We start from the raw sequence: 56,050 nt of genomic DNA, 5'->3' as shown, positions 1-56,050 counted from the left end.
AGTTCTTAATGACGCGCATGGGTCCCGGCGTCCAGAGCCCGCTGCGCGACTCGGTGGTAAAGGTCAATTCCGCTTCGCGCTGTGGCAGCAGCGGAGTGTACTGCTGCAGTGAACCCCAGTCGCGAGCCCAGTCATTTCGCAGGTAAGCGGGGATTTCGGTGGGCCGCAGCTCATTTTCGGTGATGCCGAGGGGACCGCCGTAATCGCCTGCCATCCAACGAGCGGAGTTCACTCGCTCACCGACAGCATCAGGTGTGATTCGCCACTCCGGGGTCTCCAAAACCCCATGCACGACAGCTGCCGGTCGCTGGCAGGGGAACGCGAACGCCACTTCCCAGTCGAGTAGGACGGGCGCGTCGCTGCCGACCAACGAGTTGAGGGTCTGCAGCTTCGACGCCCGCGGCGGCGTGACGGCCAACCAAGTGTCATTTCCGGGGGAGACATCACTGGCGACGATCCGCACGACCGTCGCTGCGGGCGGAACCTGCTCGATTGGGAAACGCAGGTTGCGCCACTCGGGGGCTCCTCCAGCGTCGTACGGGGTCAGCGAGGCAACGGTTTTGACCGTCCCATCAGGCGACACCCGACCGGCCTCCAGCCGGAGTTTTTGTCCCTTGCGGAGCACGGCGAGTTCATCGATTGACTCGATTTGCCCGGCAGCAGACAAGGTGACCAGCGGTCGTTCGGCCGACCGCTCAGGCAGTTGGTACCAGCCGGAGGTGAGTTCGCCACGACCGTTGGGCGACCCGTACGTACCCAGGACGGGCACGCGCTTCTGGTCGAGTCCGAAGGGAAGCTTCACGGTGGACCCGTTGATCCCACGACTGGTGGTGGTGCCGCCGGTCGTATCGGAGGTGGTGGATCCCGGTTCGTCGTCGGGCGACTGTTGCTGATCGGTGCTCTGGCTCGTTGCTCCGTCACTGGAGCCCTCTGCTGCGGCTTCTTCCGATTCCAGATGCGTCGGCACCCCGTTTGGGGTGAATCCAGCAGGTGGCTTCACGCCGCCTGCTAGGGCTTCATTGACGCTCGGCGCCGGCTTGCCCGGCAGTTGGGCCGGTGCCAGGAGGCCATCGTTCGGGTTCGCTTCGACGAGGACTGCGTCGGCCAGCGCACACGGCTTTCCTTGCAGTGACGCGACATTCGAGCTTGCCCATGTCCACGCATCGGACTGCGACTTGGCAGCCTTCGCAAACGACATCATGTTGAACGCCAAAATGACCGCCGACATGATGACCAGGGAATACATCGGGAGCCGGTCCACAACACCGGATGGTTCACGGCGATACGTGACCGGGCCGTCGGGTTCCTGCTCGGTCTCTGCGGCGTCGTCACGGTAGTACTGCCACACGCCCAATGCGGTGAGGGCGACGGCGATCGCGAAGATTGGCCAGTACAGTCCGATGCCAGCCAGGTGCGGGGTGTCGTCGGACCACGGGATGCCGTAACTGCCGACGTACCACCATTGATTGCGGCCAGCGAAGGCTACTGCCAACGCATAAAACGTCGCCGCGGCAAAGAAGGTGCGGTTGCAGCGTCGCCGCAACACATGCGGGCTGATGAAGGCGGTGGCTACCGCTGCCAACGGGCCAGCGAGGGAAGCAAACAAGCCCATCTGGTGGGTCGCCTTGGTCGGGACGAAAGCGAGGACGGCGACGGACCCGGCGGTCACTGCGACCAGACGCCACACGGCCGACGTGACGAGGCCGGGCACGCTGCGTTTGCGGATCAGCACCAGGACCACAAGCAAGGTGGCGAGGATGGTCACAAACATGCCGACACGACGCGCAATGGAACCGTCGGGCGTCGGGTTGAGCAGGATGTAGTACCGCATCGCTTCGGTCCACCACTTATTGGTGGGCCCGACGACGCCCTGAGCTTTGACGCCTTCCATGATGGACGCCAACGGCTGATCGGCAAAGATCTCGTAGACCACCAGCAGGCCAGCGGCACCTAGCGGCATTAGGAGCGGCAGAAGGCCGTCGCGTTTGCGGCGGTAGTTCAGGCGTTTAAGAATCGGTCGCAATCCGGCGATCAGTGCGACGGCAGCGATCGCGCCGACGGGGTGAATCGTCAACGTGAACGCGGCCGAAATGATGGCCAGGGCAAAGGGCATTAATCGTCCGGTCGCGATGGCACGTTCCACCAGGACCCAGGTCAGCAAGATGCCGAGGGCAATCACGGGCTCCACCCGCAGGCCGTTGTTGAACGGCAACCACACGGCGAGGAAGGCGAGGGCCGCAGCCCAGCGGGCCACACCCGATGAACTGACGATTCGACCGATGCGCGGGATCGCGACGCGACTGATCAAGAACCAGGTGGCGATCGCGAAGAGGAAGGGGAGTAGACGCAGCCAGGGGATGGCGGTGCTGACTTCCATCCACTTGGCCAAGTACTGGTAGTGCCAACCAAACGGATCCTGGGGGACACCGAAGTAGCGGTAATAGTTGTCGAGATAGCCAGCACCGGGCGCTACACGGCCGACCGTGACCTGGTAGCCATCGTCGGCGGTATTGCCACCGATCATCAGCCACACCAGCAGCACCGCCGTGACAAAACCGTCGAGCCAGGTGGGACGCCACCATCCGCAGGGTAGTACACGCCGCAGTCGACGACCGTCGCGCGCATCGAGGATAGCCAACGCGATGATCGAGACGATCGTCGAGACGATGCCGATCAACATCAAGATCTGCTTCAGTGCAGTGGGACTGGTGCTGAAGCGAGTGTCGATCGTGGACTGGAAGCGTAGGCCTTCGGTCGGCGCAGTGGCTGGCAAGTCGGTGTAGACGCCGATAATCTGCGGGCGCGCGTTTGAACTGGGAATGTCGAAGGTGGCGTCTTGGCCTGGCAGGCCTTCGACGCTACCGCGCGTTCCGGAGGTGTCCGCGTGCACCGCGATCCGGCAGTCGGATGACGCCTGTGCCTGCGCCCGCGGAACCACCATCAGCACCGCATTGCGCTGCGTGACGAGCAGATTGTCGTGGGTGGCGCTCACGAACAGGCCGACTTGGCGCGCCTCAGCACCGGTCTTCGGCACGGTCGACAAAAGCACACCACCGTCGGCGGGGAGCAGTGTTGCGAGGGAACACGGAACGGCGACGTCCATCGCGAGTGGGTTGAACGCCACATTCGGGGCGGCGATGTTGTCGACGGTCGGCACACCTTGGGCATTCGCCTGCGGCCACGTTATGACGGGATTGGTGTAGGTCACCGGCAGGAATGGCGCCGCGAGCGCCAGCAGCATGCCAATCAGGCCAGCAACGACGGCAGTGCGCTTGGCGATCGCGATCTTCCTGGAAGTCGGGCCCGACGCGGTAGTCGGAGACGTTGAAAGGTCAGTGCCGCGCTGCTGCGGCTTCGGCTCACTCATCGGGGCTTCCCGTCACGATTGTGCTGGGATTGGTCCAGCCAAACTGTCGCATGGTGGATGTAGTCAGGGTCACGGTGGCTGCACCCGGGGTTAGCGGGGTGAGTTTCAGCAAATTGCCCCAGTCGCGGTACCAGTCATTCTCGAGGTAGGTGGCCACGGCGGAAGCCTTGGTGGTGGACTCGGCGACGGCAAGGATGCCGCCAGCCCGGGCCGACTGCCATGCTTTGGATTTGGAGAAGGTCGTCGCACGGTCCGGGGTGATCCGCCACTGCGGGACGTTGTAGACGCCATGGTTGGCCGTGATCGGTTGCTGGCACGGGAACTGGCTGCCGACCGACAAGTCCAGGAGAACTGGCGTCTGGCTACCAACCACCTGCTGCAGCGTTTCCAGGTGCGGGGCGCGCGGCGGGGTGATCGCCAGCCACTCGTCGGGGCTGAGATTGGCGTCGACGGCCACGATCCGCATGGCCGTGGCGTTGGTGGGGATCGCCGTCATCGGGATTCGCAGATTGCGCCACGGACGATTCGGATGATCGGGTCCCGGATCGATCGGCACGACGGGCGCGCCGACCGTACGGAAGCTTCCGCCATCGTTGACGCCAAACTCGACGTGCAAGTCGCGGCCGCCGATGCGGGCGCCGTCTGCACCGATGGAGAAGATCGATCCGGCCGCGGTGATTACCACGATCGGCGAAACCGCACGATCCGGGAGTTGGTACCAACCGGAAGTGAGATTGGCGGTGCCGTTGTCGAAGCCGTAGCTGCCGAGGACCGGGGTGGTTGCTGGTTCGAGGCCAAAGGGCAGGGCCATCGTGGAACCGTTCACTGTCTTTGGCCCGGACCCGCCGGTGGTGCCTTCTGCGGCACCTTCCGCGTTGTACGACCGTCCCGGGCTCGGCGCGGTGCGAATTGTGCCCGCGCCCAAGCGGATTGGTTCGGGCGTTAGGTCGGCGGCGACGCCGTTGGGGCTGAATCCGGTCGATTCGCCGAGCAGTGCCTTCGACACATCGGTGGTTCCGATCGGGACGAGGGTTCCGACGTTCGGGTCTCGTTCCACGAGGACTCGGTCGGCCATGCCGCAAGTGTTGCCGCGCAGTGCTTCGACGTTGGCGCTGAACTGCGTGTAGGTGTCGGCGCGGCTGATCGCCGCCTTGCTGAAGATCGCAAACTGCGCGAAGACCAGGCCCGCGGCGAGCAGCAAGATGGGCAATCCGGCCAAAACGCGACGGCGGCGCTGTGTTGTCGATGACGGCACAGCGGGGGCACCGGGTCGCACGCTGACCCACACCAGGCCCAGGAAGCAGATTCCGGAGAGCCCAAGGACGGCAGTCACGAGTTGTTGACCAGCCAGAACCGGTGCCTTGTCGAACCAGGGGATACCGAAATCGTAGGCCCAACCCCAGGCGTTGTTGCCCGCGAGCGCGACTGCGGAGGCCCCAGCCAACACGGTCAGGTACGCCCACAGAACGCGCGGGGATCGGGCGGCGACAGTCACGATGGCGGTGACCGCTACGGCAGTCGCAGCGGCGGCCAGGCCCGCGAAGACGCCGAATTGAATGCTCCACTTCATGGGTACAAAGGACAGGAGCATGACGGTCACGAGGATCGCACCGAGCAATCGCCAGACGGGGCCGCGGGCAAAGCCGGGCAGCTTCCCTCGGCGCATCATCAGCGCGATCGTCAATCCGACGCCCACAATCAGCAGCAGTATCGGGATACGTCGCGCAAGTGAACCATCGGGAGTGCCGAGCGTCAGGAAGTAGTAACGCATGAGTTCCTGGTACCAAGACAGCGTCGGCCCCACGGAATAGCGCACACGGATTGCTTCGACGACGGCCGCGAGGGTCTGGGTACGGAACACGATGAACACGATCAGCGACGCTGCGGCGGCGATCGGCGCAAACAGCGGCAGCAGACCGTACTCGCGGCGGAGCGTACGCACCACGCGCAGCATGGGTCGCGATCCGACGATTAACACGGCGACGGCAATGATCCCTTGCGGGCCAGCGGCCAGGGTCAAGAGTGCGGCGAACGTAGCGAGGGCTGCGGGGAGCAAGCGGCGGGTCGCAATGGAGGCTTCGACCAGCCACCAGGTGATGAGGGTGCCGAGCACAATGATCGGCTCGGGGCGCAGGCCGCTGCAGAAGGCGATCCAGAAGGCGACGAAGACTGCTGCGGCGCTGAGCATTGCCCAACGAGAGTTTCGGACCGTCGCACCCAGGCGCGGAATCAGGATGCGACTCAAGATGAACCACGACGCGAGGCCTGCGAGTAAAGCGGGCAGGCGGAGCCAGATTCCTGCGGAACTGATGGTGGCCCAGTGCGAGAGGAAACCGTAGTACCAGTCAAAGGGCGCTTCGGTGATGCCGAAGTAGCGGTAATAGTCCGACAGGTAACCGGCGTCGGAGGCATTGCGGCCCATCACCATGATGTAGCCGTCATCGGAGGTACCTGCACCGAGGAAGTGCCAGATCACCAACGCCGCGGTGACCGCAGCATCGGCCAGGCTCGGGGCAACGAGGCGATGCCAGCGACGGTGGCGAACAACAGGTCCACGCAAACGCGAGACTCCGTCGAGCTTGGCCAGCGCAATCAACGAGATCAGCGCGGCAATAACGCCAATGATGATGACGGCAGTTTTGATGGCAGTGCGGGCCACGTCGAAGCCGTTGTCGACGTCGACGGAAACTTTCAGTGTGGCGGCTTGCTTCTGCACCAGGTCGGTCGGTAGGTCGGTGTAGATCCCTGACACGGCCGGCCGATTCAGCGGGTCATCGCGGATCGGTGGGGTAGCGCCGACAAACTGCGCACCTAGATCGGTCGACGATGCCCAGAACTTCAGAGTGGTGGTCTTGTCGAGTCCTGCACGGTCGACGCTCGCGAGCACCGAATTGCGATTCATCACGCGAGCCCCCGCGGGCCCGGCAGTGATCGAGAGCGCGGTATTGCGGATATCGCGCGATGCTGAACTCGGTGCGGTGGCAACCAGAGTTGTATCGCTGTCGTTGGCGGCCGCGGTCCGCAGGATTTCGCTACCGATACTGATGTCGAGGCCACGTGCCGTCTGCGTCACCAATGGTGCGACGACGGACGCATTGTCGGCCGCCAAGTGCTGGCCGGTGGGCCACTCGAACGAGGCGGTTCGTTCGTTGACCGGGAGAAATGGAGTCAGAATTGCGGCCAGTACGGCCACCAAACCGGCAACGGAGGCGATGACCAAGTACCTGCGCGCGGTCGGTCTGTCTGTAGTACTCATCGAGAGTGAGGATAGGCGGTGCCGCTAAGAGGTCCCCAAGAGCGGGCCCCCGGGCGTGGCAGCAGGCACCTTTCTATGGGCGCGGCTGCACGTTGTAGCGGCTCATAATCGACACCCGGTTGAAGGCATTCATTGAGGTAGCGGCCCAGATGACGGCCGAAATCTGGGCGGCATCGAGGACGTCGGCCGCCCGCTCGTAGGCGCAGGTCGCGTCGTCGTGCCCCGGGAGGTTCGTCACCATCTCGGCCAGCTCCAGTGCCGCCCGCATTTCGTCGGTGTACAGCTTTGGCGCATCGCGCCACGCCGACAGGACCGCAATCTGCTGCGGCGTCAGGCCAGCGTCGATGGCGTCGGGATAGTGCACGCTCAGGCAAAAGGCGCACCCGTTGATCTGCGAGCAGTGCAGGTTCACCAGTTCTACGACGGCTCGGCTCAGTCCCGCCGCTTCTGCTGCGGCCGCCGTTTTGGTCGAAACCTTCACGAGTGCCTTGTAAACATCGGGATTCTGCTTGTCGATACTGACGCGAGGGGTTGCCATGCCCTCACCATAGTGTTGGCCACCGCTGTGTTCGCCGCGTCCGCGGGCTCCCGCTGAGTGGGAGCGAGGGTGTCCGAGTGCGCCTCCACGGGGTTGGCTTCGACGTAAGCTAGCGCACACTTGTTGAGAATTTGAGGAGATGGCATGGACGACTTCACTAATCGCGTTGTACTGATCACCGGAGGTGCTCGCGGTCAGGGACGCTCGCATGCGATCGCCTACGCCGAACGTGGCGCGGACATCGTGATCTGCGACCGTTGCGAAGACACCGAGACCGTGCCGTACCCTATGGCCACCAAGGAAGACCTGGCCGAGACGGTACGACTCGTCGAGGCGACGGGCCGGAAATGTCTTGCCGTTCAGGCCAACACTGCCGACCGTGAGGCAATGACCGCGCTCGTCGCGCAGGCCGAAGCTGAGTTCGGGAAGATCGATATCGCGATTGCTAACGCCGGCGTGTCCGCCGGAGCGCCGATGGGGGAATTGCCCGGGGCCCTGTGGGACGAAGTGATCGCCTCCAACCTGACAGGCGTCTTCAACACGCTGTCGGCCGTGCTCCCCGGGATGATCGCGCGCAACTACGGCCGCATCATCACCGTGTCGTCGATGCTGGGCCGCGGTGCCTCTACCAATATGGCTGCCTACGGTGCATCCAAGTGGGGCGTCATCGGATTGACAAAGAGCACCGCCCTCGACGTTGCCCGCTACAACATCACGGTCAACGCGATTGCGCCAGGCAACATTTCGACGCCGATGGTGCATAACGACTTCATGTACAAGTTGGTTCGCCCCGACTTGGAAGCGCCTACTCGCGCTGATGTGGAGCCAGTATTCAAGATGCTGCATGCTCAGCCGGTCCCGTTCATTGAGCCTGAAGAAGTGACTCGCGCCGTGCTGTTCTACACGGCAGAAGAGTCCGCGCATATCTCGGGAACCGTGCTGCCGATCGACGCTGGCGCTGCGGCCCGCGTCACCGGATAGCACCCGGTTTCGTCGACAGACCCCGGTCCGGGAATCTTCCCGGACCGGGGTCTGTTGCTAGCAGTCATGAAGAACGTTGAATTTGGCCTCGACACGTTTGGTGGAGTCACCCGCGACGCGAACGGCGATCATGTTCCGCACCCGCAGGTCATTCGAGACCTCGTTGACGACGCTGTGCTGGCCGATTCAGTGGGTGTTGACTTCTTTGGTTTGGGGGAGCATCACCGCCCCGACTTCGCCGTTTCGAGTCCAGAGATGGTGCTCGCAGCCATTGCGGCCCGGACGGAGCGGATCCGGTTGGGTTCGGCCGTCACGGTTCTCAGCTCCGACGATCCGGTCCGCGTGTACGAGCGCTTCGCGACACTTGACGCCGTCTCGAACGGGCGCGCCGAAATTGTGGCTGGCCGCGGATCGTTCATCGAGTCGTTCCCGCTATTCGGGTACGACTTGAACGATTACGAGGTCCTGTTCGAGGAGAAACTTGAACTGCTGGCGGCGCTTCTGACCGAGGAGCCGGTCACTTGGCAGGGCACCACACGCGCCGGTCTGCAGGATCAGCGCGTTTACCCGACCACCGCTGCGGGAATGAAGGCCTGGGTGGGGGTGGGCGGTAGTCCTGAATCGGTGGTCCGCACGGCTCGGTACGGCTTTGGGTTGTTCCTGGCGATCATCGGCGGCCCATCCGAACGTTTCAGCGCTTACATCGATCTCTTCAAACGGGCCCAAGATGAGTTCACGGTGCCGCACCAGCCGATCGCCGTGCACTCGCCGGGCCTGGTAGCCGAGACCGACGAGGAAGCCCGGGATCTGGTTCGCGACGGTTGGTTTGAGATGCGGAAGCAGATGGGTCGCGAACGCGGCTGGCCCGCTCCGACCCCCAACGATTTCGACCGCGAGATTGACGGCGGTGCCCTCTATGTCGGTTCTCCGGAAACGGTGGCCCGCAAGATCGCGTCCACCGTGGAAACTCTCGGCGTTGACCGCTTCGACCTCAAATACGACCAACCGGTCCAACACGACGCCCACCAACAATCAATTGGTTTGTATGGCGAAAAGGTAGTTCCCATGGTCAGGGACATGCTGGCGTCCTAAACGGCGTTCAGGCTGGTCACGGCCCCTGTTACGGTCGACGTCAGATGGCTAGCCTGGATTGAAGAGCTTCGCGATATCGAGCAATGAATCGAGCGACCAGTGACAACGTCGAGTATGGAACCGCCAGTAGTTTTGGATCCGCGCCGTTGGCGCGCCTTAGCGTTCATTTGCCTCGCACAGTTGATGGTGGTGCTCGACGGCACCGTGGTCAACATCGCTCTACCGAATGCCAAGGCCGACCTGAACATCAGCGACGCCAATCAGCAGTGGGTCATCACCGCGTACGCCCTCGCCTTTGGCGGGCTGCTCCTTTTCGGTGGACGGCTCGCCGACATGTGGGGGCGTCGTCGAACGTTGATGGTTGGGCTCGTCGGCTTTGCCGCGGCTTCGGCGCTCGGTGGAGCCGCAGTGAGCCAGGAGATGCTGTTCGGTGCCCGCGCGCTGCAAGGTGCGTTCGGTGCCTTACTCGCGCCGGCCGTCCTGTCACTGCTGACAGTCATGTTCGCGACGCCATCCGAGCGTGCGCGGGCCTTCGGGATTTTCGGTGCGATTGCTGGCGGCGGTGCTGCGCTGGGCCTCATTCTGGGTGGATTACTGACGCAGATGCTTGATTGGCGTTGGACGATGTACATCAACGTGCCGGTTGCCGTGGTCGCGCTGCTCGGCGTAATTCTCGAAATCAAAGAGCCGCCAAAGCTAGGGAATCAGCCGATAAGGCTCGATGTCCTTGGTGTGGTGCTGGCGGGTTCCGGGCTGGCTTTGATCGTGTACGGATTTAGTCGAGCGGCCGAAGAGGGCTGGGGTGACGGCGGAACGATTGCCAGCCTGGTTGCAGCCGTTGTGCTGTTGGCCGCGTTCGTTGGCTGGCAGATGCGCTGCCGATACCCGTTGCTGCCGCTGCGAGTGATCCTCGACCGGGCTCGGGGCGGCGCGTACCTCAGCGTGGGACTCTCGACCATCGCCATGTTTGGGTCGTTCCTGTTCCTGACGCTATACATGCAAAACGTTCACCACTACTCACCATTGAGTGCCGGGTTTGCTTTTCTGCCAATGGTTTTCGGCATGCTAATCGGCTCCACCCAGATCGCCGCTCGCCTTATTACGCGCGTCCCACCGCGGTTCTTGATTGTCCCGGGTGCTCTCATTGGCGCTGTCGGCATGTTGTTTTTGAGTCAGATATCGGCCGATTCCACGCGGTATTGGAGTGTCATCTTGCCCGGCCTGTTCCTCGTTGGTTGCGGCATGGGAACGGTGTTCATGACGACCATCAACCTTGCAACATTTGGTGTGGAATCACGTGATGCCGGAGTGGCCTCGGCCATGGTGAACACGTCGCAGCAAGTCGGCGGTGCCGTTGGAACGGCACTGTTGAATACGATTGCCGCCAATGCCGCCGCCAGCTGCATCACCGATCACAGCGGGTCCATTCACGGGCCTGCGGATATCCCGGCGATGAGGATGTTGGCGATGGTCCATGGTGAAAGTGTGGGGTTCATGATCGCGGCAGCGATCCTAGGCTTGGTGGCGGTCGTAGCCGGGTTCCTGATTAACCTCCGTAAGCCAATCGGAGCCGGACAAGAGGCGCCATCACCGGAACCAGCGCGGACGGTTTCCGAGTAGCCGCTAGCGGGCTGGCGCTATCGTCGGCTCTGGCGACGTTGGACGAGATCGGCGATTAGACCAGTGCAGTAGTCAATAAAGTCGTCCCGGGATACGTCAAACCGCCTTTCGGAACGGTCGATGAACAGCCGAGTAAGCGACCCGGTGAGGGCGCTGATGTCGAGACGCATCTTGATTGGATCCGCAGTTCGGTACCAGGCGTCGTCGATGAGGAGTCCTGCCGTCATCTCAATAAACCGCGGAATCGCCGCACTTGCGGTGTCGCGCAAGGCATCCTCGGCCAGTGATTCCTGCAGCAGTCGAGCGATCGTCGGATCACTGTCGAGCAACTCCGTGACGGCGGCGATGGCCGCTTTGGTTTGGCTGAGCGGGTCTGTCGCCGTGGCTTGGATGGCAGTGCTGACGGCCTGGGCAAACGCCACCATCGTTTGCTCAAACATCGCCGCCAGTAGGGCGGATCGATCGGCAAAGCTTTCGTAAAAGTATCGCGGACTCAGGGAGGCCTGGCGGGCAACAGCGCGCATCGTGATGGCCGTGATGCCGCCGTGGGCGAGGAGCGTGAACGCAGCGTCGAGGAGTTGTTTCCGGCGTTCGTCGATGCGGTCGTCCAGGGTTTGGCCTCGATATACGGCGACTCCGGCATCGGGTGTGGACATGATGCAAGGCTATCCGGAATCATTTGATTCATCTGGAACCGTTTGATACCGGATGTCTCAAGAAGAGTGCTCGCTGAAATCTGCCGAAGTCCAGACGGTATGAGCTGAAGACGGAACGGGGGATCGCATGTGGTGCTCCAGGCGGCGGATTTTGGGGTTGAACTACCGTTCCTGACGACCTAACGCAGCGCGGCCACCGACTTCGACGCACGCATGCACAGGACACGCATCCGCGTATTTCCTAGCTCCGATGACGGCGTTCGCCCTCGATGTGCGCCGGCGACTGCTGGTAATTGGGCCTGCGATTTCGGCCTATAGTCGGACTTGGGAGCTGGCTCTGGTTCCCACTATGACGGGAGGCCGGATGTCCGGCACCGCTCGATGGCCGTTGGCGATTTCTCCGGAATCACCTCACAATACTGAACCAAGCAACGGGCTCCTCAGCCTTGGCTTGCTCGCGATTTCAACGATGGAGAACGAGCAGCGGTTGCCGATTCATCCGCATCACCTCGACCGGATTCCGCCGGATATTCGAGCGCGAATGATCGTCGAGCGCGGGTACGCCGACGACTTTCAGCTCGCGCCCGGGTACATCGAATCGCGCGTTGGCAGGGTCGCGGAGCGTGCCGAGGTAATCAGTTCGGCCGACGTCCTGCTGTTGCCGAAACCGCAGGCGACCGATGTGGCCGCGGTACCGATGGGGCGCATTGTTTGGGGGTGGCCTCACTGCGTCCAAGATTCAGCGATGACGCAAACGGCGGTGGACCGTCGGCTCACTCTGATTGCCTTCGAAGCGATGAACCATTGGACTCGCGACGGGGATGTCAGTCTGCATGTCCTTCACAAGAACAACGAGCTCGCCGGCTACTGCTCGGTGATGCACGCGTTGGCGTTGCAGGGCGTGACCGGCGCATACGGTCCACGTCGCAGTGCCGTCGTCATCGGTTTTGGTGCGACAGCGCGTGGTGCGGTTACTGCACTCAAGGCCCTCGGGATCCACGACATTCAAGTCCTCACTCAGCGGGGCGCGGCCGCTGTCGGCTCGCAGATCCACGGTGCGTTCATTACCCAACTGAACACTTCGGATGGTCCTGCGTACCTCAGCGAGGTGGCGACCGCCGATGGTGACGTCCCGTTGCCGACTTTCTTGGCATCGCACGACATCGTCGTCAATTGCACGTATCAGGACGTGACGGCTCCGCTGACTTACCTGCGCACCGAAGATCTTGTGCACTTCGCCGCCGGCCGTCTGATCATCGACGTGTCGTGCGACGAGGGGATGGGTTTTGAGTGGGCTGTGCCAACGGGCTTCGACGATCCGATGTTCACGGTCGGCGAGGGTGTGAACTACTACGCCGTCGACCACAGCCCTTCGTACCTGTGGAACTCTGCGACGTGGGAGATCAGCGAAGCGCTCCTGCCATTCCTCCGCACCGTGATGGAAGGACCGGCGGCGTGGGCCAATGACGTCACCATCTCGCGGGCAATCGAGATTCGCGATGGAGTTATTCAGAACCCGAAAATCCTTAGTTTTCAGGGGCGAGATTCGGAATTTCCGCACGTCAGGATTGCGTAGAGCGGGACTGCTGCACGAATAGGTGACATCTGATCTGTGGTGCCGTGAGGCGCCGCTGGAAGGATGTTCCCCATGCCCAAGCCTTATCCCCGAGAGTTCCGTGACGACGTCGTGCGTGTGGCCCGCAATCGCGAGTCGGGCCAGCAGCTCAAGCAGATCGCCGCCGACTTCGGGATCAGCGAATCCTGCCTGGCGAACTGGCTCAAGCAAGCCGATGTCGAAGACGGCATCAAGCCCGGCACGACCGCCGCCGAGAACGCCGAGCTTCGTGAGGCCCGGAAGCGGATCCGCCTGCTCGAGCAGGAGAACGAGGTCTTGCGACGAGCCGCGGCCTATCTGTCGCAAGCAAACCTGCCGGGAAAATGATCTACCCGCTCGTCCGCGAGTTGGCCGAAGACGGGATCCCCGTCGCGGTGACGTGCCGGGTCCTCAAGCTCGCTCGCCAGCCCTACTACCGGTGGCTGGCCGAGCCTGTGGCCGCTGGCGAACTCGCTGAGGCGTACCGGGCCAACGCGTTGTTCGACGCCCACCGCGACGATCGGAGAGTTCGGCTACCGGTTCCTCGTCGACGAAGCGACAAGCGGTGGTGAGCGGATGTGCGAGCGCACCGCATGGCGGATTTGCCGAGATAATGCCTGGTGGTCGGTGTTCGGGAAGAAACGTGGGAAGAACGGCAAGAAACCCGGCCCGCCCGTCCACGACGACCTTGTCGAGCGTGATTTTACTGCTGGGTCGCCGAACCAGCTGTGGCTGACCGACATCACGGAGCATCCGACCGCAGAGGGAAAGTTGTATCTGTGCGCGATCAAGGACGTCTACTCCGGTCGCATCGTGGGTTACTCGATCGACTCGCGGATGAAGTCTGCGCTCGCGGTGAACGCCCTGGCCAGCGCCGTGGCCCGGCGCGGCGACGTGGCTGGCTGCATCGTCCACAGCGACAGGGGATCGCAATTCCGATCCCGAAAGTTCGTGCACGAGTTGAGCCGCCACGGACTGGTCGGATCGATGGGCCAAGTCGGGGCGGCTGGTGACAATGCCGCGATGGAATCGTTCTTCGCGTTGCTGCAGAAGAACGTCCTCAACCGAAGGCCGTGGGCCACTCGGGAGCAACTGCGGATCGCGATCGTCACGTGGATCGAACGGACCTACCATCGTCGCCGGCGTCAGCCTCGCCTTGGCCGGTTGACCCCAGTCGAGTACGAGGCCATTATGGCCACACCAGCCGCTCAGGCTGCTTGACCAAGTCTGTCACCTATTCGTGCAGCAGTCCCATTTTGGTTTCGATATTGAAGCGAACCTTGTTGCCTTTGTATTCGCTGACGATTCGGAACAGTTGTGGCAGGGTCGCGATCTTGTTGCCTGTGACCGGTTTAGCATCGGGGAACTTCGCCAGAGTCTTGTCGCATGTCAGGGTTTGGATTTGCGCGAACGTGAGGTCGTGGATCGTCTTCCCGACGTAGGGGAACTGCTTGTCACCGGGCTTGGCGGGTGCGGTGTCGGTGCATTTGTCGTCTTGGACGGTGGGATCGTGCCAGATCAGTGGCACGTTGTCTTTGGTGAGGACGATGTCGAGTTCGAGTGTGGTGACACCCAACTCGATTGAACGGGCAAACCCATACAGCGATTCTTCGGTGTGCTCGCCGCGGCCACCGCGGTGCGACTGCAAATCGAATGGCGTGGTTGTCGCGGCCTGAACTGGTACCGACACACTGGCGCTCGCTGCGACGACGGCGATAGTGGCGGCCACGGTGGCCAGACGGCGGGTGACCTTGCTACGCAGATACACACGGCGGACGGTAGTTGTCGCAGATGAACTGGCGATGTTGTGTGATGGTCCGGTGTGAGTATGTCGGGTGGCAGGTCGCTGCGTTTGGCTACCTCGGACCGATGCGAACTTGGTTGGTGGCGGCTTCGACTATTTTCATGTCACATACCGTTGACGCTATATAGTGAAGTCGCTATACTATGCGCATGGGTGGGGATCCGACGCCGTGGGATATCGACCTGAGTGACGAGGTTCGAGGCTGGCTCGAGGGCCTCGGTGGCAAAGGTCGCGCCCAGGCGTTCAGGGCTTTCGATTATCTTGCGGCAGAAGGTCCGGGTCTGTGGATGCCGCATAGTCGCAAGCTTCATGATCGGTTGTGGGAGCTGCGGTTCCGGTGTGAGCAGGTTAATCAGAGAATCACTTACACAGTCGAACCCGAGCGTCGTGTGATCACGTTGACGGTATTTCGCAAGCAGCGCGACAATGAACGAAAAGAAGTTCGCAGAGCCCGCGGGGTGCTGCGTCGGACACTGGAGGGGGACCGATGACTAGCTATTCCGATTACAAGGATCAATACCTGGCGAGCCTCGACGTCGAGGCGCGCCGCGTCCATGATCAGGTGTATGAGGCTGCGGGCGTCGCGATGGAACTGGCTGGCATCGCATACCAGGCGCGCCAAGGCGCTGGCCTCACCCAAAAGCAACTCGCGGAACGGATGGGGACTACGCAGAGTTCGATTGCCGCAGTCGAAAATGGTGCGCGCACGCCGACAGTTAACTTCCTTGACCGTCTGGCTCGAGCTTGCGATGCGCGGCTGACCGTCCGCATTGATGCGGCCTGAGAGCTAACGGCAAATTCCGTCGATACAACTTGGGCTAGCTCAATCGACTCGGGGCTGAAGCGTCTGAGTGTGTAAGTGGAGGGGATCGTCGATATCTCCGCCGTTTGGCTTACTGGATACCGTGCGTATCACTTTGGTGCGTATTGCCTGGCTCAGGTGTGAGCGGTCCTACTGAGCGATGAGTTCGGCTGCCAGTGTTGTGGCGCGCGTGGCGGTGTTGTCGCGGACGCGTCGCATTCGTTCGATACCTTCGATGCGTCGCTCGGACGGTGCGTCGTGTCCCGGTTGATCAGGGGCCTCGGTGGGCGTCTCGACGACGGCTTGGCGGCCGAGAGTGACTACCCGGGCCAGCAGTTCGGGATCGGTGGGTTTGGGGGTGGATCGCTACTGTCACCGGCGGCTCCTGGTGAAGGTACTCAGCGGTCGCCAGCGGGGTGATTCCCGCGACGCCCGAGGATGATGTCGTTGATGCGGCCTGCCGAGACGTGGATAGCCTCGGCGAGACCGCTGGGAAGCCCGCATTCGGGCAGGTAGTCCTTGGCGAGGGTTTTGCCGGGATGTATTGGTGCGAAGTCGGCCATGGAGTCCTCCAATTCAGTTCACCGGCAATCGACGATTTTCGCGTTTCAGCCCGCTCGACCGCGTCCAGTACTGATCGATGTGCTGTGCCGGTGGTCGGGCAGCGCGTTGGCTTGGTGGTCCGCGGCGCTGAACACTTCGGTGAGCAGTTCCTGGAGGTGGAGGTCTCGGAGGCTGTAGACGCTGCGTCGTCCGTCTTTGCGCGATTGGACGAGTCCTGCGAGTTTGAGTTTGGCGAGGTGCTGGGAGACCGCGGGCCGCGCGGCTTGGAGATCCTCAGTCAGCGCGGCCACGTCGTATTCGCGTTGCCCGAGGAGCCAGAGGATTCGCATCCGTGTGGGGTCGGCGAGCATCCGGAGCAGGACCGAGGCGGCGTCGATGACGTCGTCGGACGGTCCTTGTGCGCCCCAACCTCTAATCTCATCGTGTGCGTACATGAGCACCAGTATGTCATAGTGGGCCTGTTCGCGTCCGGGTCTGGTCGGCGTGGCGGGTTAGGGAGGCAGGGTGATGACGAGATCGTTGTTTGGGGTGCGTGATTACCGGCATCTGTTTGGTGCGCAGGTGGTGGCGTTGGCGGGTAATGGGCTGGCGACGGTCGCGTTGGGACTGTTGGCATTCAAGCTCGCTGGCGCGAATGCGGCGGCAGTGTTGGGGACGGCGTTGACCATCAAGATGGTGGTCTACGTGCTGGTGGCACCGGTTGCGGGGGCATACGCGGGGCGGTTCAATCGGCGTGCGCTGCTGGTGAGTCTGGATGTTGTGCGTGCCGCAGTGGTGGTGGCGCTGCCGTTCGCTGATCAGGTCTGGCATGTGTACGTGTTGGTGGCGTTGATGCAGTCGGCATCGGCCGCATTTACCCCGACGTTCCAGGCTGCGTTGCCTGATGTTCTGCCCGATGAGGAGCAGTACACGCGCGCTCTGTCGTACTCTCAGCTCGCCTCGACGATGGAGACTTTGTTGAGTCCGCTGCTGGCGGCGCTGTTGATCAGCGTGATCGACTTCCATTGGCTGTTCGCTGGAACGGCGGCGGGGTTCCTCGGGTCGGCGGCGTTGGTGGTGTCCAGTCGGGTTCCCAACGCTGTCGTTGTCGGCGGCTACCGGGTTCGCGATCGCGTGTTGTCGGGGGCGAGGGTGTTCCTTTCGACCCCGCGTCTGCGCGGTTTGATGGGCCTGAATCTGTCTGTGGCCGGGGCTGGGTCGATCGTGATGGTCAATACGGTCAACCTCGTGCAGGACACGCTGGGCCGCCCGGCCGCTGATGTGGCGTGGTTGTTGACCGCCAACGGGCTCGGGGTGTTGGTGATCGCATTCGCTGTGCCTATGCTGTTCGCTCGGTTCGGTGACCGTGTGGTGATGCTCACCGGTGCCGCGGTCCTGTTTGGCGCTGCGGTGTGCGTGGTGGCGTTCACATTCACCAGCGGCGGCCAGTGGCAGTGGCCTGCACTACTAGTGTTGTGGGCGGTCATCGGAGCCGGTAGTGGCGCGATCTTGACGCCGACGGGCAATGTGCTGCGCCGGTCGAGCGCGCCGCAGGATCGGCCCGCGGTGTTTGCCGCGCAGTTTTCCCTGTCGCACGCCTGCTGGCTCCTTGCGTATCCGATCGCCGGGTGGGGTGCCACTGTGGCCGGCTACTCGGTGACGTGGATGATCCTAGCTGGGCTGGCCGGGACTGGCGCGTGTGCAGCGCTGTGGTGCTGGCCTGCTCGGGAGCCTGCGGCGCTCGAGCACGTGCACCCGGCCGACATCACCGATGTCGATCACGTTCGTGGTGCCGCGGCGACTGCGGCAGGATATGTCCACACTCACACGTTCGTCATCGACGACCTGCACCGAGAGTGGCCGCACCAGCATCGTTCGGCCGCCTGACTGGTGCACAGGCGGTCAGCCTCCGACTGGGTCAGCGGATTCGTCGGCCCGCGTAGCGCGCCCATGTCTCGCCGGAGCGTTCGGCGTGATGGAATGCGACCTGGTGGCTGTAGCCGAGAGCGTCGGCAACGATCGGGGGCGGGCACTCGAGGACGAGGTCGTCGAGTGCGCTGTTACGGGCACCGAGGTTGCTCATGCCGATCAGGCGCAGGCGGTGCATGATCGTGTCCGGATGCAGGTGATCTCCGGCGTGTGTGCCGGGGAACAGCCAGGGGTTGCCGCACCCGCTGGTGCGTAAGTTCGTTCGATGGGCAAGCAGGTCACGGACAAATTCAGCGAACGGTTCGGGCACATCGACGGGGTGCTTGCCGAACGTGATCGCCATCGGATTGCCGTCGATGATCGATGATGTCTGCAGTCGGACAATACTTTTCAGCGGCTGCGCATACAGCAGAATCAGAACGCCGGCGACCCTGTAGGGGAGCGTCTCACTCTCGCCGGTGAGTAGTTCGCTGATCCAGGCGATCCGCTGCTCTTGGGTCAAAGACGGTGCCGTCTTCGCCGCCCGGTGACCGAGCTGCACGGCGGTGTTGAGCCTGTCTCGTTTGCACACGACCAGGAACGTACGAATGGCGTACCGCGTCGTTGGTCCTGCAGCCACCCACTGGTCGACGTCGCGTTGCGTACAGGTTTCAATCGTCCGTCTGTAGGTGGACCACAGCCAGCTCAGGAACTTGACGGTCTCGGTGATTTCTTGTTTGGCCGACCGCACTGACGGCTGGGTGTCGCCGCCGGCGTCGGCGATCGCGCGAATCCGCCGCAGATGGTGCCACGTCGCGAAGTGACGTGCGGGCCTGGCGACCTCGGCAGGCAGGTCGATGAGCTTGTCCTCGATCCACTGTTCGAAGCGTGGCAGCCACCGATCTCGGGGCGGTAGTAGGCCGTGGTACTCCATCACATGCCGCAGATGCTCAGCCGCCCGACTGGGCAGGGTGTCCAAGCCTTCGTGCGTCGCGGCGATGGCGCCGGTCCCTAGCCCGTGCAGCAGTTCCTGAACTTTCGGAGATCGCTTCCAGATCATCGTCGACTCGGGCCGTTTGGCGGCACAGAGGGCGTCGACCAGGCCAATGAGGACCGGGTCGGACGGCAGCCCGCCCATGATCTCGTGCAGGTCGTCGCGCACAGCGCAGCGAGCGCATATAGTGCCGCGGTGGTGACCGGACTCCTCGCCACAACGGCTACACCGAAAGTCGTCGACGATTCCCGCACACGGCCCGCACACCGGTGTGCCGTCGAGGAGAGGTGGGCCCGGTAGAAGCCGTTCGACACTGCATACCGGGCATGTCCCGTGGGTGTGGATCGCGGTGAACCAGCAGGTGAAGCAGATTCTGCCTTCGGGCCAGTGCGCCTGCGTCCGCGTGGTCGACCTGCCGCAGCGGTCGCAGACCCACGCGCCACTGGTCAGTCGCGGTCGGCCGCGTACCGGCCGATAGGGGACTAGGCCGTCAGGTTTCATCCTGTACTCACCTCACTGCGTGGCTGTTACTCGTCGAGAATGTTCGCCCGCCGCGGACGCACCGCGCGGTCCAACCGCACGACGTTCGGGCCGGCGTTGGCGGCTCGGTGGTGCTCGCGAGCATTGACGGCGGTGACTGTGAGAAGCGCGTCGGGACCGCACCCGAAGATGTCACACAATGCCGACATCACCTGCAACGACACCCGCTCAGGTCGCTGGTTGACCAGCCGATAGACCTGAGGGCGGGACAATGTGATGTCGCGTTCGGCAAGCAAGGGGATCAAGTCCGTGGTCGTGTTCATTCCGCGCGCAGCCATCAACTCCGCCAGCCGCCACGTGTAATCGACCTTGCGCTTCATTCGGGAGTGCCCTTCCTCGTGCTGTCCAATGCCTGTGTCAGCGTCCGGTCCAACACCGATCTCAACGTCGACCGCCGAAACTCGTCCGAGGTGAACTGATAGATCCCCGTCGTCGAGGCGTACTCGTGTCCCATCTGGTCCTGCACAAACCGGGGATCCCAACCATCCTCGAGTAGATGTGTGGCGTACGACCGCCGAAACGAATGCAGATCCACTCCGTCAGGGATACCGAGATCAACGCAGTAGCGGCGTACACGACGTAGAAGCGTCGACCCCACCACCAGGCCGCCTCGTTCGCTGGAGAACAGATCAAGGCTGTCGGGATCGCCTCGGCCGTTGGCAATCCAGTCCTCGATGATCGGAGGCGTCCACCGCCACACGGTCAACACCGATCGAGGTTTCGGCGGTGATCCGCGGAACGCCTTGCCGTAGCGGACCTTGCACACCCCGAACTTTCCGAACTCGTGAGCGTGGGGATTGCGGGCGAAGTCCACCAGTTGCAGGTGAGTAAGCTCGTTGAACCGCAGGCCGTACGCGTACGTGACCTTCATCATCGTGGCGTCCCGGTAGGCCGCCTGCCAGCCCTTCTTGCTTGTCGCACCGATCCGAGCGACTTCGTCGTCCGCGTATTCGAACAGGGACTGAAGCTCGTCCTTGGTGTAGGGGCGCTTGCTCGGGCGCCCGTCGTACTCTAGGACGTGGCTCGCGGTGTTCCACGCGGAGAAGACCTGGGCCGGGTACACGCCGAACAGTTGCTCACAGACGCGGTCCCATCCGTAGTCGGGGGTGCTGATGTACGAGCAGAATGCCCGCAGTGAGCTGTGGTAGCCGCGCAACGTCGAGTGCGTCACGTGACGAATCGACCGAAGGTCGGCGGAGAATTCCTCAACCGCCGCCGGTGTCCAGTTCCATGGTTCCTCGTTCGAGTGCTCGATGAACCTCTGGACGCAGCGCACTCGCCGATCGATCGTCGAGAACTGCAGATTCCTGGACAACTGCTGGTTCCGCCACCCGTCGAGCATCAGCTCGACGACCCGTTCCTCGGGCCGCAGAAGCGGCACAGATTCGACCAGATGCACTCGGCCAGCCTCATCGATCTGCATCGAAACCTCCGCCAGGATATGTCTCATCTGATGATTCAATGATGCATCCAATGAGACGACAGGTCAATACCCACAGGTCAATCGAGTGCCGCAATCAACCAGACAAGCGAACGGCGTGGCTGTCACTCATCCAAACCGCTACCAGCGTATGGAATGCACGGGTGTGTATGTGCAGGTCGCGGCGCTATAAGATGGAAGATGGTCCTCCTGGGGCGGGGGTCAGGAATGATTCATCTGTTGCAATACGCAGGGTTCTAGTTGACATAATGTATCTTATCGGCTCGATTTGGGTAATCTGGCGACCTGGGGCTATTCGTGTGGGTGAAACTGTTGGTCGAATTGCCAAACTGTAGTTTGGTGCCCGTGATTTGCCAGTTCCCGTGCGGACGGATGCAACTTCGGCGGCCCGGATATCCACAACGGGCCGATCGGAATGGTCGTCGAGTTCAATTGAGTCACCGGGTGGTGTTTGCGCTCGCGCTGGCGACCAATCGGCGCCCCACTCTTGAGCTTGCGTCGCGGTAGCGCAGTTACTCGCCTCCGCCTAATAACGTCACAGTGACGTATCGGTGATACTGGGATTGACACTGCGATGCATGCAGGTTCGAGGCCATGCGTCCAACCCTGCTTCGACTTCGCTTTGTCGAATGCGCTTGAGTCCCGGAGTCTGTTGAGCGAGGTAGCTGAATCCCAGGCGCTCGTAGTACGGGCCGTTCCAAGGAACCTCACGATAGGTTGTCAGCGTTAGTACCGGAAGATTCTGTTGACAGGCCCAATCGGAACAGGCTTCGATCAGGGATCGACCAATCCGATGGCCACGGAATTTTGGATCGACAGAGACTTGTTCGACATGTCCGCAACCGTCGACGACGTCGGCAATTAAGTAGCCCACGACCGTTTGGGTGTTGTCGACGGCCACTCACGAGCGACAGGCCACCAGGTATTCGCGCAGACTCTCCGGCGGGATGGGGTCGTCGCCCGCGACGAGGTCCATACCGAGGTCTTTGAATGCTGATCCAGCGGCGATCTCAATCGTCTGGGTGGATATTTCCTCGACCAAGCTGCTGGGATTCGGTGTCGGTGCCTTCTCTGCAGTAATGCCGCAAGCAATCCTCGCGGTGACTCCGCCCGACCAGACTGCAGCCTCGATGATCGTCAATCAGGTCGTGCGTTCCGTTGGATTCCCCGTTGGCAGCGCTGTTAGCCGCCTGATCCTGGCTGCGCACACCGCAGTGGGTGCCTTCGCTCCCGCAGAGTCGGGCTACTCCACCGCAGCATGGACTGCAGGTAGCCAAATGTGGCCGCACAGATCGATGCTACCCGCGGGAATTATCGAGCAAACAAGATGGTTCTAGACCGCAAAGGGCTGTCGCGTTCGCTTGGTTGACGTCGCCGTGACGCAGACAGCAAGTGAGAACCCTAGGAGAGAACGATGAGTGCACCGCAGGACTGGAACTCTCAGATTGTTAACGAATTCCGGGCAAATGACGGCCGAGTCGGCGGCAATTTCGAAGGTGCCCCAATGGTTTTGGTCCATCATCAGGGTCGCAAAAGCGGCAAGCAGAATGTCTCCCCGATGATGTATTTGGCCGATGAAAGCGATCCTTCCACCGTCTACGTGTTTGCGTCGAAAGGCGGCGCGCCGTCCAATCCCGGTTGGTACTACAACCTGACGACCGCGGGTAAAGCCACCATCGAGATCGGAACCGAAACCCACGAGGTGACAGTCACCGAGATCACCGGCGATTCCCGCGACCGAATCATTGCCGAACAGGCGCGGCGCTACCCAGGTTTCGCCGATTACGAGAAGAAGACTGACGGCATTCGGACGATCCCAGTGCTCGCGCTCAGCTATGAGCGGTAGGCAATTTTCGGGTTAACTGCCCCGCGGCCGTTGAGACGGCCCGATGCCGCAGCAGCCCTCCCCTACCTCCAGTGGCCGCCGTCGGTTTCGCGAAGACATGCGTCCGATCGGCTTACCGTCGAGGTATCGGCCGCCTGAGTGGTGGTGTTGGCCCCGAAATGCCCGTCGCTCGCTATGAGCGACGGGCATCTCGGCATCGCGTCAGTGTCCTGTCAATTTCTTCTTGACGGATTCGGCGCCTTCCTTTACTTTGTCGGCGGCCTCGGAGATCTTCTGCTTGGCGGTGGCTTCACTTCGGTCGGCCTGCCCGTCGCGCTTTAGATTGTCGTCGTTGGTGGCTGCGCCAGCGGCTTCCTTAGCTCGCCCCTTCAGTTCCTCGGCTTTATTCTGGGCGCTGTCGGAAAAGCTCATTGGTTCCTCCCGGTATGAATTCGGTTTGAATCTTGTCTGCTTGGTTGGCGCGGCGAACAGTGTGCAAGGCGGCGCGGTGATTCGTTTATCGAGAAGGCCCGTTTTCGGTTTCTGCTCCGCGTCACCGACGCCGATTGAGTCACTGCCTGGGGAATCGGATCATGATCTACCGCCTGTCCGGCAGGCGATCACGATCGCCCGTAGTCCCTGCGTCGTGTAACCGGCCAATTTTGGGGTACCCAGTTTCAGTGCAATGAAACATCGAGCGAGCCGTCCCCTGACCGCGTAGCCAATGCCAAGCATCGGGATCCTGGCCATAAGGAACCTCGAAGAATTCGTGCTCGAAGTTCTGGCAGGGCGTAGCCTTGGGGAACTCAGTTCAACCACGAACCGAGTTCGATGCCCCGAGGATGCGTATAACGCATGGGCCTTCATATCACCGCACAGCTGGGACGACGAGTACGTACCCGCTCCTAGGGCGGTCGGCGGTAGAAGGAGTTCGAAGATGGACGATAACGAATACGGCTACGTAGGCGACCTACTTGCAGAGCGGGCCGAGTTAGCGGCTGAACAACCAGTTCGCCGGGACGCCCTCCGCACCGAGGCAATAGTTGCGTGTATGCCACTGGCTAAGCACATCGCGCAACGCTACTCGGGACGAGGTGAGAGCCATGAAGAACTACTCCAGGTGGCCTGTCTGGGACTTGTCCAGGCGGTCGATAGGTTCGACCCGTTGCGGGGCTCGGCGTTTCTCTCGTTTGCCGTGCCAACCATCACGGGCGAGCTTCGCAAGCATTTCCGAGACCGCACGACCACGGTGCGGACACCGCGCCGAGCTAAGGAATTGGCTTTGCGACTCGGTAACGCGGAAGAGCAACTGACGCAATGCCTTGGCAGGTCCCCTTCCCGAGCAGAGCTCGCGGCAGATCTTGGCGTGGACGTCCGTGAGATCGACGAGGCGCGCCTCGTAGGGGCGGCATCAACGACCGTGCCGCTGGATGCTCCAGCGCGAGGGTACGACGACACGGCCACGATTGATCTGCTCGGTCGAGAAGACCCCGGATTCGATCTGGTTGAGGACACCCTCGAGCTCAATCCCGCCCTCGCGACTTTGCCCACCCGCGAACGTCGTATTCTGGCGCTCCGCTACTTTGAAGACCTGTCGCAGAGCGCCATCGCGAAGCGGACAGGAATGTCGCAGATGCATGTTTCGCGCCTACTCCGGCAGTCGATAGCACAACTGAAGTGCCAACTGGTCTCGGCCTGATCGGACGCCGCTGCGTGCGTCGCTGCGACGAGAACGGCCGGGCCGGCGCTAGCCGGGCCGGCCGTTCCAACGACATCGCGATCAGCGAACCGCCGCTGCGGCACCCGCCTCGGTGGACTCCGACGAGTGCGGGAGGTGACCGCGTGGATCTTCTAGGTGAGCCCTCAGGAACCACTGGAACTGTTCGAGGTCGCCTGTCTGACCGATCAAAATGTCCTCCGTGACCGGGTCGATCTTTCCTGCGGTGTCGATCGTGGCGCGGTGGGAAGCGATGACGCCGTCGTACACGATGTCGAGAGCCGCCAAATGGGCCTCGACCGTGTCTCGGCCCAGGCTGTAGTCATCCCAGGTCCGGTCCCGCTCGATGGCGCTCGGTGTACCGGACGGTGCCCCACCGAGTGCGGCGATGCGTTCTGCGAGAACGTCGGCGAAGCCTCGCACCGTCTCGACCTGGGGATCGATCATCTGGTGGACACCGATGAAATTGGGCCCCACGACGTTCCAATGGACGTGCTTAAGCGTCAAGTGGAGGTCGTTCAGTGCGCTGAGTCGGATCTGTAGCAGTTCGATCAATCGGTCCGCGTCGTGCTGTTCGATGATTGTCCTGTGGGTGGGCATGCTTGGCTCCTTCGTGTAGTGCGGCCACTTGCGGTGCGCGTGGGTCTACGCAGCGACTCGATCAGGCGTCGCGGTGCGTGAGAGAAGTCGGCGACGGGGCGACGACCGCCCCGTGGGATCGATCGTCGGCCGTGCCCGGATCCGAGGGTTCGCGTCGATTCGGACCGGTGCGGGCCGCTGAGGTCAGGCCAGCGGGATCGGTGTGAAAGGTGACCTCGCCGGTGTCGGTGTCGACTCGCGCCGTAAGCGGTACGGCGAGGATTGAGCCGTCGGCGACGAGTACGGTCATGCGTGACTGATCGATCTTGATCTCGCTCGAATCGATGTGTGCCATGAAGTCCTCCTGAGACATTGTCGTTCCACACGGGTGGTGCAGGTCATCGCAGCAGGTCGGGACGGCCGTGGTTACGTTCGTAGGTCACGGCCTCTTCCTCGGTGACCTCAGGGATGAGGGGATCGTGCTGAGGTCGGTCGTGGGCTGGATGTCTTGTCAGCGTGACGCGAACGGCCGCGATGAATCCCAGGCCGATCACGCTGCACGCTATGGTCGCGACAACCCAAGGGGTCAATGCTGAGTCGAACGCGGCTGCGGCCAGGGTGATGCCGACCAAGGCCACCGCAGCCAACAGGAAACCGTAGCCCACCAGGCCAGCGATCTTGAGCCGGCGCAGGCTGTGCTCGGCTGCGTGCGCGTGGACCGGGTCGTGTGGAACCGAGTCGCCGGATCCGGGTGTCTGATCGGTGCTCATGACGGACTCCCCGGCGGTATGGAGATGAGGTGCGCGGCGTCATTAGCGCTTCCGCAGATGTCAGATGTGGCCATGAGGGCCCTCCCTTCTGCTCCGTTAGGTTCGTTGACAGGTCAAACTCGAATCGATGCTTCTGCACCACGACTAGTCGGGTACCCGACGGCATACTTATGAAACAATGCGCTGCTGAAGGGCGTTTTCTTCAAGTCAGTCGCGTCGACGCCGTAGAATTCGACGATGGCTGGCGTCGCACAGCGGCGGCGTAGTGCTAAATCCGCAGGCGCAAATCGCGACCTGAAAACGGTCGCAATGAAGTGTCGTTCCGTCCGATCGTTCGACGTCCACGGGACCTTCCACGAGGATCGGCCCTTTCGCAACAACGCGCACTCGTCTCGCTCCGTTCTTAGCGCTCATGACGCCCACCTCGCTGACTGTCCGCGGTGCGGTCGGCGCGAATGACCACGATGGACTCAAGGTCGGTCGTCGGATCGAGAAGGCCGGCGTCTACGAGCTCTTTTCGGCGCGACCGCAGAACTGGACCGAAGGCGATCGCGCGCTCACGAACCACACCCGCACGCAAGCCAGCAGCGCGCAGAGCCGTGACCGTCTGATCGCCGCCGGCGAGCGCGGACTGCACGATGAAGGCGGCACCCCGATCGGCGAGTAGGCCGGGGATCAGCGCGCACACCACGTCGAGCACATCCCGTCCATCGGGACCCGCATTCCAAGCGTGATTCGGTCCGGGAGCCGACAATTCAGTTCCCGGTGGCGTGGGGACATAAGGAGGATTGCAAGTGATCAGGTCAAAGGTCTGGCCCGCGATGTCTGCGAGGTCGGCACAGACGACGTCCAATATGACTCCGGCAGTGGCGGCGGCCTGACTAGTGGCGGCGATCGCCCGGGGGCAAGAATCGACGGCGGTAACAGCGGCTCCGCCGAGTGCCGCGCTTACCGCAACCGCACCCGAACCGGAGCACAGATCCACTGTCCGCGCGCCACGCAGGTCGATGTCGCGGAGTGCGTCAATCAGCAGAGATGTGTCGTCCTGCGGACGGTAGACCAGCCCGTTGCGGTCCTCGTCGACGGGATCGGCGGAACGGTGTGGGGCCAGCGTGGACTTTTCCATAATCGGGGCCTCCTGCCCTCGGTACGAGACGGCGACGATCGTGCGCCTCTCGCGTGGTGCTGTCACGGATTACCCAAACGGGCGTGCATCAAACCTCAGTGCCGTCGCCCGCGGCAGGAGTCCCGCGGTCGGCGGATGTTTGAGTTGGTGCGAGGCGGGGTATTCGGAGCCCTAACTGAGGAAAGCTAGGTGAAGTAGGTGTCCCCACAACAAGTCGCCTCGTTGCGCGTAGCGCAGGCAAGGCTGCCCGCCCCGCGTGGACCGGTGTCCGAGCGCCTGATCGACGTGATCCGCGCGAAGTCCGGCAGCGCGCTGACTCGGGTTGAAGTCCCCGATGATCTCGACCCTTGGGGCGAGGACGCTCAACTGTCGTTGACCTTGTGCCAGGAGTTGCACTACCGCGGATGGTCGGACGCCGGCCGGGACTGCGAATGGGATCCGGTGGTGATTGACGTACGTATCCGCATCGAAGATCTGTTCCTTGCGGCCATCAAAGGTCAGATCTCGCCGCCGTTGTCTGAGGCTGGCACCGCCGACGCCGAGCTTGGGGAACTGGCCCGCATGGTGCCGACGGGTGCTTCCGACCAACTTGCACGACACGGCACCGAAGATGAGTTTCGCGACTACTTCACGGCCCGGTCGATTTATCACTTGAAGGAGGCGGACCCGCACGCTTGGGCGATTCCCCGGCTGCGAGGTGCATCGAAGGCTGCGTTCGTCGCGGTCGAATTCGACGAGTACGGCGCAGGTCGTGCCGACCGCGTCCATCAGGAACTGTTTGGCGACCTCTTGTTATCAATGCAACTCGACGACAGCTACCTCGGCTACCTGGATGTCGCGCCGGCTGAGGTCCTAGCACCGGTAAACCTGATGTCGTGCTTTGGGCTTCGCCGGTCGCTACGTGGTGCGACCATCGGTCATTTCGCTGCCACCGAGATGACCTCTCCCCTCGGCTCGGCCCGCTTGGTAGCTGGCTTGGAGCGCATCGGCGCACCAGAGGAGGCCCGGCATTTCTACCGTGAGCACGTCGAGGCCGACGCAGTCCACGAGCAAGTGATGCGCGACCAGGTCGTCGCGCCACTGGTGGCCGACGAACCGTGGCTTGAGGCGGATGTGTTGTTCGGCATCGGTGCCCTTCAAGTGGTCGAAGAACGGCTCGATGCTGCCTTCCTTGATGCCTGGGGGGCGGGTAGATCTGTGATGGGACCGCAGCGGTGATTTCGACGGTGTTGTCACCGTCGCTGGACACGTGTTTCGCGAACCCGATTGGCTTAGAGTCGAGGTATCGCCAGGTGTGACTGTCCGTCGATGTCGAGAGGTTTCGCCATGTGTCAATACTGCGGTTGCCGCGATATGCCACTGCTCCGCGATTACACGGCCGAGCACGAAGAGGCGGTCAACCTCGCCGGCGATGCGGTTCGAGCGCTCGACGCCGGAGATCACCGCCGTGCCGCGGAACTTGCCGCTGAGCTGGCGGCGGTACTGCAGTCGCATTGGCACGGTGAGGAAGACGGGCTCTTTGCACAGCTCCTCATTAGTGGAGACGAGTTCGCACCGTACATCGATCCACTGGTCGTTGAGCATCGCGAACTCGACGATTTTCTACGCTCGATGGACCTGGCCGAATCGGCCGATCAGAAACGGTTTCGCCAAGAAGTGTTCGACCTCCATGAGCACATCGCCAAGGAAGAGGATGCCTTGTTCCCCGCGTCGGTAACCACGCTCGACGGGCACCAGTGGGACGCCGCGATGACCGCCTGGCGAAACGCTCATCCGGGTCGTGACCTGCTCAAATCTTGACCCCTCCCCTCCTGTAGCGTGATCATGCCGAACCGCGGAGGTCGCACTCACCTCAATGACAGGAGACGCCGAGTGGCTCGCAGACGCGATCGTGCGCGCTGGACGCTCGCCGACGCACCCGACCAGACGGGGCGCGTCGCAATCGTGACCGGAGCCAACTCGGGCATCGGATTCGAAACGGCGCGGGGACTCGCGCGACTCGGAGCGACGGTCATCATGGCCTGCCGCACGGCGAGTACCGCCAATGCTGCTCGCGAGGAGATCCTCGACGAATTGCCCGATGCCGACATCGTCGTCGTGCCGCTCGATCTCGCAGATCCGGAGTCAATCCGACGTTGCGCCGACGGTATCAACGCCGCAAACTCGACTATTGACATCATCGTGGCGAATGCCGGTTACATCCCGACCGAAGTGATCACGAACGCCGATGGGCTCGAACAGTGCTTCGCGGCAATCGTCCTCGGGCACTATGCCCTAATCGGACGGCTCAGTGACAGCCTGCTCCGAGCTCCGGCCGCGCGGGTGGTGACCGTCGGTAGCCTCGCCCATCGCTCGAGGACCATCCATCCCGAAAACCTCGGACTCGGCACCACACGCAGGCCAATGCAGGCATACGCCGAAGCCAAATTCGCTCAGCTGATTTTTGCGGCCGAACTCGATCGCCGATTCACCGCAATCGGGTCGGCGGCCATCTCACTCGCCGCGCACCCCGGGGCCGCGCGGACAGGCGTCATGCGCGAACGAAATACCTTCGTCCAGCGTGCGTACCACAGCAAACTGACCTGGCCGCTGCTGCGCCTGTTCGTCAACGACGCCGCGACCGGAGCCCTTCCCGCGCTGCGAGCTGCCACCGATCCAGCAGCCGTGGGCTCAGAGTACTTCGGCCCGTCAGGTCCGTTCCAGTTCACAGGGTCCCCGGTGTTGGTCACCGGCAGCGACGCTGTCCACGACGCGGTCGTTGGTCAACACCTATGGGCACTTGCCGAGAAACGCACCGGTATCGCCTACCCGTAACAGTCGCGGACGTCAACGACGTTCGACGCGACCCCACACACGGCCACACGGGTATTAAGAAAAACTGACTACCCTGGGACGTGTGACCGCCGAAGCAAACTCCCCCACCCAAACCAGCACCGCGATCGTCGGTTTTGAGAACTCATTCGCCGAGGCGCTCGCACCGATGACGGTGTCGTGGCAAGGCGCGGAGGTCCCCGACCCAAAGCTTCTCGTGCTGAATCAGCATCTCGCGGAAGCACTCGAGTTGGACGCTTCGATCTTGCGCACCGACGACGGCATCGCACTCCTTTCCGGTGCTGCGAGCCCCGCCGATGCGACGCCCGTGGCGACCGCCTACGCAGGTCACCAGTTCGGTGGCTACGCGCCCATCCTCGGTGACGGGCGGGCCCTGCTGCTTGGCGAACTCATCGACGTCGACGGCAATCGGGTGGATCTGCAGTTGAAGGGCTCCGGGCGTACACCGTTTTCGCGGGGTGGTGACGGCTTCGCTGTTGTTGGTCCAATGCTGCGCGAGTACCTTGTGAGCGAAGCGATGAATGCGCTCGGTATCCCCACCACCAGATCGCTGTCGGTTGTGGCCACCGGGCGCAACGTCCAGCGGAGCGGCGCCGAACCGGGAGCGGTGCTGGCGCGAGTCGCTGCCAGCCACCTGCGGGTCGGAACGTTCGAACTTGCCGCACGCCATCGGGATCTGCTGCAGCCCCTCGCCGACTATGCGATCAATCGGCACTACCCCGAGCTCACCAGCTTGGCGGAGACCGGTACAGACAATCGGTACCTGGCATTCCTGGAGGCGGTCGTCGAGCGGCAGGCGGCACTGGTGGCGCAGTGGATGCTCGTCGGATTTGTCCACGGCGTGATGAACACCGACAACACCACCATTTCCGGGGAGACCATCGACTATGGGCCCTGTGCCTTCATCGATGCCTACGACCCCGATGCCTTGTTCAGTTCCATCGACCACGGTGGCCGATACCGACTTGGGAACCAGCCAAGCGTGTTGAAGTGGAACTTGGCACGATTTGCCGAGTCGATCCTGACGCTGTTGTCCCCCGACCCCGATACGGCAATCGCAGCAGCGACCGCCACGCTCAACACCTTCGACGAACTCTACGATGCGCGTCTCACCGCTGGGTTGGCCGCCAAACTTGGCGTTGCTGACATCGCCTTTGACCGCGCTCTCCTCGACGACTTGCTGACCCTGATGCACGACCACCGCGCTGATTGGACGGGGACCTTCCGTGCACTGGCCGACGAGCTCCGCGGTAACCCCGACTCTCTTGACGTCTTGATCCCTCGGGAAGCGACTAGGTCGTGGGTGAGCCGATGGCGGGCAGCGCTGGGTAGCTGTGCTTTGGACGAGCAGCAGACCGCCGCGCGAATGGACGGAGTTAACCCCGCATACATTCCGCGAAATCACCTGCTCGATGAGGCGCTCCGAGCTGCCACTGACGGCGACCTGGCTCCGTTCCTACGCCTACTCGACGCGGTCACCCATCCCTTTGTCAGCCGCCCGGAATGGATCGATCTCGTGGATCCGGCGCCGGATTCCTTCAGTGCGGGCTTCCAGACCTTCTGCGGCACGTGACGAGCGTGGCGGGGCGACACCACCGGCAATTGCGGTTTACTTCAGCGCCCGCTTGACGAAGGTCGCCGCAGCCGCTTCCGCCGCGTACACGGAACCGATGTGGTCGGCGTCGACCACGCGGAAGTCGGGGTGGGTGCCCGCCAAGTTGAGGTCCGCGACCAGCTTGAGCGTCAACGGGATCGGTACCACCAGGTCCTTGGCTCCTTGTACCAGCATGATTGGCTTTGTGTACCCGGTCGTGGGGATCCCGAGATAGTCCCGCAGCGCGTTGATGACCACGGGGTCGGCGAGCGAGCGGGAAAGCATTTCCGCGACTGAATGCCCGGCTGAGAGCTTCGCGAACTCGGCGTACGACATCCGCGGTGCGGCGTCGACGAGTCGTCGACCCAACGGCGTCAAATAGGCATTCACGTCGAGGTCGCGCCGGGAATCGCGCAGACCGGCGATGGCGAAAGTCATGAAATTCGTCAAACCTGCGAAGATCCCTGCCGGCGGAAACCAGGGTCCGCCGAGTGGTGCGAGCGTCTCGATGTTCGACGGCACTCCCTGCGCGACGGCACCACGGTAGTCCAGTTCCGGTGCGTAATTGTCAACCAGGTTGGCGGTGCACATCGCCGCTTGCCCACCTTGAGAAAGCCCCACGACCACCCAGCGGTCCGCGAGCGCGTTGGAGAGATTATGTGCGGCCCGGACCGAATCAATGACCGTTCGAGCGACCACTCGACAATTCAAGTACGGGGCGATGCCGGGCGAACCCATGCCGATATAGTCCGGGGCGGCCACCGCGTAGCCGCGCTTGAGCCAGCCATCCACGTAGGCACTGGTTGCGGGGTGTTCACCGGTGCGCGACGGTGCGTCGAAGTCGGAGTCGCCTACCGTGCCGTGAGCCCACACCACCACGGGCCAACCGCCCGTGGGCGGCGTTCCTGCAGGCTGATACAATACCCCCGTGCTCGGGGTGAGCCCGTGCGGCCCCTTCGTTTGATACGTCATTTTTTGAGCGCTGGCCGCGGACGGCAACGACAAGTTTGCTAGTAAAGGCGAGCTTTCCAGGAGGGTCCCGGGGGCGGCAGGCTTCGCGTGGGCTGACGGACTCAAAGCGGGGAACGCGATAGTCGGAACCGCCAGAGCAAGACTCGCCGCGAGAATGGACAGAACGCGGGCGCCACTTCGTGGATTCATGGCAGAAATCTAGTTCATCGTCGCGATCCGGTGCGACGTTTAGCGAGCTTTGCCCATTATTGTGGTGCCAGCCCGGCTCCGGCATCTTTCACCGTGGCGAGAAGGCGGCGGGTCAGCGCATTGAGCCGGTCTCCTGGTAGCGCTGGTGGAGGCTAAAGGCCTCACCCAGCAGGTGCGGAGTCTGCCCGGCATCAGGTAGTGCCTCCGCGCGGGCAAAGTAGTCGTCGAGCAGTGGCTTGTAGTCCGGGTGCGCGCAATTGTCGATGATCGCGCGGGCGCGGCGTCGAGGCGACAGGCCGCGAAGGTCGGCGAGTCCCTGCTCTGTGACGATCACCTGCGTGTCGTGCTCTGAATGGTCGACGTGCGGTGACATGGGGACGATCGCCGAGATCGAACCACCGCGTGCGGTGGACGGACTCAAGAACATCGAGACGTAGCCGTTGCGGGCGAAGTCACCGGAGCCGCCGATGCCATTCATGATCTTGGTTCCCATGACGTGAGTCGAGTTCACGTTGCCGTAGATATCTGCCTCGAGCATCCCGTTCATCGCGATCACGCCGAGACGACGGACCACCTCGGGATGATTGCTGATCTCCTGCGGCCGCAACGTGATGTGGTTGCGGTACGTATCGATGTTCGCGACGAATTCCTCCAACCCGGCTTCGCTGAGCGCGAGCGAAGTTGACGACGCATGTGCGACGGTGCCGTCCTTGATGAGGGCGAGCATGCTGTCTTGAAGAACCTCCGAGTAGCAAGTCAGGTTCTTGTAGCCGCCTCGGTCGAGGCCGCCGAGTACAGCGTTGGCGACGTTGCCGATGCCAGCCTGCAGCGGTAGGAGCGTGTCGGCCGGCAGTCGTCCGGCGCGCACTTCGTAGGCGAAGAAGTCGAGGACGTGCCCGGCAATGGCTTCGCTAACGGCGTCTGGCATTGTTAGTTCGCTTGCCGCGTCACGGGCGTGGGTTTCGACGACCGCTACGACCTTGGCTGGGTCCACCCGGTAGGTGGTCTGGCCGATGCGGTCATCGACACGGGTGATTTGGATGGGCTTGCGATTCGGTGGGAGCGCAGTGCCGTAGTAGACGTCGTGAATACCCTCCAGTTCGGCGGGCACCCACGAGTTCACCTCGAGGATGATTTTATCGGCGACGTCGAGCCACGTCTTGTTATTACCGATGGATGCCGAGGGGATCAGTTCGCCCGACTCGGTGATGCCCGCGACTTCGACAATCGCAACGTTGACGTGGCCGTAGTACCCCTGCCACACCTGCTGCGCGACGTGCGAGAGGTGGATGTCGACGTATTCCATCTGGCCGCGGTTGATCCGCTGACGTGCGGTGGGCTCCGACTGATACGGCATCCGCAACCCAATGCCTTCGACCTCGGACAGCATGCGTTCCGTCGAGGCAGACACCGACGCGCCGGTCAGGAGGTTGATGGTGAAGTCGGATCCGCCAGCACGGGCGTCCCGGATGCGATCTGCGAGCGCCGGAATGGTGTCCTTGGGGGTGCCGCCGCTGGCGAAGCCACTGATGGCGACCGTGTCGCCGGGATTGATAAATCGCACCGCGTCTGCAGCGGAGGTGACGCGCTGCGCAAAGGTAGCGTTGCGGATGCGATTGGCAATTCGGGATTCGCCCGAAGACGTGCTCATGGACTTCCATCATAGGCGTCGAGCCTCAGCGAACTTTAAGTGATCGGCGATACGCGGGGAATGGAGTGTGGTACGGATTCGACGACCGTGCCGATATCGGTACCACCACAACTGATTTCGGTTCGGTACTCGCGCTGGGCCGGTAGGGAATGGCAACGGCCTCGACCTGAACTCGCAGCGATCACTCTTTGGCGGTCGGGATCTTGGCCCGAAGGTGTTTTCCAGGTTGTCACCGGTGCGGGTGAAACCGGGGCTGCGGTGGTGCGGTTGTACGGTCACCTCGGACTCCACGTCGTCGATGGATCGGCGATCTCCGCCAACCTCGGTGCCAATCCCGCGCTGACGATCACCGCGCAAGCAGAGCGGGCGATGTCGTTCTGGCCAAACAAGGGTGAGACCGACCTTCGGCCGCCGTTGGGAAACACGTATCAGCGGCTGCAGCCCTCGCGCCGAAATGCCCCGTAGTCCCCGACGGCGCGCTCGGCGTCCTACGACTGCCGATCGAACCGGCCTGAGGACCTTCCTAACCGGATCCCACGTAACGATTGGACCGTTACCTCAAGCACCTCGAAGACTTCCAGAACGCCGATGGCACCGCCCCCGACCGGCAGCTTGTCGCCAGTGAACAGCAACGAGTTGTCGACGCCGTCAATTCCATGCAGACGCAAGCTTCGGCCTGTGCGCGCGATGCCGCCAAGTGCACCTTCACCAACTTTGATAGCGGTGCATTCACCAAGCCCGTTCTCAAGCCGCCGGCCCCCGATGCGCCGCCGGACCGCTAGTGACAGTACCGATGTGGGATACCGAGGAGATGGCCAACGATGGTGACACGGTGACCTTCGCCACCGGTGACGTGTTCGAACCGGGAGCAGAGTCGATTGGCCTGCATCTCAACGTGATCCGTGTCCCCGCCGTCGATCGGGGGGATCCCGGCGGCATCGTCCTGAGCCAGGATCCGTCAGCAGGTTCTCAAGTGCCACGGGGCACCACCGTCACCATTCGGGTCACTATTCCCGATTCGTGATCGCTTCCGGCGGTGCCTCCCGTTCGGGGGCTCCCAACGCTGACGGCCACCAGACCCGCCGTCCAATCTGAAGCGTCAGGGCGGGCACGAGGGCTGAACGGACCAGGATGGTGTCGATCAGGACGCCGACCGCCACCAGGAACGCAACCTGTGCCAGGAAGATCAGCGGTATCACAGCAAGCGCGGAGAAGGTAGCAGCCAGAACAATGCCCGCGGAAGTGATGACACTTCCCGTGACCGCGAGGCCGCGACGAACCCCTTCCCTGGTGCCGTGCCGTTTGGCTTCCTCGCGGACTCGCGTCATGAGGAAGATGTTGTAATCCACGCCAAGCGCCACTAGGAAGACGAACGCGAAAAGCGGGACTGTTGGGTCCGCCCCCGGGAAGTGGAAGACGTGGTTGAAGACCAATGCTCCGATGCCGAGTGTGGCGGCGAACGACAGGACCACGGTCAGCAAGAGCAGGACCGGCGCGACGATAGCTCGCAGCAACAAAATCAAGACAATCAACACCACAAGCAAAACCAGCGGGATCACGATGTTGCGGTCGCGGGCCGCGGTGTCCTGGGTGTCGATCTGCGTGGCCGTGGTTCCGCCAACAACCGCATCGGCACCCGGGATTGCATGGACGGTCGTGCGGATCTGTCGGACAGTGTCCTCCGAGGCATCGGAGTCGGCCGCGGTCTCCAGCGTTGCCTGGATGGCAACCCGACCGTCGATGATCTTGGCTGGTCCGGATCCGGGCCACCCCTGAGACACGTTGGCCACACCGGGGACCTGCTGGACTTGGTCGACGACCGCCGGTGCGGCGTCGACCTTGGCGAAGATCTGGACCGGTGATCCCGAACCGCCAGGGAAGTGCTCGCTGAGCATTTCCTGCGCGTCGGCCGAATCGACATGGGTGAGGAAGACCTGCGATTGCGGGATCCCCGACGCCTTGAATTGCGGGGCAAATCCCGCGAACACCGCCAAACCGAGGGCCGTGATGACCCACACCTTTGTGTGATGCTTGTCGACCTTGTTGGCGATCGTCCACCAGATGCCCTTGGCATCGTCCTCGGCATCTTCCACGCTGCGTCCGGTGATGACCGGACGCATTGGCCAAAACGCGGTGCGCCCGGTCAGTGCGAGGACGGCAGGCAGAAATGTCAGCGAGGCAACAAGTGCCGACACGATGCCGATTGCCGCGATCGGTCCGAGACTCCGGTTGGAATTCAGTTCGGAGAACATCAGGCATAGAACGCCGAGAACGACGGTGCCCGCCGAGGCGGTGATCGGCGCAACCGTGGCCCGCCAGGCGCGAATTACCGCTGGAACCCGCTGCCCATCCAGGTGGAGCTCTTCTCGATAGCGGGAAACAAACAGCAATGCGTAGTCGGTCGCGGCACCCATTACCAAAATAAAGAGGATCCCCTGACTTTGGCCGTTGAGCGTCAGAACATTGGCCTTGGCGAGGAGGTAGACGATGGCCCCGGCCCCGGCCAGCGCAAACACCGCAGAGAGAAGCACAAAGATCGGCAGGAGCGGGCTGCGGTACACGATGACGAGAATGATGAACACGATTGACGCGGCGACGATGAGCAGCAGACCGTCGATCCCGGCGAATGCTTCGCCGAGGTCGGCTGCCTGACCCGCGGGTCCACCAACCTTCACCTGTAGGTCGGCCGGTGCGGTGTCACTGATGTGCTCCCGCAGGGTCGATATTTCCTCACTGATGTCGGTGGTCGGCACAGGCACAATGAGTTGAAGTGCCCGACCGTCGGCAGACGGAATCGGTGGAGGCCCGGGTTCGCCGCCGCGAAAGGTCGTCGACGACCACGCCTGAAGCGACTGCAGATACTCCGCCGCTGCGGGGCCCGCGGGCTGGTCGTCGTCGCGAGCAGCTACGACCACTGCGGGCACCGTTTCCGAGTCGGCGAACTGCTTCTGCAACTCTGCCGCCCGGGTCGATTCGGCACTCGACGGCAGATACGACGTTTCCGAGTTCGACTGCACGCTTGCCAGCTGACCGATCAGCGGTCCGCCAACGCCACCGATCAACAGCCAACCGATGATGACCAAAGCCGGAAGCAACTGACGGGTCCAGCGTGCGGTCTTGGACGTGCTCATGCGAGCTCCCCCGATCGGAAACGGATGCACTCAGCTGACGAGGAATTCATCGGTGGTCGGACCTCTCTACGGGCGACATAGCAACGGCGGGCCTACTTGACACTCTCACGCGCGGCTCAATTCTGTCGGACGATGCCGCGTGCGTCGTCGCACGGTGGTTCGTAGCGCTCGCGAATCCGGATGGGCCAGCGGTCGAAAATTCCTCCACGAGAAGAAAGTTCGAAGCAATCGAGTGTTGGCACCAACCCGACGTTGGACGTCGATAGGGTCGAAGTGTGGAGTCACCGGAAGTATCGACGCAACACCCAGAAGTAAAAATCGATTCGGGCATCGTCCGCGGGCGGTGGCGCCCGACGACCGGAGGGCGAGGCGCAAAGCAATCGGCGGCGTTCCTCGGGATTCCGTTTGCCGAGCCGCCGATCGGTGAACTTCGCTTTGCGGCACCGGAACCGAAAGCTCCGTGGGACGGCGTCCTCGACGCGTCCAGATACGGCGCGACCGCACAGCGGGCCACCGACGGCGTCGTGCTAATCCCGGAACCATCGATTCCGGGCGATTCGACGCTGAACGTCAACGTCTTCACGCCTGATCTCAACCCAGCAGAGACATTGCCGGTGATGGTGTGGATTCACGGCGGCGGCTTCTTCGCCGGATCGCCGGCAAGCCCCTGGTACGACGGCCGAAACTTCAACCGCGATGGCATCGTCACCGTCACCATCTCCTACCGCCTCGGCTTCGACGGCTTCGGATGGATCGATGGTGCGCCGGCGAACCGTGGTGTCCGCGACTGGCTGCTGGCGCTGGAATGGGTTCAACGAAACGTCGCGGCATTTGGCGGTGACCCATCGCGCGTCACGATCGCCGGCCAATCCGCTGGAGGCGGCGCCGTCATGACACTGCTCGGGATGGAAGCCGCGCAACACCTTTTCCATGGTGTCTACGCGATGTCGGGGTTTGTGGCCGAAGGGCAAATCAGCCGAGCCGAGGAATTCGGCCGGTCGATGGCCGAGCGCGCGAAGGTCGCACCGACCCTCGCTGGCTGGCGCAGCGTGACCGAACAGCACGTGCTCGAGCTGCAGAAAAAGGCCACTTCCATGAGCTTCGGCATGCTGCGGGCGACGCTCGAGGAAGGTCCACCCGTCGGCCCGGTCATTGATGGCGAACTCCTGCACCGGCCAGCAACCGAATCATTCCGGCTTGGCATCGGGGCCGACAAGCCACTTGTTCTCGGAACCACGGACGACGAGTTCACCATGGTCGCATCGAGTCCGATGGTCTCGAACATTCTGCGACTGGTTCCGACCAGCACGATCCTGAAACTCCTTGCGGTACCGACCCAGGCGCGTCAGCGATATCTCGACGCGAACCGTGATGTCGTCGCCAACGGTAAGGGCAGGCTTGTCGGTCGGATCCTGTCCGACCGCATGTTCCGCGTGTCGGTTCCGCAGATCGTCGACGCCCGCGGTGAGGCGCCGACGTGGACCTTCCGGTTCTCATGGCCGTCCGGACACTTCGGTTTCGCCGGGCACTGCCTCGACGTGCCCTTCTTCTTCGACGTTCTCGACGGACCATCGCTGGGTCCGCTTGCGGGCCCCAACCCGCCGCAGTCCCTGGCCGACGCCGTGCACGAGGCCGCGGCAGCGTTCATCAGCGAGGGCGATCCAGGCTGGCCTCGAGAACAGCCAACGGCGTCGATCTCGCGGGTCTACGACATTCCCATCCGCGACCAAGCCGACGCCTATGCCTCCGTCCGTCCGCTTCTGCCCTGATCAATTCGCTCGCACAAGAGTCCGTGAAGGAGTCCGCCATGCCGAAGACAGTTCAAGAACTTCTCGATGCGCTGACCGTCGAAGAGAAGGCATCGCTCACCAGCGGCGCCGACTTTTGGACCACGAAGGCTATTGAGCGCCTTGGTATTTCATCGGTGATGTTGACGGACGGGCCGCACGGACTGCGGAAGCAGGCGGGGGCGGCAGATCACCTCGGGATCAACGACAGTGTTCCGGCCACCTGCTTCCCTCCCGCAGTTGCGCTGGGCTCTACGTTTGATGCCGAGCTCGCTGAGCGGATGGGGCAGGCCATCGGTACCGAGGCGGCCATCGAAGACGTTGCCGTTGTATTGGGACCCGGCATCAATATCAAGCGATCGCCGTTGTGCGGCCGCAACTTTGAATACGTCTCCGAAGATCCCATCGTGGCCGGGCACATTGGTGCCGCTCTCGTTCGCGGCATCGAGTCCGTCGGTGTGGGTACCTCGTTGAAGCATTTCGCGGCGAACAACCAGGAAACTGACCGCATGCGGGTGTCGGCCGACATCGACCCTCGCCCATTGCACGAGATCTATTTGCGCGCATTCGAGCACATCGTCACTGAGACCCAACCGTGGACCGTGATGTGTTCCTACAACCGCATCAATGGCGTGTACGCCTCCCAAGATCCGTGGCTGCTGACCGACACGCTACGTACGGCGTGGGGTTTCGAGGGCTTGGTCGTCTCGGACTGGGGCGCGGTCAGCGACCGTGTCGCTGCACTGGCCGCCGGACTCGACCTGGAAATGCCGTACAGCGGTGGGGCCGCCGACGCGGCAGTCGTAGCCGCGGTTGCCGACGGCTCGCTGTCTTCCGAAGCACTCGATCTCGCCGTGACACGGATAGTGCAACTGGTTGCCAAGGCCGCACAGCGGCCTGCCGTTGCCGGACCTCTCGACGTCGATGCTCATCACGCATTGGCACGAGAAGTTGCTGGACGGAGCATTGTGTTGCTGAAGAACGACGGGCTACTCCCCCTCGCCCCCGACGCGTCGGTAGCGGTGATCGGCGAGTTTGCTCGAAGCCCGCGTTTCCAGGGCGGCGGATCGTCGCACATCAACCCGACGCGGGTTGACTCGGTACTCGATGCCTTGGTGGCCGTGTGCGGCGATCGCGCCCGGTTTGCTCCCGGTTTTGCTTTCGACGGCAGTGACGGTGAGACGCTGCGGTCGGAAGCCGTCGAATTGGCCGCTCAGCAGGATGTTGTTGTGTTGTGCGTCGGACTGCCGGATGCCGATGAGTCGGAAGGCTTCGACCGTACCCACATCAATCTCCCCGTTGGGCAGTTGGAATTGATCGACGCTGTACGGAAAGCCAACCCGAACGTCGTGGTGGTGCTGTCGAACGGTTCCGTCGTCGCACTGCCTTTCCGTGATCACATTCCAGCGATTGCCGAGACTTGGCTACTCGGCCAGGCTGGCGGCAGCGCGACGGTCGATGTGTTGACTGGTGCGGTGAACCCGTCCGGCCGACTCACCGAGACCATCCCGCTCCGACTTGAGGACACGGCCTCGTACGGAAACTTCCCCGGTGCCGTTGGCCATGTGCGGTATGGCGAAGGGATTCACGTCGGCTACCGCTGGTACGACAACCGCGGCTTCGACGTCGCGTACCCGTTTGGGCACGGGCTGTCGTACACGGAATTTAGCTATGGTCAGGCATCGGTCAACACGGACGCCAACGGCGACCTCATCGTGACGGTGCCACTCACCAACACCGGTGATCGTGACGGCCGCGAAGTGGTCCAGGTTTACACCGCCTTGGACAATTCCGTGGTTGAGCGTGCACCACGTGAGTTGAAGGCATTCGCGTCCGTGGCGGTCGCTGCTGGCCAGTCACGAGAAGCGACCATCACTGTTCGTCGCAAAGACCTCGCCTACTGGGACGTTCGCGCGGACGCTTTCGTCGTCGAGGGCGGCGAGTACCGACTGGAGGTGGGAGCCTCCAGTCGCGACATTCGCTCCACCACGACAATCGCGGTGACCGGTGATGAGTTGCACCTGCCGCTGACGATGGAATCGTCGTTCGGCGAAGTGCTGGCACATCCCGTCGCGGGCCCGGTGGTCCAGGCCAGTCTCGAAGCTCTCGCGGGCGCGGGCGGCGGCCTGCTGACCGACGAGGCGATGAGCGCACTCCTCGGGTCGTTCCCCATCGGTCGACTAATTAATTTCCCGGGTGTGGACATTGAGACCGGGCAAATTGAGGCACTGATAAAGATGGCGAATTCGACCGCTTAACGGTGTGGCGTCAACGTCACGCTTCCGATTACGGTACCTCCGAGGTATGCCGGTCCTTTGTATCCTCCGTGGCCGTCGCTATTGAGAATCACGCGGTGGCCGGGAAAGAGGTCGACGAAGCCGCCCCTGGCTGTTGGGTGAATTGGGTAGTGGCCGATCAGGACCAGGTCGTGGCCGCTGACATGTGCTGTACGCTGCAGCAATACCACATTGCCCGTCAACGTTGTTGACGTATAGGTTCCGGGCTGGACATCGGCTGAAGCTTGACCGGCGACGCCGAATAGCGCGGCGGCGCCTACTGCGACGGAGATCGCGGCAGTTCGGGTAATAGCCCGAATAGTGCGTTTTTTCATGATCCTTCCTATCGGCTCGGGATTTAAATCTTACTCCCGTGCTAATGGATCTGCGATGATAAATTTCCAACGCGAATAATGTATGAATGGCGCGTTTTGTGATTGTCAATCGCTCTATTTGTGCCAATTGGCAGTCATTGTTGCCTGGCGTTTTGGTGGCGCATGCCAATTTCCCTGTCATTCGCTGAGGACAGATGTCAAAATGGGGCAGGTAGCGTCGCTTGCAATGACTTAAATTCAACCTGGCGAGACGGTCAAGAAACGGCTTCTGGCACCTGCGAATCCTCGTGCACCAAGATTCGGAAGTCCTTCAGATCGACGCGCTTAAGTTGGTTCACGAACTGGGTGGCGAAGCCGGGAAACATGGTGGCGTTGAACCCGTCGTCGGTCAGATACCAACTTTGGCAACCGGAGTTCCAGGTCGTGGATTTCAGGCGACGCTGGATATCTCGGTTGTAGCGTTCTTGGACGTCGGTACGGACGTCGAGAGCCTTCCAGCCTTCGCGTTCGCGCTTCGCAATGGCCTGGGCCATATAGTCGATCTGCGCCTCCATGTACACCAGCGCCGAACTGTGCCCGGGCCCGGAGTTCGGGCCGAAAGTGAAGAACAGATTGGGGTACCCGGAGACGGCAACGCTGCGGAAGGCGTAGGCGCCGCCACTCCATTCGGTCGCCAGGTCGCGGCCGTCGAGACCGGTGACAGGAAACGGCGTCCCTTGCTTGCCGACTTCAAAACCGGTTGCGAAGACGATGCAGTCCACTTGGTGCTCAACACCTTCGGCTGTCCGGACTCCCTTTGGGGCGATCCGTGCGATTGGCCAGGTGATGAGTTTGCAGTTCGGCTTTTGCAACGCCGGGTAGTAGTCACTGCTCATCAGCAGGCGCTTGCAGCCCGCAGCGAAATCTGGGGTGAGCTGCCGACGCAACCACGGGTCGCTGACCTGACGTCGAAGATGCGCACGACTGACGGCTTCGACAATCCTGGTGGCCGGGGTATCCCAAACCACTCCCAGGGCGACCGACTCGTGGCCCCAGAACCATGCGGTTCGCGCGAGTTTCTGAGACCCCGGAATCGAGCGATAGATGGCCTTGGTTAGTGATCCGGTGTTGGTGTCCATTCGCGGCAGCACCCAGCCCGGTGTCCGTTGAAAGACCTTCACCGACGCCGATTGCTTCACCAGTTCCGGCACAATCTGTACCGCGCTGGCGCCGGTCCCAATCACCGCCACCTTTTTGCCGGTGAAGTCGTACTCGTGATCCCACCGGGCACTGTGAATCCGATGACCCTGGAACTCGCTCAGTCCCCGGATATCGGGAAGAGAAGGATTGGCGAGCGGGCCCGAGGCAACAATGACTGAACGAGCCTGCACCGCCTCCTGCCCGTCGAATCGGATCGTCCACTCGCCGCTATCGGCGCAGTACTCGACGCCAATCACCGTATGGTCAAACCGGATCTGGTCGGCGATCGCAAACTCTTCGACCATCGCCTCGATGTACGCCAGGATTTCCGAACTCCCCGAATAGGTCCGCGACCAGTCCGGATTCTGCGCAAAGCTGTACGAGTACAGGCGCGACGGGATGTCGCAGGCCGCGCCCGGATAAGTATTGTCGCGCCAGGTGCCGCCAACGCGATCCCCACGTTCATAGATGACGACGTCGTCGACACCCCGCTGCGCAAGTTTGATGGCGGCACCGATGCCAGCGAAACCCGCTCCGATAATGGCTACTGCCACACTCATCTGTCGCTCCCCTACGCTGCCGGTTCGTAGGTCAACTCGCTCGACCATGTAGGCGTTCGGTGAATCAGTGGGAACGGGATCATCCCTGTCGCCTTGACGAGACCGTCGGCGACAGCATGGTAGGGCCAATAGTCGCGGTTGATGGCCAACCGACCGTGCAGCGCGACTACCTGGAACATTGGCAGGCGGCGTACATAGCTGCTGCGCTCCCCGACCGCCCGGTACTTCTTCATGGCGCCGTACAGCTTTCCTTCGTCGACGCCCATCGCCACGATGTTGTCGCGCATCTTGTTGAGCAACGGCATATACGCGAGCATGCCGACGAGCAGGCTCGGGCGCACCAGACCGCCGACGAACTCCGTCGCCAACTTGCGCACATTTGCGTGGCCAAGCAAATCCATTACCTCGTAATCAACTGCGAGATGACGAGATTCATCGGCGTTGATCAGTCGAAAAACATCCTGCGCAACCGGGTCGGCAACCTCGTCGGTGATGAACTTGATCAGCGCGCCATCGAGCGCCACCTCCAGCATCGGAATCACCGTGCCCAGAATCGACAGTGACAGGTCGTCGGCGTAGGCGTCGAGCCAATTGATCGCCAATTGGACGTTCACATTCGGCGACGGGATCTCGTCGTTCTCAAGCATTCCCCATCGTCGCATCAGGGCGAGTTCGGCGTTCGCATGCTTTTGCTCTTCCGCGTGGAAGTGCTCATAGATTCTTTTCAGCGTGGGATTCGGTGCTTTCTTTGCCATCGCGGCGAACCCGCGCGCACCGACGTTCTCGATCCACATAAGGTCTGAAATGAAGGGTTTCAGTTTGGCGTGCAATTCCGGTTCGATAAGTTCAGCGCCGGGCGCGTCCCAGTCAACGTCGGCCAAAGCCCACTGACGATCCTTGATCATGTCGAGCATCCGGTCTAGATCCATAGCCATGACGAGCCTCCGATTAGGGTGTGGAGCTTTCGGTGGGAAGGAGTCGACCGATCAGGCCGGCCCCGCGGGCGTACTGGGTTGGGAAGTAGCGCTTGAGATGCCAAATGACGGTCGCGTCGAGCTGCGGCACCACATAGAGGCGGCCAAGATCGTGTGCATCGAGGGTTTCTGCCGCGATACTGTCCGGTGAAACACCGGTCCAGGCCATCAGCTTGTCCGCAAGACCGCGTCCGGCCGCAGTAATCCGACCATCGACGGACACATTTGTTTTTACGAAGGTCGGGCACAGGACCGTGACGGCTAGTTTGGTGCCGCTCGCTTCCGCGGCGAGGGTTTCCGAGAGTGCCATGACACCAGCCTTGGACACGTTGTAGGGGCCCATCGCCGGTGATGCGGCAAAGCCTGCGGCTGAAGCGACATTGATGATGCCGCCACGAGCGGATTGGCGAACCAGCGGAGCGAAGATTTCGCAGCCGTGCACCACGCCCCAGAGGTTGATGCCCAGGGCCCAGTCCCAATCCTTAAAGCCGATGTCGCCGACTTGTCGACCACCGATGCCGACGCCCGCATTGTTGATCACGAGCGACGGCGGACCGCCGAAGTAGTGTTCGGCAACTTTGGCGAGTTGGTCCATTTGGGATCGGTCCGCAACGTCGCAGGTGTGCGACAGGGCATGTCCGCCAGCGGCAATGATGGTGCTGGCCGTGGCATCGGCCCGTGCGGTGTTGATGTCTACACAGACGACGTCGCCACCGCGGCGAGCCAATTCAAGGGCGAATGATCGACCGATCCCACTTCCCGCTCCCGTCACAACTGCGCGGGCATTGACGGTGCGGCGGTTGCGATTTGCAGCCAGGATCAGTCGATCAATTGCGAACATTCTTCAATGCCACCACCGACTGTGACAATTGTCAATGACACAGTTCGTTAGGCATCGACCAACACCGAGACCGCCCGTGGTCGAGGCTGGCCAGTTTCACCTCCACCCGAGACGGCCACCGACTCGAAAAGCACCCGTTGCTCCCGCGCTGCCGCACCCAACCCGAGCAACAATTCGATCGCGGGCGCGAGGTCGTCCTTTGTTTCGGACGGTGGCACCATGTCGCGGAGAAGCGGTAGCGGGAACATACCGAGATCGGTGAGCGTGGAATCAGACCACACGGCTGGCGACCAACTGGTTTCAGCAGTGAGGTACGTCGAGAGGGCGTGCACGACGATCATGACCGGTTCCGCCTCATCGAGGTGAAGGTCGTGGCCGTCGAAGTCAGCGGGCCACCACAGGAGTGCGTTGATCGGGGCAATCCCAGCGGGCCCGGCATCGCCCAGAGTCGACAGCGTGACCGGCCGCTGGAAGACCAGAAAGCCCGAAGCCCCGACGACGGTGAGGTCGGTGGCGGGCGCGGGCACCACCAGTTCATCGCGCAACGAGGCGACCGTGCCTGCTCGAAGCCACGTTGGCGGTGCCGTCGAAAGGGCATGAAGGGCACCATCGATCATCGTGTTCACCGTCTCGCCGCCAGCGTAATTCTCACCGGCGATGTGGTGTTTGATGCGGCGGTAGCCTTCGGCCAGTTCGGATCGGATGCGCACCATTTGCGATGGCGCCCATTGTTTTTGCTCTCCCCCGTTGTTTGTCATGCGACGACCGTAATGTCCGAGGAAGTACCTGACCAGCACGATATCCACAGGTTTGACATTGCCCCGATTACCGGCCGGGATTAGGTGGATGGCGGTGTCCCGGCAACGGCGGCCGTCAGTACTTTGACCAGGCCTTCTTCAGTGATTTCCACAGGATTGGGGTAGTGCTGGCGCATCGAGACCTCGACCGCTCGCGGAATGTCATCGCGCGTGAACCCGAACTCGGCCAACGAGGTTGGGCCGTTGAGGTCGACGATGAGATCGAAGAGCCCCGACGGAGCGTCGTCAACACCGAGCGCGTTGGCCACAGCGGCCATCGCAGCCGGTGCGCCGGATGCGTTGTACGCCATCACCTGCGGCAAAACGACGGTGTGCGTCGGTGCGTGAGGCAACCCAAAACTGCCGCCGAGCACGTGACAGAGCTTGTGGTGCAGACCCATTCCGGTGTTCGCCAGACTCATGCCCGCCAACCACGCCCCACTGAGGAGGTCCGCACGAGGTGCGGGATCGGTAGGAGTTGGCTTGACCCCGCGCAAACCGCGGCTGATCCGCAGCACTCCTTCGGAGGCGATCGCGTTCATCGCCGGATTGTGGTCGACGGCATACATCGCCTCCACCGCGTGGGCCAGCGCATTCACTGAACTGACCACGGTCAGTTCCATCGGCATTGTCAACGTCAGATCTACGTCGTAGACGACGGTGTCAGCCATGATTTCCGGACCCGAGCGCGTTGTCTTCACCCCGGCATCAGTTTCACCGAGGATTGCCGTCGCCTCGGATCCGGAATACGTGGTCGGCACAAATATCTGAGGGTAGTTCGCACGGGATGCGAGAGCCTTCGACAGCCCCATCGCACTCCCACCGCCAACGGCAACCACGGTGTCTATCCGGTGCTCAGTCGCGACCGTCAGGGCTTCGGCAGTTACCTCGATCGGTGTATGCATCTGGGCGCCGGTAAAGCTTGCGGCCAGCAGGTCACCCAGTGCTGACTCGGCGACATCCCGATACCGCTCACTCGAGATCAACAGCACCCGTGATCCTTCGAGCCGAGCCACCTCGTCAGAAAGTTGGTCGAGGGTGCCGGATCCGAAAACGACGCGGGACGGGCTAGTCGATCGGTAAGTGAACTGGTCCATTGAGGTTAAATTACGACGCTGCCGTACATTTCGCCGAGCGGATCGGCGAGCAGTTCCACACGGGCGCCATCGGGGTCGGTGAAATACAGGGATACCTCGCTGTGGACCACGGTCTCGACCCCAGCCGCGACGAGCTTGTCGCGCAGACGCGCCCAGGTGGCCGGCTCCACGCTGATCGCCACGTGGTGCAGTCCTCCGAGGACCTCGCGATACGGACCCAGATCTAGGCCGGGGAAATCAAAGAAGGCTAAGAGATTGCCGTTGCCGATATTGAAAAAGAAGTGTGTCGATCCCGCATAGTCGCGGTTCTCAATCACTTCCGTCAACGGGAATTCGAGAATTCCCTGATAGAACTTGATCGTCGTCTCGACGTCGCTGCTGATGAGTGCCATGTGGTGCAGACCGCGCGCCGATGAGGCTGGCCGATCTGCCGCGGAAACCAAATACTTGGATTGGAGTTCGTCGCGACGAGCGGCAAAGATCCGGGAGCGTTCAGCTTCGGAATCGGCAGATGCAGAAGAGGTCATGGTGGTGTACTCCTTACTGTGCACTCCCCTAGCCGAGGACCTGCTACTGCCCACACTAGCGAGAGTCCAACGCCCACGCTGAAACTAGGAGTTCGGTTGTCGAATCCAGGTCACACGACCGTCGTTCGCCCGGAAAGGCCTGCGGATATCGCCTCGATTCGTGCCGTCAATATCGCCGCCTTCCCGACCGCCGATGAGGCCGACCTGGTGGATGCGCTGCGAGCAGATGTTGCGGCCTGGATAAACGGGCTGTCGTATGTCGCGGAGAGGGACGGCGTGGTTATTGGGCATGCCCTACTGACCCGGAGCCTCGTCGACGCCACGCCGGTGTTGGCGCTGGCACCGTGCGCAGTGGTACCCGAACTTCAGGGAACTGGCGTCGGCACCGCGGTGATTTCGGCGCTGCTGCAAGCAGCGCGGGACCGCGGAGCCGAGCAGACGGTGGTCGTGCTGGGGCCACGCAGCCTATTACCCGCGGTTTGGCTTCACGCCAGCCTCCAGATTCGGCATTGCAGCACCTTTTGACGTACCAGACGATGCCTTTATGGCGATGACACTGACCGACGAAGCAAGAGTCCCGACGGGCACCGTCACCTATCCCGTGGCCTTCGGCGGGTAATCAGTCGCCACATCTAACCGGCGATCAGCGGCCACAGCATCGCCGGACCCGCCTGACTCGCATAGCGGCCAACCTGCTGATCCCAGTACCGTACCGACCCGCCCTCGCCCCGCCAGGCGAGAGCCGCCCGCGTGTACTCGTGCAGGCGGTGTTCGCGGGTAGTGCCGATGGCCCCGTGGACCTGATGGGAGTTGCGCACAACGATCGATGCCGCGTGCCCCACACACGATCGCGCAACAGCGACAAGGAAGGGCAACCGTTCATCGAACCAGCTGCTGGCAACGGCAACCTGGAGTGCCGACTCGGTGGCAGTTCTCGCGAGCGCCGTTTCAGCGGCCGCATCGGCGATGAGCGACTGCACAACCTGCATTCTGGCCAGGGGTTTTCCAAACTGGATGCGGGTCGTCGTGTGCTCGATAGCAGATTCGACAGCGCATTCAAGAGCGGCGCAGACCTGGATTGCGCGAATCATCGCATACTTCAGCCGAGCCTTCTCCACCGCCGATGCCGAAACCGTTGTGCGCGAAAGGATTTCGTCCGCCACACGGATTGTTGCCCGCGGCTCGCCGATGATGTTGGCCCCGTTGACGACTTCCACGGTGCTTGGGTCCAGGTCGGAAACGAAGCAGGATGTGTCCGATTGAGAGATAAGGACAATGCGGTCTGCGGCAGTCGTCCAGGGAACCCCTGACGCTTCGCCGTTCCCGTCGAGAAACCCCAGTGTGCGGACCAGTCCGTCGTCCGCGTCGAGTCCAGCGTCGTCGAGGACAGCGCATGCGAGCAGGTCGTGCTCGGCGAGCGGTACCCGGACACCGTGACGAACGGCGGCAGTCAGCAGTTCGGCGGCCTCGAACCAGGAGGCGCCCGAACCTCCGCTAGTTTCGGGGCCGGTGAGTCGGACGAGACCCAACCGGTCCAGCGCCGCCCACAGGTCGGCATCGAAACCACTGCTCGATGAATAGCTCCGGCGGTAGTCGGCGAAAACCGCGTCCATCATGGCGCTGAGTTCGGGTTCAACGCCGTTCGCCGGCTCAATTGTCGGCATCAACGCAAACCCATCTCTCGAGCAATCACGCCGCGCAGGACTTCACTGCTGCCTCCGCGAATGGTGAAACCCGGACGTTGATCGACGCCTGCGTTGACCAACTCCGGCAGTCCGTCGGCATCGGTTGACAACTGATCGGCAAGATCAGCAATATCGCCTTCAGTCCCGGTCCCCAGCACCTTTACTACGGCGGCGGGAACACTTGCGGACTCTCCCCTGCTCAACGCTTCGCCGACGGACTGCGACATCTGATGCAGTCCGGCAACCCGCGCCACCAATCGTCCGAGTTCCGCGGACGAAGCCGCGGCCTGACGTGTGAGGCCCTGCAGGATGGGAAAAGTCGACAGGATTCGCTCCGGGCCGCTGCGTTCAAAGCTGAGTTCGGAGGTCACTTGGTGCCAACCGGCTCCGATCTCGCCGAACACGCGATCGTCGGGCACCCGCACGTTGTCGAGGATCACCTCATTGAAATGGTGGGCTCCATTCATCGAGACAATGGGGCGCACCTGCACCCCGGGCGCACTGAGATCAACGATGAACTGGCTAAGACCACCGTGTCTGTTGGTCGGATCGACCGAACTGGTCCGAGCCAGGGTCATCAACCAGTTGGCGTGGTGCGCTCCGGACGTCCACACCTTGGCACCATTCACGAGCCAACCGTCGTCGGTTCTGGTTGCAGCAGTTCGGACGCTCGCGAGATCCGAGCCCGAGTCCGGCTCACTCATGCCAATCGCCCAGTACTCGCTGGCATCGGCAATCCCGGGCAGAAACCGCTGCTTCTGCGACGGGGTCCCGTACTTGAGAATCGAAGGGGCCATCTGGCGGTCGGCTATCCAATGCGCAGCGACGGGTGCGCCGGCGGCAAGAAGCTCCTCGGTGACGATGAAGCGCTCCACAAACGAGCGCCCGCGGCCACCGTACTGCCTCGGGATCGTCATCCCAATCCACCCGCGATCGGCAAGGGCAACACTGAAATCACGATCCCACCCGGTCATCCAACTGTCGACGGAGGGCGTGAAGGCTCCGGAATTGCGTTGCTCGGTCAGGAATTCGCGGACCTGCATCCGCAGATCGTGGAGATGTTCCGTTTCACCCGATGGTGGGGGTACCAATCTGAGTCTGTCGATCAAGTCCTGCCTCTTCGCCTTGAATCCAACCGAGGATGCGCTTGGTCAGCTTACGACCGTTCGGAGAGTCCGGATGGCCACCATTAGACCGTGACGAAGCCCTGCTTAACCAGCCAGTCGCGAGCAACATCGGCGGGTTCGCGGCCGTCAACATCGACCTGCCGATTCAGTTCCGAAATCTCTTCCGAGGTCAGCTTCGCCATCACCGGTGCCATGACCTTGGCGATGGAGGGAAACTCTTTATTGACGTCCGCGCGCATGGTGACGGCCGCGTTGTAATGCGGGAAGAACGATTTGTCGTCTGTCAGTACATCGAGGTCGAGTGCCTTGATCCGACCGTCGGTGGTGAACACTTCGCCGAATGCACAGTTTCCATTGGCGACAGCCTGATAAATGATGCCGGTCTGAAGAATTTGAATCTTCGCATCGGCGGGGTTGAACCCGTACTTGGCCGCCATCCCCGGGTAGCCGTCTTGCCTGCTGCGGAATTCCGTTTCGATGCAGGTCGTGGCGGCGACTGGGTCGCGCTCGAGCAATGCCGCGTAATCAGAGAGCGTCTTGACCCCAGTCTTGGCGGCATTGGCTTTGTTGACCGCCAGCGCATAGGTGTTGTCCATCGGGGCAGGGTCCACCCACACGATGTCGTTGCGCTTCAAGTCCTCGTCGCGGACAGCATTGTACTGGTCAGTGGCATCCGGTAATGGCTGCTCGTTACCGAGGTAGTTGATCCAACCGGTACCGGTGTACTCGATCAAAACATCGACCTGGCCGCTGGCCATTGCGTCGCGGGCGCTGTTGGAACCCTGAATGTTTGTCATGTCGCGGACCTTTGCGCCAGCGGCCGCTAGCGAAAACCCGAGAATGTAGCCGAGGACCACCTGCTCGGTGAAATCTTTGGACCCGACCGAAATTGACTGACCGTTCAGGTCGGGTTGGACGGTAATCGATCCGGGCTTCACCGGCAGGGGCAAGGCCCCACCAGACTGCAGACCGCACGCGGTCAAGCTGAGAACCAGCGCCATGATGGATGCCAGGGCGATGCTAGTTCGCCTCATCGAAGCCCCTTTGGTCCTAGGTAGCGCTCGGCAAGCGCGCCCAGCCAGTCCACCAGCAATGCCAGCGCGACCGCCAAGACGGCCCCAACCACGAGGGTTACGTTGTCACGCAATTTGTAGCCGGTGTCGATCAAGATTCCCAAGCCACCGGCGTCGACGAGGAAGCACAGGGTCGCGGTACCGACCGCCAAAACCAGTGATGTCCGTAGGCCAGCGAGGATGAACGGGACCGCGAGGGGTAACTCCACCTGGCCGAGGATCCGTGGCTCGGACATCCCCTGGCCTCGGGCAGCGTCGATGGTTGCGGCGTCCACCTCCTGCAGTCCCAACATGCTATTCCGCAGCACGGGAAGCAATGAGTAGAAAGCGATGGGGAGTACGCCGATCCAGAAGCCAGTCGTCGCCGTCCACAGGAAGAACAGGACCAACAGGCCGATGGCCGGTGCTGCCTGGCCAATGTTGGCGACCCCGATCAGAAATGGTGCTGCCCAACGGAACTGGCGCCGCGTCACGAGAATCGCCAAGGGCACAGACACCAACAGCACAATGGTTGCGATGGCCGCCGTCAAAGCCAGATGTTGGAGGACGAGTTCGGTGATATACGACGAATTGATCGTCGCTTTTTGGGTGGCCGTGAGGTCGTGGCTGAACGCCCACACCAGAACGCCTGCAGCGAGGATCAGGGCAATCGTCGGCTGAATCCACAACTGCAGGTTGGACGTGGAATCAGCTTTTATCTCCTGCGAGATAGCTGAGGCCGTCATGAGCGTGGACTTTCAGCCGTATCGGGCACAGCTGATTCAGCTGAATCGCCGTCGGCGTGAGCGTCGACGATCGCCGGATTGCCGTGGTGTTGCTCGCGGAGCGACCTAATGGATTCGATGAGGGTTTCGATGGTGACGACGCCGACGTAGCGTCCACGGGCACCGGTCACCACGGCGGAGGCATTCCGTTCGGCCAGGATGGCTTCGAGTGCGTCCTGCAGGGTTGAGCTGGTAGAGACCACTTCGCCGACCGGCAACCCCACGTTCTTCAACGACGTCGCGCCCAACAGGTGCTTGCGGTCCGTCCACCGGAGGGGGCGATCGCGGGAGTCGAGGATGATGCCCCAGTCGTCGATGCGCGCAGCGAACTCGGGAACTGAATCATTTTCGTGGGCCGTTGGCCGGTCTTCGATATCGACATCTCGGACGCGAACCAAGTTCAGTTGCTGCAGCGACGCACCTGATCCGACAAATCCTTCGACGGTCTCGTTCGCCGGGTTGGCGAGGATTGCTTCCGGCGAATCGTACTGGAGCACCTTTGAGCGTTCGCCGAGGACGGCGATCTTATCGCCAAGCTTCACCGCTTCGGAGAAGTCGTGGGTCACAAAAACGATCGTCTTATGGAGTTCCGCCTGCAATTGAGTCAACTCATCCTGCAGGAGGCCACGGGTAATCGGATCAACGGCACCAAAGGGCTCGTCCATCAGCAGGACCGGTGGGTCGGCGGCGAGGGCGCGCGCCACCCCGACTCGCTGCTGCTGGCCGCCGGACAGCTGTCGCGGATAGCGTTCGGAAAATTGGCCCGCATCTAAACCAACCAGATCGAGCAACTCGTCGACCCGGTCCGCAATTTTCTTGCGATCCCATTTCAGCAGCTTCGGAACGACGGCAATGTTTTGTGCCACCGTCATGTGGGGGAACAAGCCACCCTGCTGAATGGCGTATCCGATGCTCTGGCGAAGCTTGTTGGCATCGATAGACAAGGCGTCGCGACCGCCGATGGTGATGCGGCCACTGCTGGGCTCAATGAGGCGGTTGATCATGCGCATCGTCGTGGTCTTGCCACTGCCAGACGGCCCGACCAAAACGACGAGCTCGCCTGCCGGAATGGTCAGCGAAATATCTTCGACAGCTGGCTTCTTTTGGCCCGGGTACACCTTGGAGACGTGCTCCAAGACGATTTCCGCACCTGAGACGGCACCGCTATTGGCTGTGTTGCTTTGGTTGTCACGGTTCTCGGTCAACGGATCCCTTTCGACGTCGTCACTCGACCGATCAGCACATACAGTGCATCGAGAAGAAGTGCGAGGATGACGATCAACACGGTGCCGGTCAGTGCTTGCGGAATAGCCGTTGGGCTACCGACGCGCGACAGGCCGGAGAAGATGAGGTTGCCCAGGCCGGGCCCTTTGGCGTAAGCGGCAATTGCGAGAATGCCCATCGCCATCTGAGTCGCGACGCGCATGCCGGTCAGGATTGATGGCCAGGCCAACACCAGCTCAACTCGAGTGAGCACGCGAATACGATTCATCCCGATACCTTTAGCGGCATCGGTAATGGCTGGGTCGACGGCACCCAAACCCACGATTGTGTTGCGCACAATAGGCAGTAGCGAATACAGCGTCAAGGCAATGACTGTGGGCGGAACACCCAATCCGACGATTGGAATTAGGAGTCCGAGGAGAGCGAACGATGGAACGGTCAAAATTGTGCTAGACAATGCCGTTGCGATCGCCGAACCTGCCGGGCTGCGATAAACGGCAATTCCGACTCCCACACCGATAACGGTCGCCAGCAGTATGCACTGAATCACCGCACTGACATGCAAGTAGGAATCAACCGCCAGTTGCGACTTGCGGCTCGATATGAAATCCCAGATTGCGTTCAGAACAAGTCCCCTCTTTTACTTTGCCACCGTAGCGCAGTTAGTGACGGTTTATCCGGCGTCAGGGGGAATTTGCAGGTCGCGTTGCGCGTACTGATCCGACAGTTCGGTGCAGAATGCGCGCGGCGAGCCTACAGAAGCGGACGGAAATTGCGGTCAGCGCTTCGCCAGTGGTCGCAGATGTCTACTCAATGGGAAGCGGTGTTGTGACAACACGTTGGCCCTAGCTACGTTGTGAGCGGCTATGGCTGCACTCGACGGTGGCCCCTTCCGACTCCTGGAGTCGACTCCGAAAGGCATGACAGATGACCGACAAGTTCACCCTCGACGGCAAGGTTGCCATCGTCACCGGCGCGGGACGCGGCATTGGTGCCGGGATTGCGCTCGCCATGGCGACAGCAGGTGCCGACGTGGTGATTGCTGCGCGAAGTGCGGACCAGTTGGGTCACGTTGCCAGCCAAATCGAAGTTCTTGGCCGACGTGCCGCGGTGGTGTCCCTGAACTTGTTCAAGGATGACCCCGCCGTGCTGGTCGATACGGCAATCACCGAGTTCGGCGCGATCGACGTCGTGGTTAACAATGTCGGCGGTGCCATGCCGAAACCATTCTTGGAGACGAGCGTTCAGGAACTGTCGGACGCTTTCGCATTCAACGTTGGCACCGCTCACGCGCTGAACCTCGCTGCGGTACCGAAGATGCTGGAGAATCCAAATGGCGGTTCCATCATCAACATCACCTCCTCTATCACCGCTCACCCCGGACGCGGATTCATCGCTTACGGCACAGTGAAGGCGGCATTGGCGCACTACACGCGAATGGCCGCGCAAGACCTGTCGCCGCGTATCCGTGTCAACGCCATCGCCCCCGGCACCACTGCGACGCCAGCGCTCGAGTACGTGGCGTCCAATGACGAGATCCGCAGCGAGATTGAGTCGCGTACTCCGATGCGACGCCTCGGCACTCCCGATGACATTGCGTCGGCCGCAGTGTTCCTTGCTGCCGACGCGTCGTCGTATATGACTGGCAAGACCCTCGAGGTTGATGGCGGGCTCGTGGCCGCTAGCTTCGTCGCGCCGATCCCCGACCTGTGATCGTTACTCAGACCCAAACCGAAGAGGAAAACCGATGACCGCCAGTGCTGAACTTCTCGCCGACCTCCGTGCGATCGAGACCGTGAAATACCGCTACCTGCGGGCCGTTGATACCAAGGATTGGGTGGCGCTCGCCGATACCCTGACGGAGGATGTCGTGGCCTCCTACGGTTCCGAGGTTGGCGGCAAGGCGCTGAACTACGCCGACCGGGATTCGTTGATCGCCTTCCTTAGCAAAGCGATGGCACCGACGATGTCGACGGAACACCGCGTGAACCACCCGATCATTGAGATCGACGGCGATACGGCGACCGGTAGTTGGTATCTCCAGGATCGGGTGCTGATCCCCGACTACGACGTGCTGATTATTGGCGCTGCGTTCTACAGCGATACTTATCGCCGCACCGATGACGGTTGGCGAATCAGCGCAACCGGGTACGAGCGGACGTTTGAAGCCCGCGGAAAACTGTCGGCTGCGGGCCTTGTGGTGGAGCAGGGCCCGGCAATCGTTCGGAGCTAGTCCGGTACCTTCTGGGCCACGAAATGGGCCGGGTCGCCAACACCAACCT

54 protein-coding genes and 2 pseudogenes (1 of these 56 cut by a window edge) are annotated in these 56,050 nt (G+C 62.2%); 22 read left to right on the top strand and 34 right to left on the bottom strand.

What is annotated here, in order from left to right:
* From WBA38_RS08790 to WBA38_RS08780, 3 genes are all read right to left on the bottom strand, one after another.
* Nucleotides 1-3,367, bottom strand: the 5' portion of a protein-coding gene (locus WBA38_RS08790; protein ID WP_424322498.1) for an arabinosyltransferase domain-containing protein. The gene continues 2 nt to the left of window position 1, outside the view; only the first 3,367 of its 3,369 coding nucleotides appear in the window; the start codon lies at nucleotides 3,365-3,367; the stop codon is cut by the window's left edge — 1 of its three bases falls inside, at nucleotide 1.
* A complete protein-coding gene (locus WBA38_RS08785) occupies nucleotides 3,360-6,623 on the bottom strand; it encodes an arabinosyltransferase domain-containing protein (RefSeq protein WP_424322497.1) in 3,264 nt (1,087 codons plus the stop codon). Before WBA38_RS08785 ends, WBA38_RS08790 begins: the two co-directional genes overlap by 8 nt.
* A 73-nt stretch (nucleotides 6,624-6,696) precedes the next feature.
* The gene (locus tag WBA38_RS08780; RefSeq protein ID WP_424295712.1) at nucleotides 6,697-7,161 is read right to left on the bottom strand and encodes a carboxymuconolactone decarboxylase family protein; all 465 of its coding nucleotides are present in this window, start codon (nucleotides 7,159-7,161) and stop codon (nucleotides 6,697-6,699) included.
* Between the two features lie 144 nt (nucleotides 7,162-7,305).
* Between WBA38_RS08780 and WBA38_RS08775 the strand changes: the two genes are divergently transcribed.
* The 3 genes from WBA38_RS08775 to WBA38_RS08765 all read left to right on the top strand — a co-directional run bounded on the left by WBA38_RS08775 (nucleotide 7,306) and on the right by WBA38_RS08765 (nucleotide 10,854).
* Nucleotides 7,306-8,142: a mycofactocin-coupled SDR family oxidoreductase gene (locus WBA38_RS08775; RefSeq protein WP_424295714.1), complete on the top strand. Its 837-nt coding sequence runs from the start codon at nucleotides 7,306-7,308 to the stop codon at nucleotides 8,140-8,142.
* A gap of 66 nt (nucleotides 8,143-8,208) precedes the next feature.
* On the top strand, nucleotides 8,209-9,234 hold the full coding sequence (locus WBA38_RS08770; protein WP_424295716.1) for an Atu2307/SP_0267 family LLM class monooxygenase: 1,026 nt from the start codon (nucleotides 8,209-8,211) through the stop codon (nucleotides 9,232-9,234).
* Nucleotides 9,235-9,348: 114 nt separating this feature from the next.
* Nucleotides 9,349-10,854 (top strand): MFS transporter, encoded by a 1,506-nt coding sequence (locus WBA38_RS08765; RefSeq protein ID WP_424295718.1) that lies wholly within the window; start codon nucleotides 9,349-9,351, stop codon nucleotides 10,852-10,854.
* A 17-nt stretch (nucleotides 10,855-10,871) separates the two neighbouring features.
* On the opposite strand, the gene WBA38_RS08760 is transcribed toward WBA38_RS08765, so the two are convergent.
* Nucleotides 10,872-11,510, bottom strand: coding sequence for a TetR/AcrR family transcriptional regulator (locus WBA38_RS08760; RefSeq protein WP_424295720.1), 639 nt, complete (start codon nucleotides 11,508-11,510; stop codon nucleotides 10,872-10,874).
* Between the two features lie 469 nt (nucleotides 11,511-11,979).
* Between WBA38_RS08760 and WBA38_RS08755 the strand changes: the two genes are divergently transcribed.
* Nucleotides 11,980-13,086, top strand: coding sequence for an alanine dehydrogenase (locus tag WBA38_RS08755; protein ID WP_424295732.1), 1,107 nt, complete (start codon nucleotides 11,980-11,982; stop codon nucleotides 13,084-13,086).
* 72 nt (nucleotides 13,087-13,158) lie between these two features.
* A pseudogene (locus tag WBA38_RS08750) lies at nucleotides 13,159-14,325 on the top strand (IS3 family transposase).
* A 13-nt stretch (nucleotides 14,326-14,338) separates the two neighbouring features.
* On the opposite strand, the gene WBA38_RS08745 reads toward WBA38_RS08750, so the two are convergent.
* Nucleotides 14,339-14,872, bottom strand: a complete 534-nt coding sequence (locus WBA38_RS08745) for a glycerophosphodiester phosphodiesterase family protein (protein WP_424295722.1) — start codon at nucleotides 14,870-14,872, stop codon at nucleotides 14,339-14,341.
* A gap of 185 nt (nucleotides 14,873-15,057) precedes the next feature.
* On the opposite strand from WBA38_RS08745, the gene WBA38_RS08740 reads away from it, so the two are divergent.
* Entirely contained in the window at nucleotides 15,058-15,399 is a 342-nt protein-coding gene (locus WBA38_RS08740; protein ID WP_424295724.1) for a type II toxin-antitoxin system RelE/ParE family toxin, read from the top strand.
* Complete coding sequence (locus tag WBA38_RS08735) at nucleotides 15,396-15,692, top strand: helix-turn-helix domain-containing protein (protein WP_424322496.1); 297 nt, start codon at nucleotides 15,396-15,398, stop codon at nucleotides 15,690-15,692. Before WBA38_RS08740 ends, WBA38_RS08735 begins: the two co-directional genes overlap by 4 nt.
* Before the next feature lie 416 nt (nucleotides 15,693-16,108).
* On the opposite strand, the gene WBA38_RS08730 is transcribed toward WBA38_RS08735, so the two are convergent.
* Entirely contained in the window at nucleotides 16,109-16,273 is a 165-nt protein-coding gene (locus tag WBA38_RS08730; RefSeq protein ID WP_346076562.1) for a hypothetical protein, read from the bottom strand.
* A gap of 45 nt (nucleotides 16,274-16,318) precedes the next feature.
* Complete coding sequence (locus WBA38_RS08725; protein ID WP_346076560.1) at nucleotides 16,319-16,708, bottom strand: metalloregulator ArsR/SmtB family transcription factor; 390 nt, start codon at nucleotides 16,706-16,708, stop codon at nucleotides 16,319-16,321.
* A 73-nt stretch (nucleotides 16,709-16,781) separates the two neighbouring features.
* On the opposite strand from WBA38_RS08725, the gene WBA38_RS08720 reads away from it, so the two are divergent.
* Nucleotides 16,782-18,140 (top strand): MFS transporter, encoded by a 1,359-nt coding sequence (locus WBA38_RS08720; protein WP_346076559.1) that lies wholly within the window; start codon nucleotides 16,782-16,784, stop codon nucleotides 18,138-18,140.
* A 31-nt stretch (nucleotides 18,141-18,171) separates the two neighbouring features.
* On the opposite strand, the gene WBA38_RS08715 is transcribed toward WBA38_RS08720, so the two are convergent.
* From WBA38_RS08715 to WBA38_RS08695, 5 genes are all read right to left on the bottom strand, one after another.
* Nucleotides 18,172-19,323: a hypothetical protein gene (locus WBA38_RS08715; RefSeq protein WP_346076557.1), complete on the bottom strand. Its 1,152-nt coding sequence runs from the start codon at nucleotides 19,321-19,323 to the stop codon at nucleotides 18,172-18,174.
* A gap of 359 nt (nucleotides 19,324-19,682) precedes the next feature.
* The gene (locus WBA38_RS08710) at nucleotides 19,683-20,015 is read right to left on the bottom strand and encodes a helix-turn-helix transcriptional regulator (RefSeq protein WP_346076555.1); all 333 of its coding nucleotides are present in this window, start codon (nucleotides 20,013-20,015) and stop codon (nucleotides 19,683-19,685) included.
* Entirely contained in the window at nucleotides 20,012-21,118 is a 1,107-nt protein-coding gene (locus tag WBA38_RS08705) for a tyrosine-type recombinase/integrase (protein ID WP_424322502.1), read from the bottom strand. Before WBA38_RS08705 ends, WBA38_RS08710 begins: the two co-directional genes overlap by 4 nt.
* Before the next feature lie 553 nt (nucleotides 21,119-21,671).
* On the bottom strand, nucleotides 21,672-22,037 hold the full coding sequence (locus tag WBA38_RS08700; RefSeq protein ID WP_424322495.1) for a GNAT family N-acetyltransferase: 366 nt from the start codon (nucleotides 22,035-22,037) through the stop codon (nucleotides 21,672-21,674).
* Nucleotides 22,038-22,277 carry a hypothetical protein gene (locus WBA38_RS08695; RefSeq protein WP_424322494.1) on the bottom strand — a complete coding sequence of 80 codons (240 nt, stop codon included), beginning with the start codon at nucleotides 22,275-22,277 and terminating at the stop codon, nucleotides 22,038-22,040.
* A gap of 273 nt (nucleotides 22,278-22,550) precedes the next feature.
* On the opposite strand from WBA38_RS08695, the gene WBA38_RS08690 reads away from it, so the two are divergent.
* Complete coding sequence (locus WBA38_RS08690; protein ID WP_424322493.1) at nucleotides 22,551-22,982, top strand: nitroreductase family deazaflavin-dependent oxidoreductase; 432 nt, start codon at nucleotides 22,551-22,553, stop codon at nucleotides 22,980-22,982.
* A gap of 201 nt (nucleotides 22,983-23,183) precedes the next feature.
* On the opposite strand, the gene WBA38_RS08685 is transcribed toward WBA38_RS08690, so the two are convergent.
* Entirely contained in the window at nucleotides 23,184-23,393 is a 210-nt protein-coding gene (locus WBA38_RS08685; RefSeq protein WP_424322492.1) for a CsbD family protein, read from the bottom strand.
* Between the two features lie 505 nt (nucleotides 23,394-23,898).
* Between WBA38_RS08685 and WBA38_RS08680 the strand changes: the two genes are divergently transcribed.
* Nucleotides 23,899-24,660, top strand: coding sequence for a SigB/SigF/SigG family RNA polymerase sigma factor (locus WBA38_RS08680; protein ID WP_424322491.1), 762 nt, complete (start codon nucleotides 23,899-23,901; stop codon nucleotides 24,658-24,660).
* Between the two features lie 81 nt (nucleotides 24,661-24,741).
* On the opposite strand, the gene WBA38_RS08675 is transcribed toward WBA38_RS08680, so the two are convergent.
* The 5 genes from WBA38_RS08675 to WBA38_RS08655 form a co-directional block, all read right to left on the bottom strand.
* Complete coding sequence (locus WBA38_RS08675; RefSeq protein WP_424322490.1) at nucleotides 24,742-25,278, bottom strand: Dps family protein; 537 nt, start codon at nucleotides 25,276-25,278, stop codon at nucleotides 24,742-24,744.
* Nucleotides 25,279-25,339: 61 nt separating this feature from the next.
* Nucleotides 25,340-25,612: a hypothetical protein gene (locus tag WBA38_RS08670; protein ID WP_424322489.1), complete on the bottom strand. Its 273-nt coding sequence runs from the start codon at nucleotides 25,610-25,612 to the stop codon at nucleotides 25,340-25,342.
* Between the two features lie 43 nt (nucleotides 25,613-25,655).
* Nucleotides 25,656-26,027 (bottom strand): hypothetical protein, encoded by a 372-nt coding sequence (locus WBA38_RS08665; RefSeq protein ID WP_424322488.1) that lies wholly within the window; start codon nucleotides 26,025-26,027, stop codon nucleotides 25,656-25,658.
* Between the two features lie 207 nt (nucleotides 26,028-26,234).
* Nucleotides 26,235-26,441, bottom strand: coding sequence for a CDGSH iron-sulfur domain-containing protein (locus WBA38_RS08660; RefSeq protein ID WP_424322487.1), 207 nt, complete (start codon nucleotides 26,439-26,441; stop codon nucleotides 26,235-26,237).
* On the bottom strand, nucleotides 26,431-27,153 hold the full coding sequence (locus tag WBA38_RS08655) for a HemK2/MTQ2 family protein methyltransferase (protein ID WP_424322486.1): 723 nt from the start codon (nucleotides 27,151-27,153) through the stop codon (nucleotides 26,431-26,433). The genes WBA38_RS08660 and WBA38_RS08655 overlap by 11 nt, the downstream gene beginning before the upstream one ends.
* A 198-nt stretch (nucleotides 27,154-27,351) precedes the next feature.
* On the opposite strand from WBA38_RS08655, the gene WBA38_RS08650 reads away from it, so the two are divergent.
* The 4 genes from WBA38_RS08650 (at nucleotide 27,352) to WBA38_RS08635 (ending at nucleotide 31,558) form a co-directional block, all read left to right on the top strand.
* Nucleotides 27,352-28,371: an iron-containing redox enzyme family protein gene (locus WBA38_RS08650; RefSeq protein ID WP_424322485.1), complete on the top strand. Its 1,020-nt coding sequence runs from the start codon at nucleotides 27,352-27,354 to the stop codon at nucleotides 28,369-28,371.
* A gap of 108 nt (nucleotides 28,372-28,479) precedes the next feature.
* The gene (locus WBA38_RS08645; protein WP_424295952.1) at nucleotides 28,480-28,953 is read left to right on the top strand and encodes a hemerythrin domain-containing protein; all 474 of its coding nucleotides are present in this window, start codon (nucleotides 28,480-28,482) and stop codon (nucleotides 28,951-28,953) included.
* A 72-nt stretch (nucleotides 28,954-29,025) separates the two neighbouring features.
* Complete coding sequence (locus WBA38_RS08640; protein ID WP_424322484.1) at nucleotides 29,026-29,967, top strand: oxidoreductase; 942 nt, start codon at nucleotides 29,026-29,028, stop codon at nucleotides 29,965-29,967.
* Between the two features lie 82 nt (nucleotides 29,968-30,049).
* Nucleotides 30,050-31,558: a protein adenylyltransferase SelO gene (locus WBA38_RS08635; protein ID WP_424295948.1), complete on the top strand. Its 1,509-nt coding sequence runs from the start codon at nucleotides 30,050-30,052 to the stop codon at nucleotides 31,556-31,558.
* A 36-nt stretch (nucleotides 31,559-31,594) separates the two neighbouring features.
* Here WBA38_RS08635 and WBA38_RS08630 read toward each other — a convergent pair whose 3' ends face one another.
* The gene (locus WBA38_RS08630) at nucleotides 31,595-32,551 is read right to left on the bottom strand and encodes a lipase family protein (RefSeq protein WP_424322483.1); all 957 of its coding nucleotides are present in this window, start codon (nucleotides 32,549-32,551) and stop codon (nucleotides 31,595-31,597) included.
* A gap of 301 nt (nucleotides 32,552-32,852) precedes the next feature.
* Entirely contained in the window at nucleotides 32,853-34,391 is a 1,539-nt protein-coding gene (locus WBA38_RS08625) for an acetyl-CoA hydrolase/transferase family protein (protein WP_424295945.1), read from the bottom strand.
* A gap of 264 nt (nucleotides 34,392-34,655) precedes the next feature.
* Between WBA38_RS08625 and WBA38_RS08620 the strand changes: the two are divergent.
* The 3 genes and pseudogenes from WBA38_RS08620 to WBA38_RS08610 all read left to right on the top strand — a co-directional run.
* A pseudogene (locus tag WBA38_RS08620) lies at nucleotides 34,656-34,906 on the top strand (cholesterol oxidase); the annotation flags it as partial.
* 30 nt (nucleotides 34,907-34,936) lie between these two features.
* Nucleotides 34,937-35,173: a hypothetical protein gene (locus WBA38_RS08615; protein WP_424295944.1), complete on the top strand. Its 237-nt coding sequence runs from the start codon at nucleotides 34,937-34,939 to the stop codon at nucleotides 35,171-35,173.
* Nucleotides 35,173-35,415: a PASTA domain-containing protein gene (locus tag WBA38_RS08610; protein ID WP_424295943.1), complete on the top strand. Its 243-nt coding sequence runs from the start codon at nucleotides 35,173-35,175 to the stop codon at nucleotides 35,413-35,415. The genes WBA38_RS08615 and WBA38_RS08610 overlap by 1 nt, the downstream gene beginning before the upstream one ends.
* On the opposite strand, the gene WBA38_RS08605 is transcribed toward WBA38_RS08610, so the two are convergent.
* Nucleotides 35,399-37,522, bottom strand: coding sequence for an MMPL family transporter (locus tag WBA38_RS08605; RefSeq protein ID WP_424295942.1), 2,124 nt, complete (start codon nucleotides 37,520-37,522; stop codon nucleotides 35,399-35,401). The genes WBA38_RS08610 and WBA38_RS08605 overlap by 17 nt on opposite strands.
* Nucleotides 37,523-37,797: 275 nt before the next feature.
* On the opposite strand from WBA38_RS08605, the gene WBA38_RS08600 reads away from it, so the two are divergent.
* Nucleotides 37,798-39,291, top strand: coding sequence for a carboxylesterase/lipase family protein (locus tag WBA38_RS08600; protein ID WP_424295941.1), 1,494 nt, complete (start codon nucleotides 37,798-37,800; stop codon nucleotides 39,289-39,291).
* Between the two features lie 38 nt (nucleotides 39,292-39,329).
* Nucleotides 39,330-41,567, top strand: coding sequence for a glycoside hydrolase family 3 C-terminal domain-containing protein (locus WBA38_RS08595; protein WP_424322482.1), 2,238 nt, complete (start codon nucleotides 39,330-39,332; stop codon nucleotides 41,565-41,567).
* On the opposite strand, the gene WBA38_RS08590 is transcribed toward WBA38_RS08595, so the two are convergent.
* The 7 genes from WBA38_RS08590 to WBA38_RS08560 form a co-directional block, all read right to left on the bottom strand.
* Complete coding sequence (locus WBA38_RS08590; RefSeq protein ID WP_424322481.1) at nucleotides 41,564-41,920, bottom strand: hypothetical protein; 357 nt, start codon at nucleotides 41,918-41,920, stop codon at nucleotides 41,564-41,566. The genes WBA38_RS08595 and WBA38_RS08590 overlap by 4 nt on opposite strands.
* A gap of 254 nt (nucleotides 41,921-42,174) precedes the next feature.
* Entirely contained in the window at nucleotides 42,175-43,659 is a 1,485-nt protein-coding gene (locus WBA38_RS08585) for a flavin-containing monooxygenase (RefSeq protein WP_424322480.1), read from the bottom strand.
* An 11-nt stretch (nucleotides 43,660-43,670) separates the two neighbouring features.
* A complete protein-coding gene (locus WBA38_RS08580) occupies nucleotides 43,671-44,594 on the bottom strand; it encodes a ferritin-like domain-containing protein (protein WP_424294708.1) in 924 nt (307 codons plus the stop codon).
* A 13-nt stretch (nucleotides 44,595-44,607) separates the two neighbouring features.
* The gene (locus WBA38_RS08575) at nucleotides 44,608-45,474 is read right to left on the bottom strand and encodes an SDR family NAD(P)-dependent oxidoreductase (RefSeq protein ID WP_424294710.1); all 867 of its coding nucleotides are present in this window, start codon (nucleotides 45,472-45,474) and stop codon (nucleotides 44,608-44,610) included.
* Between the two features lie 47 nt (nucleotides 45,475-45,521).
* Nucleotides 45,522-46,232, bottom strand: a complete 711-nt coding sequence (locus tag WBA38_RS08570) for a hypothetical protein (protein ID WP_424294712.1) — start codon at nucleotides 46,230-46,232, stop codon at nucleotides 45,522-45,524.
* 80 nt (nucleotides 46,233-46,312) lie between these two features.
* Nucleotides 46,313-47,368 (bottom strand): maleylacetate reductase, encoded by a 1,056-nt coding sequence (locus tag WBA38_RS08565; RefSeq protein ID WP_424322479.1) that lies wholly within the window; start codon nucleotides 47,366-47,368, stop codon nucleotides 46,313-46,315.
* 5 nt (nucleotides 47,369-47,373) lie between these two features.
* Complete coding sequence (locus WBA38_RS08560) at nucleotides 47,374-47,895, bottom strand: VOC family protein (RefSeq protein ID WP_424294716.1); 522 nt, start codon at nucleotides 47,893-47,895, stop codon at nucleotides 47,374-47,376.
* A 96-nt stretch (nucleotides 47,896-47,991) separates the two neighbouring features.
* Here WBA38_RS08560 and WBA38_RS08555 point away from each other — a divergent pair, with 96 nt between their 5' ends.
* Nucleotides 47,992-48,420: a GNAT family N-acetyltransferase gene (locus tag WBA38_RS08555; RefSeq protein ID WP_424322478.1), complete on the top strand. Its 429-nt coding sequence runs from the start codon at nucleotides 47,992-47,994 to the stop codon at nucleotides 48,418-48,420.
* Between the two features lie 107 nt (nucleotides 48,421-48,527).
* On the opposite strand, the gene WBA38_RS08550 is transcribed toward WBA38_RS08555, so the two are convergent.
* The 6 genes from WBA38_RS08550 to WBA38_RS08525 all read right to left on the bottom strand — a co-directional run bounded on the left by WBA38_RS08550 (nucleotide 48,528) and on the right by WBA38_RS08525 (nucleotide 54,393).
* A complete protein-coding gene (locus tag WBA38_RS08550) occupies nucleotides 48,528-49,559 on the bottom strand; it encodes an acyl-CoA dehydrogenase family protein (protein WP_424294720.1) in 1,032 nt (343 codons plus the stop codon).
* The gene (locus tag WBA38_RS08545; protein ID WP_424322477.1) at nucleotides 49,559-50,689 is read right to left on the bottom strand and encodes an acyl-CoA dehydrogenase family protein; all 1,131 of its coding nucleotides are present in this window, start codon (nucleotides 50,687-50,689) and stop codon (nucleotides 49,559-49,561) included. Before WBA38_RS08545 ends, WBA38_RS08550 begins: the two co-directional genes overlap by 1 nt.
* Nucleotides 50,690-50,769: 80 nt before the next feature.
* The gene (locus tag WBA38_RS08540; protein ID WP_424322476.1) at nucleotides 50,770-51,741 is read right to left on the bottom strand and encodes a glycine betaine ABC transporter substrate-binding protein; all 972 of its coding nucleotides are present in this window, start codon (nucleotides 51,739-51,741) and stop codon (nucleotides 50,770-50,772) included.
* On the bottom strand, nucleotides 51,738-52,505 hold the full coding sequence (locus WBA38_RS08535) for an ABC transporter permease (RefSeq protein ID WP_424322475.1): 768 nt from the start codon (nucleotides 52,503-52,505) through the stop codon (nucleotides 51,738-51,740). Before WBA38_RS08535 ends, WBA38_RS08540 begins: the two co-directional genes overlap by 4 nt.
* A complete protein-coding gene (locus WBA38_RS08530) occupies nucleotides 52,502-53,749 on the bottom strand; it encodes an ATP-binding cassette domain-containing protein (RefSeq protein WP_424322474.1) in 1,248 nt (415 codons plus the stop codon). Before WBA38_RS08530 ends, WBA38_RS08535 begins: the two co-directional genes overlap by 4 nt.
* Nucleotides 53,746-54,393: an ABC transporter permease gene (locus WBA38_RS08525; RefSeq protein WP_424293325.1), complete on the bottom strand. Its 648-nt coding sequence runs from the start codon at nucleotides 54,391-54,393 to the stop codon at nucleotides 53,746-53,748. The genes WBA38_RS08530 and WBA38_RS08525 overlap by 4 nt, the downstream gene beginning before the upstream one ends.
* A gap of 302 nt (nucleotides 54,394-54,695) precedes the next feature.
* On the opposite strand from WBA38_RS08525, the gene WBA38_RS08520 reads away from it, so the two are divergent.
* On the top strand, nucleotides 54,696-55,481 hold the full coding sequence (locus WBA38_RS08520) for an SDR family oxidoreductase (RefSeq protein WP_424322473.1): 786 nt from the start codon (nucleotides 54,696-54,698) through the stop codon (nucleotides 55,479-55,481).
* A 34-nt stretch (nucleotides 55,482-55,515) separates the two neighbouring features.
* Complete coding sequence (locus WBA38_RS08515; RefSeq protein WP_424322472.1) at nucleotides 55,516-56,001, top strand: nuclear transport factor 2 family protein; 486 nt, start codon at nucleotides 55,516-55,518, stop codon at nucleotides 55,999-56,001.
* Nucleotides 56,002-56,050 lie beyond the last annotated feature (49 nt).

It is taken from the genome of Gordonia sp. (in: high G+C Gram-positive bacteria) (assembly GCF_049647785.1).
Taxonomy (GTDB): domain Bacteria; phylum Actinomycetota; class Actinomycetes; order Mycobacteriales; family Mycobacteriaceae; genus Gordonia.
The sequence above is the reverse complement of the archived record's forward strand: the minus strand, read 5'-3'. Positions and strand labels throughout refer to the sequence as shown.

What these genes read in the sequence shown, in the direction of transcription:
- WBA38_RS08765 (WP_424295718.1), top strand. Translation starts at nt 9,349, where the DNA reads ATGGAACCGCCAGTAGTTTTGGATCCGCGCCGTTGGCGCGCCTTAGCG.
- WBA38_RS08580 (WP_424294708.1), bottom strand. Translation starts at nt 44,594, where the DNA reads ATGGCTATGGATCTAGACCGGATGCTCGACATGATCAAGGATCGTCAG.
- WBA38_RS08515 (WP_424322472.1), top strand. Translation starts at nt 55,516, where the DNA reads ATGACCGCCAGTGCTGAACTTCTCGCCGACCTCCGTGCGATCGAGACC.
- WBA38_RS08720 (WP_346076559.1), top strand. Translation starts at nt 16,782, where the DNA reads ATGACGAGATCGTTGTTTGGGGTGCGTGATTACCGGCATCTGTTTGGT.
- WBA38_RS08630 (WP_424322483.1), bottom strand. Translation starts at nt 32,551, where the DNA reads ATGACGTATCAAACGAAGGGGCCGCACGGGCTCACCCCGAGCACGGGG.
- WBA38_RS08755 (WP_424295732.1), top strand. Translation starts at nt 11,980, where the DNA reads ATGGAGAACGAGCAGCGGTTGCCGATTCATCCGCATCACCTCGACCGG.
- WBA38_RS08540 (WP_424322476.1), bottom strand. Translation starts at nt 51,741, where the DNA reads ATGAGGCGAACTAGCATCGCCCTGGCATCCATCATGGCGCTGGTTCTC.
- WBA38_RS08645 (WP_424295952.1), top strand. Translation starts at nt 28,480, where the DNA reads ATGTGTCAATACTGCGGTTGCCGCGATATGCCACTGCTCCGCGATTAC.
- WBA38_RS08780 (WP_424295712.1), bottom strand. Translation starts at nt 7,161, where the DNA reads ATGGCAACCCCTCGCGTCAGTATCGACAAGCAGAATCCCGATGTTTAC.
- WBA38_RS08535 (WP_424322475.1), bottom strand. Translation starts at nt 52,505, where the DNA reads ATGACGGCCTCAGCTATCTCGCAGGAGATAAAAGCTGATTCCACGTCC.
- WBA38_RS08775 (WP_424295714.1), top strand. Translation starts at nt 7,306, where the DNA reads ATGGACGACTTCACTAATCGCGTTGTACTGATCACCGGAGGTGCTCGC.
- WBA38_RS08570 (WP_424294712.1), bottom strand. Translation starts at nt 46,232, where the DNA reads ATGACAAACAACGGGGGAGAGCAAAAACAATGGGCGCCATCGCAAATG.
- WBA38_RS08735 (WP_424322496.1), top strand. Translation starts at nt 15,396, where the DNA reads ATGACTAGCTATTCCGATTACAAGGATCAATACCTGGCGAGCCTCGAC.
- WBA38_RS08740 (WP_424295724.1), top strand. Translation starts at nt 15,058, where the DNA reads ATGGGTGGGGATCCGACGCCGTGGGATATCGACCTGAGTGACGAGGTT.
- WBA38_RS08730 (WP_346076562.1), bottom strand. Translation starts at nt 16,273, where the DNA reads ATGGCCGACTTCGCACCAATACATCCCGGCAAAACCCTCGCCAAGGAC.
- WBA38_RS08760 (WP_424295720.1), bottom strand. Translation starts at nt 11,510, where the DNA reads ATGTCCACACCCGATGCCGGAGTCGCCGTATATCGAGGCCAAACCCTG.
- WBA38_RS08605 (WP_424295942.1), bottom strand. Translation starts at nt 37,522, where the DNA reads ATGAGCACGTCCAAGACCGCACGCTGGACCCGTCAGTTGCTTCCGGCT.
- WBA38_RS08560 (WP_424294716.1), bottom strand. Translation starts at nt 47,895, where the DNA reads ATGACCTCTTCTGCATCTGCCGATTCCGAAGCTGAACGCTCCCGGATC.
- WBA38_RS08655 (WP_424322486.1), bottom strand. Translation starts at nt 27,153, where the DNA reads ATGGAAAAGTCCACGCTGGCCCCACACCGTTCCGCCGATCCCGTCGAC.
- WBA38_RS08665 (WP_424322488.1), bottom strand. Translation starts at nt 26,027, where the DNA reads ATGAGCACCGATCAGACACCCGGATCCGGCGACTCGGTTCCACACGAC.
- WBA38_RS08725 (WP_346076560.1), bottom strand. Translation starts at nt 16,708, where the DNA reads ATGTACGCACACGATGAGATTAGAGGTTGGGGCGCACAAGGACCGTCC.
- WBA38_RS08670 (WP_424322489.1), bottom strand. Translation starts at nt 25,612, where the DNA reads ATGGCACACATCGATTCGAGCGAGATCAAGATCGATCAGTCACGCATG.
- WBA38_RS08785 (WP_424322497.1), bottom strand. Translation starts at nt 6,623, where the DNA reads ATGAGTACTACAGACAGACCGACCGCGCGCAGGTACTTGGTCATCGCC.
- WBA38_RS08590 (WP_424322481.1), bottom strand. Translation starts at nt 41,920, where the DNA reads ATGAAAAAACGCACTATTCGGGCTATTACCCGAACTGCCGCGATCTCC.
- WBA38_RS08710 (WP_346076555.1), bottom strand. Translation starts at nt 20,015, where the DNA reads ATGAAGCGCAAGGTCGATTACACGTGGCGGCTGGCGGAGTTGATGGCT.
- WBA38_RS08565 (WP_424322479.1), bottom strand. Translation starts at nt 47,368, where the DNA reads ATGGACCAGTTCACTTACCGATCGACTAGCCCGTCCCGCGTCGTTTTC.
- WBA38_RS08770 (WP_424295716.1), top strand. Translation starts at nt 8,209, where the DNA reads ATGAAGAACGTTGAATTTGGCCTCGACACGTTTGGTGGAGTCACCCGC.
- WBA38_RS08575 (WP_424294710.1), bottom strand. Translation starts at nt 45,474, where the DNA reads ATGTTCGCAATTGATCGACTGATCCTGGCTGCAAATCGCAACCGCCGC.
- WBA38_RS08625 (WP_424295945.1), bottom strand. Translation starts at nt 34,391, where the DNA reads ATGAGCACGTCTTCGGGCGAATCCCGAATTGCCAATCGCATCCGCAAC.
- WBA38_RS08675 (WP_424322490.1), bottom strand. Translation starts at nt 25,278, where the DNA reads ATGCCCACCCACAGGACAATCATCGAACAGCACGACGCGGACCGATTG.
- WBA38_RS08680 (WP_424322491.1), top strand. Translation starts at nt 23,899, where the DNA reads ATGGACGATAACGAATACGGCTACGTAGGCGACCTACTTGCAGAGCGG.
- WBA38_RS08520 (WP_424322473.1), top strand. Translation starts at nt 54,696, where the DNA reads ATGACCGACAAGTTCACCCTCGACGGCAAGGTTGCCATCGTCACCGGC.
- WBA38_RS08705 (WP_424322502.1), bottom strand. Translation starts at nt 21,118, where the DNA reads ATGCAGATCGATGAGGCTGGCCGAGTGCATCTGGTCGAATCTGTGCCG.
- WBA38_RS08690 (WP_424322493.1), top strand. Translation starts at nt 22,551, where the DNA reads ATGAGTGCACCGCAGGACTGGAACTCTCAGATTGTTAACGAATTCCGG.
- WBA38_RS08585 (WP_424322480.1), bottom strand. Translation starts at nt 43,659, where the DNA reads ATGAGTGTGGCAGTAGCCATTATCGGAGCGGGTTTCGCTGGCATCGGT.
- WBA38_RS08685 (WP_424322492.1), bottom strand. Translation starts at nt 23,393, where the DNA reads ATGAGCTTTTCCGACAGCGCCCAGAATAAAGCCGAGGAACTGAAGGGG.
- WBA38_RS08595 (WP_424322482.1), top strand. Translation starts at nt 39,330, where the DNA reads ATGCCGAAGACAGTTCAAGAACTTCTCGATGCGCTGACCGTCGAAGAG.
- WBA38_RS08660 (WP_424322487.1), bottom strand. Translation starts at nt 26,441, where the DNA reads ATGAGCGCTAAGAACGGAGCGAGACGAGTGCGCGTTGTTGCGAAAGGG.
- WBA38_RS08550 (WP_424294720.1), bottom strand. Translation starts at nt 49,559, where the DNA reads ATGCCGACAATTGAGCCGGCGAACGGCGTTGAACCCGAACTCAGCGCC.